The organism is Mesorhizobium sp. LjNodule214 (assembly GCF_964252735.1).
In the GTDB taxonomy this organism is placed as follows: Bacteria; Pseudomonadota; Alphaproteobacteria; order Rhizobiales; family Rhizobiaceae; genus Mesorhizobium.
In genome coordinates, this window is the sequence record NZ_CAXUPE020000001.1 from 168,174 (window position 1) to 220,866 (window position 52,693).

61 protein-coding genes (2 of these 61 only partly in view) are annotated in these 52,693 nt (G+C 63.4%); 37 read left to right on the plus strand and 24 right to left on the minus strand.

Annotated elements, in window-relative coordinates; all coding sequences use genetic code 11:
- Positions 1 to 198 carry the 5' portion of a fimbrial protein gene (locus ACSQ3Z_RS00740; protein ID WP_436169516.1) on the minus strand. The gene continues 186 nt to the left of window position 1, outside the view, so only the first 198 of its 384 coding nucleotides appear in the window; its start codon is at positions 196 to 198; its stop codon lies beyond the left edge, outside the window.
- A gap of 26 nt (positions 199 to 224) precedes the next feature.
- On the opposite strand from ACSQ3Z_RS00740, the gene ACSQ3Z_RS00745 reads away from it, so the two are divergent.
- Both ACSQ3Z_RS00745 and rpoH read left to right on the plus strand, forming a co-directional pair.
- Complete coding sequence (locus ACSQ3Z_RS00745; RefSeq protein ID WP_436169517.1) at positions 225 to 1,265, plus strand: RluA family pseudouridine synthase; 1,041 nt, start codon at positions 225 to 227, stop codon at positions 1,263 to 1,265.
- A gap of 211 nt (positions 1,266 to 1,476) precedes the next feature.
- The gene (gene rpoH / locus ACSQ3Z_RS00750; RefSeq protein ID WP_436169518.1) at positions 1,477 to 2,388 is read left to right on the plus strand and encodes an RNA polymerase sigma factor RpoH; all 912 of its coding nucleotides are present in this window, start codon (positions 1,477 to 1,479) and stop codon (positions 2,386 to 2,388) included.
- A gap of 301 nt (positions 2,389 to 2,689) precedes the next feature.
- Here rpoH and ACSQ3Z_RS00755 read toward each other — a convergent pair whose 3' ends face one another.
- The 3 genes from ACSQ3Z_RS00755 to ACSQ3Z_RS00765 form a co-directional block, all read right to left on the minus strand.
- Positions 2,690 to 3,349, minus strand: coding sequence for a peroxiredoxin (locus tag ACSQ3Z_RS00755; protein ID WP_120013472.1), 660 nt, complete (start codon positions 3,347 to 3,349; stop codon positions 2,690 to 2,692).
- Positions 3,350 to 3,537: 188 nt separating this feature from the next.
- Positions 3,538 to 3,903, minus strand: coding sequence for a cell division protein ZapA (locus tag ACSQ3Z_RS00760; RefSeq protein ID WP_120013473.1), 366 nt, complete (start codon positions 3,901 to 3,903; stop codon positions 3,538 to 3,540).
- Positions 3,904 to 3,907: 4 nt separating this feature from the next.
- Positions 3,908 to 4,180, minus strand: a complete 273-nt coding sequence (locus ACSQ3Z_RS00765; RefSeq protein WP_006200774.1) for a DUF4164 domain-containing protein — start codon at positions 4,178 to 4,180, stop codon at positions 3,908 to 3,910.
- A gap of 258 nt (positions 4,181 to 4,438) precedes the next feature.
- Here ACSQ3Z_RS00765 and tkt point away from each other — a divergent pair, with 258 nt between their 5' ends.
- The 7 genes from tkt (at position 4,439) to ACSQ3Z_RS00800 (ending at position 13,912) form a co-directional block, all read left to right on the plus strand.
- Positions 4,439 to 6,430 carry a transketolase gene (gene tkt / locus ACSQ3Z_RS00770; RefSeq protein ID WP_436169519.1) on the plus strand — a complete coding sequence of 664 codons (1,992 nt, stop codon included), beginning with the start codon at positions 4,439 to 4,441 and terminating at the stop codon, positions 6,428 to 6,430.
- A 154-nt stretch (positions 6,431 to 6,584) separates the two neighbouring features.
- Positions 6,585 to 7,595, plus strand: coding sequence for a type I glyceraldehyde-3-phosphate dehydrogenase (gap, locus tag ACSQ3Z_RS00775; RefSeq protein WP_436169520.1), 1,011 nt, complete (start codon positions 6,585 to 6,587; stop codon positions 7,593 to 7,595).
- A gap of 260 nt (positions 7,596 to 7,855) precedes the next feature.
- Positions 7,856 to 9,739, plus strand: a complete 1,884-nt coding sequence (locus ACSQ3Z_RS00780; protein WP_436169521.1) for a potassium/proton antiporter — start codon at positions 7,856 to 7,858, stop codon at positions 9,737 to 9,739.
- Positions 9,740 to 9,843: 104 nt separating this feature from the next.
- Positions 9,844 to 11,040, plus strand: coding sequence for a phosphoglycerate kinase (locus tag ACSQ3Z_RS00785; RefSeq protein ID WP_436169522.1), 1,197 nt, complete (start codon positions 9,844 to 9,846; stop codon positions 11,038 to 11,040).
- 124 nt (positions 11,041 to 11,164) lie between these two features.
- Positions 11,165 to 12,190 (plus strand): class I fructose-bisphosphate aldolase, encoded by a 1,026-nt coding sequence (locus ACSQ3Z_RS00790; protein WP_436169523.1) that lies wholly within the window; start codon positions 11,165 to 11,167, stop codon positions 12,188 to 12,190.
- Positions 12,191 to 12,355: 165 nt separating this feature from the next.
- Positions 12,356 to 13,096, plus strand: coding sequence for a DUF899 domain-containing protein (locus ACSQ3Z_RS00795; protein ID WP_436169524.1), 741 nt, complete (start codon positions 12,356 to 12,358; stop codon positions 13,094 to 13,096).
- Between the two features lie 84 nt (positions 13,097 to 13,180).
- Entirely contained in the window at positions 13,181 to 13,912 is a 732-nt protein-coding gene (locus tag ACSQ3Z_RS00800; RefSeq protein ID WP_436169525.1) for an SGNH/GDSL hydrolase family protein, read from the plus strand.
- A 10-nt stretch (positions 13,913 to 13,922) separates the two neighbouring features.
- Here ACSQ3Z_RS00800 and ACSQ3Z_RS00805 read toward each other — a convergent pair whose 3' ends face one another.
- Positions 13,923 to 14,102 carry a hypothetical protein gene (locus tag ACSQ3Z_RS00805; RefSeq protein WP_436171918.1) on the minus strand — a complete coding sequence of 60 codons (180 nt, stop codon included), beginning with the start codon at positions 14,100 to 14,102 and terminating at the stop codon, positions 13,923 to 13,925.
- A 185-nt stretch (positions 14,103 to 14,287) separates the two neighbouring features.
- On the opposite strand from ACSQ3Z_RS00805, the gene ACSQ3Z_RS00810 reads away from it, so the two are divergent.
- The 4 genes from ACSQ3Z_RS00810 to ACSQ3Z_RS00825 all read left to right on the plus strand — a co-directional run bounded on the left by ACSQ3Z_RS00810 (position 14,288) and on the right by ACSQ3Z_RS00825 (position 16,128).
- Positions 14,288 to 14,455, plus strand: coding sequence for a hypothetical protein (locus ACSQ3Z_RS00810; RefSeq protein WP_436169526.1), 168 nt, complete (start codon positions 14,288 to 14,290; stop codon positions 14,453 to 14,455).
- Positions 14,456 to 14,585: 130 nt separating this feature from the next.
- Positions 14,586 to 14,951, plus strand: a complete 366-nt coding sequence (locus ACSQ3Z_RS00815; RefSeq protein WP_436169527.1) for a VOC family protein — start codon at positions 14,586 to 14,588, stop codon at positions 14,949 to 14,951.
- A 204-nt stretch (positions 14,952 to 15,155) separates the two neighbouring features.
- On the plus strand, positions 15,156 to 15,356 hold the full coding sequence (locus tag ACSQ3Z_RS00820) for a hypothetical protein (RefSeq protein WP_436169528.1): 201 nt from the start codon (positions 15,156 to 15,158) through the stop codon (positions 15,354 to 15,356).
- Between the two features lie 52 nt (positions 15,357 to 15,408).
- Entirely contained in the window at positions 15,409 to 16,128 is a 720-nt protein-coding gene (locus ACSQ3Z_RS00825) for a helix-turn-helix transcriptional regulator (protein WP_065518138.1), read from the plus strand.
- 83 nt (positions 16,129 to 16,211) lie between these two features.
- On the opposite strand, the gene ACSQ3Z_RS00830 is transcribed toward ACSQ3Z_RS00825, so the two are convergent.
- From ACSQ3Z_RS00830 to ACSQ3Z_RS00840, 3 genes are all read right to left on the minus strand, one after another.
- Complete coding sequence (locus tag ACSQ3Z_RS00830; protein WP_436169529.1) at positions 16,212 to 16,910, minus strand: DUF1013 domain-containing protein; 699 nt, start codon at positions 16,908 to 16,910, stop codon at positions 16,212 to 16,214.
- Positions 16,911 to 17,228: 318 nt separating this feature from the next.
- The gene (locus ACSQ3Z_RS00835) at positions 17,229 to 17,369 is read right to left on the minus strand and encodes a DUF1127 domain-containing protein (protein ID WP_436169530.1); all 141 of its coding nucleotides are present in this window, start codon (positions 17,367 to 17,369) and stop codon (positions 17,229 to 17,231) included.
- A gap of 293 nt (positions 17,370 to 17,662) precedes the next feature.
- On the minus strand, positions 17,663 to 18,673 hold the full coding sequence (locus ACSQ3Z_RS00840; RefSeq protein ID WP_436169531.1) for an NAD(P)H-quinone oxidoreductase: 1,011 nt from the start codon (positions 18,671 to 18,673) through the stop codon (positions 17,663 to 17,665).
- 113 nt (positions 18,674 to 18,786) lie between these two features.
- Between ACSQ3Z_RS00840 and ACSQ3Z_RS00845 the strand changes: the two genes are divergently transcribed.
- The 3 genes from ACSQ3Z_RS00845 (at position 18,787) to ACSQ3Z_RS00855 (ending at position 20,647) form a co-directional block, all read left to right on the plus strand.
- Positions 18,787 to 18,981, plus strand: coding sequence for a DUF1192 domain-containing protein (locus tag ACSQ3Z_RS00845; RefSeq protein ID WP_436169532.1), 195 nt, complete (start codon positions 18,787 to 18,789; stop codon positions 18,979 to 18,981).
- A gap of 99 nt (positions 18,982 to 19,080) precedes the next feature.
- Positions 19,081 to 20,328: an MFS transporter gene (locus ACSQ3Z_RS00850; protein ID WP_436169533.1), complete on the plus strand. Its 1,248-nt coding sequence runs from the start codon at positions 19,081 to 19,083 to the stop codon at positions 20,326 to 20,328.
- Between the two features lie 31 nt (positions 20,329 to 20,359).
- Complete coding sequence (locus ACSQ3Z_RS00855) at positions 20,360 to 20,647, plus strand: ArsR/SmtB family transcription factor (protein WP_436169534.1); 288 nt, start codon at positions 20,360 to 20,362, stop codon at positions 20,645 to 20,647.
- Between the two features lie 39 nt (positions 20,648 to 20,686).
- Here the strand turns inward: ACSQ3Z_RS00855 and ACSQ3Z_RS00860 are convergent, their stop codons facing one another.
- Entirely contained in the window at positions 20,687 to 21,343 is a 657-nt protein-coding gene (locus tag ACSQ3Z_RS00860; RefSeq protein WP_436169535.1) for a glutathione S-transferase family protein, read from the minus strand.
- A 90-nt stretch (positions 21,344 to 21,433) separates the two neighbouring features.
- Positions 21,434 to 22,273, minus strand: coding sequence for an alpha/beta fold hydrolase (locus tag ACSQ3Z_RS00865; protein WP_436169536.1), 840 nt, complete (start codon positions 22,271 to 22,273; stop codon positions 21,434 to 21,436).
- Positions 22,274 to 22,371: 98 nt separating this feature from the next.
- Between ACSQ3Z_RS00865 and ACSQ3Z_RS00870 the strand changes: the two genes are divergently transcribed.
- The 3 genes from ACSQ3Z_RS00870 (at position 22,372) to ACSQ3Z_RS00880 (ending at position 23,829) form a co-directional block, all read left to right on the plus strand.
- Complete coding sequence (locus tag ACSQ3Z_RS00870) at positions 22,372 to 22,893, plus strand: winged helix-turn-helix transcriptional regulator (RefSeq protein WP_436169537.1); 522 nt, start codon at positions 22,372 to 22,374, stop codon at positions 22,891 to 22,893.
- A 79-nt stretch (positions 22,894 to 22,972) separates the two neighbouring features.
- Positions 22,973 to 23,206 carry a hypothetical protein gene (locus ACSQ3Z_RS00875; RefSeq protein ID WP_436169538.1) on the plus strand — a complete coding sequence of 78 codons (234 nt, stop codon included), beginning with the start codon at positions 22,973 to 22,975 and terminating at the stop codon, positions 23,204 to 23,206.
- A gap of 191 nt (positions 23,207 to 23,397) precedes the next feature.
- A complete protein-coding gene (locus tag ACSQ3Z_RS00880) occupies positions 23,398 to 23,829 on the plus strand; it encodes a GlcG/HbpS family heme-binding protein (protein ID WP_436169539.1) in 432 nt (143 codons plus the stop codon).
- 17 nt (positions 23,830 to 23,846) lie between these two features.
- Here the strand turns inward: ACSQ3Z_RS00880 and ACSQ3Z_RS00885 are convergent, their stop codons facing one another.
- The 4 genes from ACSQ3Z_RS00885 to ACSQ3Z_RS00900 all read right to left on the minus strand — a co-directional run bounded on the left by ACSQ3Z_RS00885 (position 23,847) and on the right by ACSQ3Z_RS00900 (position 26,648).
- A complete protein-coding gene (locus ACSQ3Z_RS00885) occupies positions 23,847 to 24,248 on the minus strand; it encodes a hypothetical protein (RefSeq protein ID WP_120013490.1) in 402 nt (133 codons plus the stop codon).
- A gap of 265 nt (positions 24,249 to 24,513) precedes the next feature.
- Positions 24,514 to 25,455 (minus strand): phosphoribosylaminoimidazolesuccinocarboxamide synthase, encoded by a 942-nt coding sequence (locus ACSQ3Z_RS00890; RefSeq protein WP_436169540.1) that lies wholly within the window; start codon positions 25,453 to 25,455, stop codon positions 24,514 to 24,516.
- A 151-nt stretch (positions 25,456 to 25,606) separates the two neighbouring features.
- Positions 25,607 to 25,789 (minus strand): 50S ribosomal protein L32, encoded by a 183-nt coding sequence (rpmF, locus tag ACSQ3Z_RS00895; RefSeq protein ID WP_006203806.1) that lies wholly within the window; start codon positions 25,787 to 25,789, stop codon positions 25,607 to 25,609.
- Between the two features lie 151 nt (positions 25,790 to 25,940).
- Complete coding sequence (locus tag ACSQ3Z_RS00900) at positions 25,941 to 26,648, minus strand: transglycosylase domain-containing protein (protein WP_436171802.1); 708 nt, start codon at positions 26,646 to 26,648, stop codon at positions 25,941 to 25,943.
- 147 nt (positions 26,649 to 26,795) lie between these two features.
- Here ACSQ3Z_RS00900 and ACSQ3Z_RS00905 point away from each other — a divergent pair, with 147 nt between their 5' ends.
- The 3 genes from ACSQ3Z_RS00905 to ACSQ3Z_RS00915 all read left to right on the plus strand — a co-directional run bounded on the left by ACSQ3Z_RS00905 (position 26,796) and on the right by ACSQ3Z_RS00915 (position 32,661).
- Positions 26,796 to 27,695, plus strand: a complete 900-nt coding sequence (locus ACSQ3Z_RS00905; protein WP_436169541.1) for a polyprenyl synthetase family protein — start codon at positions 26,796 to 26,798, stop codon at positions 27,693 to 27,695.
- 536 nt (positions 27,696 to 28,231) lie between these two features.
- A complete protein-coding gene (locus ACSQ3Z_RS00910) occupies positions 28,232 to 30,067 on the plus strand; it encodes a phospholipase D-like domain-containing protein (protein WP_436169542.1) in 1,836 nt (611 codons plus the stop codon).
- Between the two features lie 251 nt (positions 30,068 to 30,318).
- Complete coding sequence (locus tag ACSQ3Z_RS00915; protein WP_436169543.1) at positions 30,319 to 32,661, plus strand: response regulator; 2,343 nt, start codon at positions 30,319 to 30,321, stop codon at positions 32,659 to 32,661.
- 18 nt (positions 32,662 to 32,679) lie between these two features.
- Here the strand turns inward: ACSQ3Z_RS00915 and ACSQ3Z_RS00920 are convergent, their stop codons facing one another.
- The 5 genes from ACSQ3Z_RS00920 to ACSQ3Z_RS00940 all read right to left on the minus strand — a co-directional run bounded on the left by ACSQ3Z_RS00920 (position 32,680) and on the right by ACSQ3Z_RS00940 (position 36,771).
- Positions 32,680 to 33,432: a Stf0 family sulfotransferase gene (locus ACSQ3Z_RS00920; RefSeq protein ID WP_436169544.1), complete on the minus strand. Its 753-nt coding sequence runs from the start codon at positions 33,430 to 33,432 to the stop codon at positions 32,680 to 32,682.
- Positions 33,433 to 33,473: 41 nt separating this feature from the next.
- Positions 33,474 to 34,025, minus strand: coding sequence for a chloramphenicol phosphotransferase CPT family protein (locus tag ACSQ3Z_RS00925; RefSeq protein ID WP_436169545.1), 552 nt, complete (start codon positions 34,023 to 34,025; stop codon positions 33,474 to 33,476).
- Positions 34,026 to 34,062: 37 nt separating this feature from the next.
- Positions 34,063 to 34,890: a lytic transglycosylase domain-containing protein gene (locus tag ACSQ3Z_RS00930; protein ID WP_436169546.1), complete on the minus strand. Its 828-nt coding sequence runs from the start codon at positions 34,888 to 34,890 to the stop codon at positions 34,063 to 34,065.
- Positions 34,891 to 35,074: 184 nt separating this feature from the next.
- On the minus strand, positions 35,075 to 36,328 hold the full coding sequence (gene ispG, locus ACSQ3Z_RS00935; protein WP_436169547.1) for a flavodoxin-dependent (E)-4-hydroxy-3-methylbut-2-enyl-diphosphate synthase: 1,254 nt from the start codon (positions 36,326 to 36,328) through the stop codon (positions 35,075 to 35,077).
- A 263-nt stretch (positions 36,329 to 36,591) separates the two neighbouring features.
- Positions 36,592 to 36,771: a YdcH family protein gene (locus ACSQ3Z_RS00940; RefSeq protein WP_006203778.1), complete on the minus strand. Its 180-nt coding sequence runs from the start codon at positions 36,769 to 36,771 to the stop codon at positions 36,592 to 36,594.
- Between the two features lie 241 nt (positions 36,772 to 37,012).
- Here ACSQ3Z_RS00940 and ACSQ3Z_RS00945 point away from each other — a divergent pair, with 241 nt between their 5' ends.
- Complete coding sequence (locus ACSQ3Z_RS00945) at positions 37,013 to 37,216, plus strand: YdcH family protein (protein ID WP_006203777.1); 204 nt, start codon at positions 37,013 to 37,015, stop codon at positions 37,214 to 37,216.
- A 30-nt stretch (positions 37,217 to 37,246) separates the two neighbouring features.
- Here ACSQ3Z_RS00945 and ACSQ3Z_RS00950 read toward each other — a convergent pair whose 3' ends face one another.
- Entirely contained in the window at positions 37,247 to 38,050 is an 804-nt protein-coding gene (locus ACSQ3Z_RS00950; RefSeq protein ID WP_436169548.1) for an IclR family transcriptional regulator, read from the minus strand.
- 118 nt (positions 38,051 to 38,168) lie between these two features.
- Here ACSQ3Z_RS00950 and ACSQ3Z_RS00955 point away from each other — a divergent pair, with 118 nt between their 5' ends.
- The 8 genes from ACSQ3Z_RS00955 (at position 38,169) to ACSQ3Z_RS00990 (ending at position 44,624) form a co-directional block, all read left to right on the plus strand.
- Positions 38,169 to 39,050, plus strand: a complete 882-nt coding sequence (locus ACSQ3Z_RS00955; RefSeq protein ID WP_436169549.1) for a transporter substrate-binding domain-containing protein — start codon at positions 38,169 to 38,171, stop codon at positions 39,048 to 39,050.
- Positions 39,051 to 39,139: 89 nt separating this feature from the next.
- Positions 39,140 to 39,805, plus strand: a complete 666-nt coding sequence (locus ACSQ3Z_RS00960; RefSeq protein WP_006203774.1) for an amino acid ABC transporter permease — start codon at positions 39,140 to 39,142, stop codon at positions 39,803 to 39,805.
- 1 nt (position 39,806) lies between these two features.
- Positions 39,807 to 40,457, plus strand: a complete 651-nt coding sequence (locus ACSQ3Z_RS00965) for an amino acid ABC transporter permease (protein WP_436169550.1) — start codon at positions 39,807 to 39,809, stop codon at positions 40,455 to 40,457.
- A gap of 5 nt (positions 40,458 to 40,462) precedes the next feature.
- Positions 40,463 to 41,251 carry an amino acid ABC transporter ATP-binding protein gene (locus ACSQ3Z_RS00970; RefSeq protein ID WP_436169551.1) on the plus strand — a complete coding sequence of 263 codons (789 nt, stop codon included), beginning with the start codon at positions 40,463 to 40,465 and terminating at the stop codon, positions 41,249 to 41,251.
- Between the two features lie 35 nt (positions 41,252 to 41,286).
- Positions 41,287 to 41,748, plus strand: coding sequence for a RidA family protein (locus tag ACSQ3Z_RS00975; protein WP_120013501.1), 462 nt, complete (start codon positions 41,287 to 41,289; stop codon positions 41,746 to 41,748).
- Between the two features lie 24 nt (positions 41,749 to 41,772).
- On the plus strand, positions 41,773 to 42,978 hold the full coding sequence (locus tag ACSQ3Z_RS00980) for an aminotransferase class V-fold PLP-dependent enzyme (protein ID WP_436169552.1): 1,206 nt from the start codon (positions 41,773 to 41,775) through the stop codon (positions 42,976 to 42,978).
- A 75-nt stretch (positions 42,979 to 43,053) separates the two neighbouring features.
- On the plus strand, positions 43,054 to 43,551 hold the full coding sequence (purE, locus tag ACSQ3Z_RS00985) for a 5-(carboxyamino)imidazole ribonucleotide mutase (protein ID WP_436169553.1): 498 nt from the start codon (positions 43,054 to 43,056) through the stop codon (positions 43,549 to 43,551).
- Positions 43,548 to 44,624, plus strand: coding sequence for a 5-(carboxyamino)imidazole ribonucleotide synthase (locus tag ACSQ3Z_RS00990; RefSeq protein ID WP_436169554.1), 1,077 nt, complete (start codon positions 43,548 to 43,550; stop codon positions 44,622 to 44,624). The genes purE and ACSQ3Z_RS00990 overlap by 4 nt, the downstream gene beginning before the upstream one ends.
- A gap of 58 nt (positions 44,625 to 44,682) precedes the next feature.
- Here the strand turns inward: ACSQ3Z_RS00990 and ACSQ3Z_RS00995 are convergent, their stop codons facing one another.
- Positions 44,683 to 45,108 (minus strand): lysozyme inhibitor LprI family protein, encoded by a 426-nt coding sequence (locus ACSQ3Z_RS00995; RefSeq protein WP_436169555.1) that lies wholly within the window; start codon positions 45,106 to 45,108, stop codon positions 44,683 to 44,685.
- A gap of 345 nt (positions 45,109 to 45,453) precedes the next feature.
- Between ACSQ3Z_RS00995 and ykgO the strand changes: the two genes are divergently transcribed.
- The 3 genes from ykgO to ACSQ3Z_RS01010 all read left to right on the plus strand — a co-directional run bounded on the left by ykgO (position 45,454) and on the right by ACSQ3Z_RS01010 (position 47,421).
- Positions 45,454 to 45,579 (plus strand): type B 50S ribosomal protein L36, encoded by a 126-nt coding sequence (gene ykgO / locus ACSQ3Z_RS01000; protein ID WP_006203764.1) that lies wholly within the window; start codon positions 45,454 to 45,456, stop codon positions 45,577 to 45,579.
- A 116-nt stretch (positions 45,580 to 45,695) separates the two neighbouring features.
- A complete protein-coding gene (locus ACSQ3Z_RS01005) occupies positions 45,696 to 46,292 on the plus strand; it encodes a tetratricopeptide repeat protein (RefSeq protein ID WP_436169556.1) in 597 nt (198 codons plus the stop codon).
- 70 nt (positions 46,293 to 46,362) lie between these two features.
- Positions 46,363 to 47,421, plus strand: a complete 1,059-nt coding sequence (locus ACSQ3Z_RS01010; RefSeq protein ID WP_436169557.1) for an alpha/beta fold hydrolase — start codon at positions 46,363 to 46,365, stop codon at positions 47,419 to 47,421.
- 75 nt (positions 47,422 to 47,496) lie between these two features.
- Here ACSQ3Z_RS01010 and pyk read toward each other — a convergent pair whose 3' ends face one another.
- Both pyk and ACSQ3Z_RS01020 read right to left on the minus strand, forming a co-directional pair.
- Positions 47,497 to 48,933 (minus strand): pyruvate kinase, encoded by a 1,437-nt coding sequence (gene pyk, locus ACSQ3Z_RS01015; protein WP_436169558.1) that lies wholly within the window; start codon positions 48,931 to 48,933, stop codon positions 47,497 to 47,499.
- Positions 48,930 to 49,346: a DUF1036 domain-containing protein gene (locus ACSQ3Z_RS01020; RefSeq protein WP_436171803.1), complete on the minus strand. Its 417-nt coding sequence runs from the start codon at positions 49,344 to 49,346 to the stop codon at positions 48,930 to 48,932. Before ACSQ3Z_RS01020 ends, pyk begins: the two co-directional genes overlap by 4 nt.
- Before the next feature lie 323 nt (positions 49,347 to 49,669).
- Here ACSQ3Z_RS01020 and ACSQ3Z_RS01025 point away from each other — a divergent pair, with 323 nt between their 5' ends.
- Both ACSQ3Z_RS01025 and ACSQ3Z_RS01030 read left to right on the plus strand, forming a co-directional pair.
- Positions 49,670 to 50,467: an N-formylglutamate amidohydrolase gene (locus ACSQ3Z_RS01025; RefSeq protein ID WP_436169559.1), complete on the plus strand. Its 798-nt coding sequence runs from the start codon at positions 49,670 to 49,672 to the stop codon at positions 50,465 to 50,467.
- Between the two features lie 13 nt (positions 50,468 to 50,480).
- Positions 50,481 to 50,789: a DUF1244 domain-containing protein gene (locus tag ACSQ3Z_RS01030; RefSeq protein ID WP_436169560.1), complete on the plus strand. Its 309-nt coding sequence runs from the start codon at positions 50,481 to 50,483 to the stop codon at positions 50,787 to 50,789.
- Between the two features lie 43 nt (positions 50,790 to 50,832).
- Here ACSQ3Z_RS01030 and ACSQ3Z_RS01035 read toward each other — a convergent pair whose 3' ends face one another.
- Positions 50,833 to 51,426: a hypothetical protein gene (locus ACSQ3Z_RS01035; RefSeq protein ID WP_436169561.1), complete on the minus strand. Its 594-nt coding sequence runs from the start codon at positions 51,424 to 51,426 to the stop codon at positions 50,833 to 50,835.
- 275 nt (positions 51,427 to 51,701) lie between these two features.
- On the opposite strand from ACSQ3Z_RS01035, the gene ACSQ3Z_RS01040 reads away from it, so the two are divergent.
- Positions 51,702 to 52,693: the 5' portion of an MFS transporter gene (locus ACSQ3Z_RS01040; protein WP_436169562.1), read on the plus strand. 190 nt of this gene lie beyond the right edge of the window; 992 of the gene's 1,182 nt are visible here — the first part of the coding sequence; it begins with the start codon at positions 51,702 to 51,704; its stop codon lies off the right edge, out of view.

Below are 52,693 nucleotides of genomic sequence, written 5' to 3' on the forward strand. Positions count from 1 at the left end.
CTGGATGTCGCTGGCCAATGGCGGGCTGGCGGGCGGCGCCTTGCGGGCTTTGTAGACAAGCGCTCCGATCACCACCATAAGGGCGAGCAACAGCAGGCCGAGATTGATGGCCATGAAGCGCAAGAGTTTCTTCCGCACGCCTTCGACTTCGGGGTCGAGCGGCTTTTCTTGGTCTTCGTCGGCAATAGGCCTGGACATGACAAATATTCCGGAACTTTCTTTCGATGAGCGCTCATAGCGAAGACACCCAGCAATTCATAGAGGCCGCGCCGACCGTGCTGGAGGCCGGGACCGAGGCGGCCGGCCAGCGCCTCGACCAGTGGCTGGCCGGAATGCTCGGGCCGGATATGTCGCGTAATCGGGTGCAGATGCTGATCAAGCAGGGCGCGGTCAGGATCGGCGGCAAGCCTGTCGACGAAGCCAAGCGCAAGCTGGCCGCCGGCGACGTGGTGTCGGTCGTCATGCCGGAGCCGGAGCCGGCCACGCCGCAAGGCGAGGCGATCGCTCTCGACATCCTCTATGAAGACGCCGAGCTGATCGTCATCAACAAGCCGGCCGGGCTGGTCGTCCATCCCGGCGCCGGCAACTGGACCGGCACGCTGGTCAATGCGCTGATCCACCATTGCGGCGACAGCCTTTCCGGGATTGGCGGCGTCAAGCGGCCCGGCATCGTCCACCGCCTCGACAAGGAGACCAGCGGCGTCATGGTCGTCGCCAAGACCGATCGTGCCCACAAGGCGCTGTCGGAGGCCTTTGCCGACCATGGGCGGACCGGCGACCTCCAGCGCGCCTATCTGGCTTTGGTCTGGGACATCCCGCCAAGGCCGACCGGTACGGTCGACGCGCCGCTCGGCCGCGCCGCCGACCGCGTGCGCCGCGCCGTGGTGCCGGAGGGCCGCGACGATGCCCGCCCTGCTGTTACCCATTTCACCGTGGTCGAGCGCTTCGGCGAGCTGCAGCAGGAGTTTGCGACCGCCAGCCTGGTCGAGTGCCGGCTGGAAACCGGCCGCACCCACCAGATCCGCGTCCACATGGCCCATATCGGTCATCCGGTGGTTGGCGACCCCGATTATGGCCAGGCCTTCCGCACCAAGGCCAATCGGCTGCCCGAGCCGTTGCGAAGCGAGGTCAAGGCATTTCCGCGACAGGCACTGCACGCGCGCCTACTTGAATTTCGCCACCCCGCCACCCATCTGACGATGCGGTTCGAGGCGCCGATACCGAGGGACATGGAGGCACTCGTCGGCGGCTTCCGCAAGCTCTGAGCCCGTCATCAAGACGCTTCAAACCAACCATCAAAAAACCTGACTGGCGTTGTTCACTTTGGCGTGACACACTGTTTCGTGTTGAACAAATGCCTGTCTTTTCTGGTTTTGTTCCTATATACACCAGTTGCCGCGAGCGAGCCTTTTGGTGCTCGCGTCACATGCCCGCCGCGTTTCGGGGGCATCACTCCAATAGAGAGGGGGCGCTACCATGGCCCAGTCACTACCCAGTATCGTTTCCGGCGAAGGCGGCCTCAGCCGCTACCTGGAAGAAATCCGCCGCTTTCCGATGCTTCAGCCGCAGGAAGAGTACATGCTCGCCAAGCGCTACGCCGAGCATGAGGACACAACGGCTGCGCACAAGCTCGTCACCAGCCATTTGAGGCTCGTCGCCAAGATCGCCATGGGCTATCGCGGCTACGGCCTGCCGATCGGCGAGGTGATCTCGGAAGGCAATGTCGGCCTGATGCAGGCCGTCAAGAAATTCGAACCGGAGCGCGGCTTCCGGCTCGCCACCTATGCCATGTGGTGGATCAAGGCCTCGATCCAGGAATACATCCTGCGCTCGTGGAGCCTGGTCAAGATGGGCACCACCGCCAACCAGAAGCGCCTGTTCTTCAACCTGCGCAAGGTGAAGGGCAAGATCCAGGCGCTCGACGATGGCGACCTGAAGCCTGACCAGATCGCCGAGATCGCCACCCGGCTCAACGTCTCCGAAGCGGAAGTGGTGTCGATGAACCGCCGCCTGTCGGGCGACGCCTCGCTCAATGCGCCCATCCGGGCGAGCGAAGGCGAGTCCGGCGAATGGCAGGACTGGCTGGTCGACGACCACGAAAGCCAGGAAGAGATGCTGATCGAGCAGGATGAGCTGGAAAACCGGCGCACCATGCTATCGGGCGCTCTTGCCGTGCTCAACGAACGCGAGCGGCGCATCTTCGAGGCGCGCCGCCTGGCCGAGGAGCCGCTGACGCTTGAAGAGCTGTCGACCGAGTTCGACATCAGCCGCGAACGCGTGCGCCAGATCGAGGTGCGCGCCTTCGAGAAGGTGCAGGATGCGGTCAAGGCCGCCGCCAAGCGCCAGATGCAGGCGCTGCGCACCATCGAGGCACAGCCGGCGGCTTGATAAGCTCGAGGCACTACGCAAAAGACAAAACGGCGGCGCCAGGATCTGGCGCCGCCGTTTCATTTGGTGCCGCTTGTTGCAACACATGCGATTGGCGAAATCGGCGGCACAGCCGTTTCTCCCCGTCCCTATACGGGGAGAAATGCCCGGCAGGGCAATGAGGGGCAGCGCCGAGACTGCGGGTTTGTTCTTCCAGGGCAACAATCGGAACGAGCTGGGGCGCGGTCATCATCGAACGCCGCGCCGCCCCTCATCCGCCTGCCGGCACCTTCTCCCCGTATAGGGACGGGGAGAAGGGAGCTCACGCCGTGGGCTGCTTGGTCTTTCTCAGATAAGGCAAAATGGTGTCGAAGGCGCCGAAGCGCTTGATCGCGTCCTCGTTGGAGACCGCGGCGGTGATGATGACGTCCTCGCCCTGCTTCCAGTTGGCCGGCGTCGCCACCTGATGCTTGGCCGTCAGCTGGATGGAGTCGATGACGCGCAGGATCTCGTCGAAGTTGCGGCCGGTGGTCATCGGATAGGTGAGCACCAGCTTGATCTTCTTGTCCGGGCCGATGACGTAGACCGAACGCACCGTGGCGTTGTCGGCCGGCGTGCGCCCTTCCGAGGTTTCGCCGGCGCCCGCCGGCAGCATCTCGTAAAGCTTGGCGACCTTGAGTTCCTTGTCGCCGATCAGCGGGTATTTCACCACCTGGCCTGTCGCGGTCTTGATGTCGTCCTGCCATTTGTCGTGGCTCGAGACCGGGTCGACCGAAATGCCGATGATCTTGACGTTGCGTTTTTTGAATTCGCCCTCCAGCCCGGCCATGGTGCCGAGCTCGGTCGTGCAGACCGGCGTGAAATTCTTCGGATGGCTGAAAAGCACCGCCCAGCCGTCGCCGATCCATTCGTGGAAGCTGATTGTGCCTTGCGTGGTTTCGGCCGTGAAATCCGGCGCGATATCGTTGATACGAAGACTCATGACGTGTCCCTACCCTTTGACTTTGCCGCCGGCACAGTCAGCCCGCCGGCGCCGCCTGGTCTTCTTAGCACTGTAGGAGCATCCTTAAAACGCTGGCGGACACCGGCGCCGAGACCTATGGCGAATAATTTTCGCCCTTTTCGTGGAAATGCAGCAATTCTTCCGGGACACCCGCAGCCGGGCAGTTCTCAGGCCTTCTTCACCGCCAGGGTAGTGGCCAGATCCTCCATGCGCTGGGCGAGCGCGCCAAGCGCGCTGGTCAGCACGGAATCGCTTTTGTCGGCCTTGGTCAGCGCCTCGTCGCGCGTCTTGCGCAGGGTCAGCACTTCACTCTCCATGCCCTTGACGCGTTTTTGCAGTTCCGAAAGCTCGTCCATGACCATGATACCGGCCATGACGGTCAGCCGCTGGTCGCCGATCTCGCCAAAAGAATCCTTCAGATGCGAAACATAGCGGTCGAAGCGCTCGGCAAGGTCGATCAGGTGCTCTTCCTGGCCCTCGTCGCAGGCCATGCGATACTGCTTGCCGTCGATGGAAACCGTAACCTGTGCCATGGGCCTACCTGTCCAGTACCGCGCGGATGGTTTCCATCGCGGTCACCAGCCGGCGCGACACTTCCTTGTTGGCATCTTCCAGCCGTTCGGCGCGCGCTTCGGAATTGTCGAGTTCCTGCGCCAACCTGGAGCGGTCGGCGTTCATGCGCTGCACCTCGGCCTCGGCTTCCGAATAGTCGCGCTCGTGCTCGAGCTTGGCCGCGACGGCGTTTTCAAGGCCCTCGATGGCTTTACCCAGCCGGGCTATGACTTCCTTGAGCGTCGTTTCCCCGGTCATGGCTTTGTCCTGTACCCTGCCCATCACCGAATCGTTCGCGTTCAGAACGCGTTATGTCGGAAACATTAGGCGCCGTGTGAAGGCGACGTCAACAAAGCTCTCGCGACTGTCCCCTGCTAACGCTAATGTAGAGGGGTTGCGGCATCACAAGCCCGGCAAAAACGCACCGATTTGTTGACTCAAGGGCCGCGCCTGCTATGTGTCGCGCACCCTCTCCAGGCCTCTCCCAAGGCCCCAAACCCCCACCCCGGAGGAAGCATGACCTCGCGTGAACAACATGATCGGATGGCCAACGCGATCCGTTTTCTCTCCATGGACGCCGTCGAGAAGGCAAATTCCGGCCACCCCGGCCTGCCGATGGGCTGCGCCGACATCGCCACCGTGCTGTTCACCCGCTTCCTGAAATTCGACGCCAAGGCTCCGCATTGGGCCGACCGCGACCGCTTCATCCTGTCGGCCGGCCACGGCTCGATGGTGCTCTATTCGCTGCTCCATCTGACCGGCTACGAGGACATGACCCTCGACCAGATCAAGAATTTCCGCCAGCTCGGCTCGAAGACCGCGGGCCACCCTGAATACGGCCACGCCGCCGGCATCGAGACGACCACCGGCCCGCTCGGCCAGGGCCTCGCCAATTCGGTGGGCTTCGCGCTCGGCGAGCGCATCATGAACGCCGCCTTCGGCAACGACCTCGTCGACCACTACACCTATGTGCTGGCCGGTGACGGCTGCCTGATGGAAGGCGTCTCCCAGGAAGCCATCACGCTGGCAGGCCATCTCAAGCTCAACAAGCTGATCGTGTTCTGGGACAACAACAACATCTCCATCGATGGCCCGGTTTCGCTGGCCGACAACACCGACCAGGTCGCGCGCTTCCAGGCCTCCGGCTGGAACGCCAGCCACATCGACGGCCAGGATCCGGAAGCGATCGCCTATGCCATCGAGGCGGCGCGCCATTCCGACAAGCCGACGATGATCGCCTGCAAGACCACCATCGGCTTCGGCGCCCCGACCAAGGCCGGCACCAACAAGGCGCATGGCTCGCCGCTCGGCGCCGAGGAAATCGCCGGCGCCAGGAAATTCTTCGGCTGGGATTCGGCGCCTTTCGAGATTCCGGCCGACATCCTCGACGCATGGCGCGCCGCCGGCAAGGCCGGCGCCAAGGCGCGCAGCGACTGGGAAGGCCGTCTCGTCAAGGCCGACGCCACGCTGCAGGCCGAGTTCGAGCGCCGCATGGCCGGCAAGCTGCCGTCGAATTTCGATGCCGTCATTGCCGACTACAAGAAGAAGCTCTCGGCCGACAAGCCGAAGGTCGCCACCCGTAAATCGTCGGAAATGGCGCTCGAAGTCATCAACGGCGCGGTGCCGGAGACCATCGGCGGCTCCGCCGACCTGACCGGCTCCAACAACACCAAGACCAGCCAGACCAAGAACATCACCCCGGACGATTACGGCCAGCGCTATGTCCACTACGGCATCCGCGAGCATGGCATGGCGGCGGCGCTCAACGGCCTGACGCTGCATGGCGGCTTGATCGCCTATGGCGGCACATTCATGTGCTTTTCCGACTACGCCCGTCCGTCGATGCGCCTTGCCTCGCTGATGGGCATCGGCTCGATCTTCGTCATGACCCATGATTCCATTGGTCTGGGCGAAGACGGCCCGACCCACCAGCCGGTCGAGCATCTGGCGGCACTGCGCGCCATTCCGAACCACAATGTGTTCCGCCCGGCCGACGCGGTCGAAACCGCCGAATGCTGGCAGTTGGCGATCGAGTCGAAAAAGACACCTTCGACGCTGGCGCTGACCCGCCAGAACCTGCCGACGGTGCGCACCGAATACGCCGCCAAGAACCTCAGCAGCCAGGGCGCCTACGAACTGGCCGCAGCCAGCGGCGAAGCCGCGGTGACGATCTTCGCCACCGGTTCCGAGGTCGAGATCGCGCTTGGTGCCCGCGAACTGCTGGAAAAGCACGGTCATCCGACCCGCGTCGTCTCGGTGCCCTGCTTCGAACTGTTCGACCAGCAGAGCGAGGACTACCGCAACAAGACGATCGGCAACGCGCCGGTGAAGATCGCCATCGAGGCCGGCATCCGCCAGGGCTGGGATCATCTCATCGGCACCGACGGCATCTTCATCGGCATGACCGGCTTCGGCGCCTCCGGCACGATCGAACAGCTCTATCCGCATTTTGGCATCACCGCCGATGCGGCCGCGAAGGCGGCGGAAGCCCGCCTGCACGGCAAGTAAGGCATTGCGGGCGGCCCGCGAATTGCTTCATGCGATTTCGCGGGCTGGCCCAACCTAATCGATTTAAATCCACGCCTTGCATGGCTGGATTCTTCGCCCGTCCGCCGCTATGAAGCAGCGGACCCAATTGCCTCCAGCTCCCAGGGAGAGAAAAATGACCGTCAGAGTTGCCATCAACGGATTTGGCCGCATCGGCCGCAACATCCTGCGCGCCATCCATGAATCCGGCCGCAAGGACATCGACGTCGTCGCCGTCAACGACCTCGGCCCGGTCGAGACCAACGCGCATCTGCTGCGCTACGACAGCGTGCATGGCCGCTTCCCGCATGAAGTGTCGGTGTCCGGCGACCAGATCACCGTCGGCAAGGAGACCTTCAAGGTCACGGCGATCAAGGATCCGACGCAGCTGCCGTGGAAGGAACTCGGCATCGACATCGCGCTCGAATGCACCGGCATCTTCACCGCCCGCGACAAGGCCGCCGCGCACCTGACCGCCGGCGCCAAGCGCGTCCTCGTCTCGGCACCGGCCGAAGGCGCCGACCTCACGGTCGTTTACGGCATCAACCACGACAAGCTGACCAAGGACCACATCGTCATCTCCAACGCCTCCTGCACCACCAACTGCCTGGCACCGCTGGCCGCAGTGCTGCACGACGCGGTCGGCATCGAAAAGGGCATGATGACGACGATCCACTCCTACACTGGCGACCAGCCGACGCTGGACACCATGCACAAGGATCTCTACCGCGCCCGCGCCGCAGCCCTCTCACAGATCCCGACCTCAACCGGTGCCGCCAAGGCGATCGGCCTGGTGCTACCTGACCTCAAGGGCAAGCTCGACGGCATCTCGATCCGCGTGCCGACCCCGAACGTCTCGGTCGTCGACCTCAAGTTCATCGCCAAGCGCTCGACCACGGTGCAGGAGATCAACGAAGTGGTGATCGCCGCCTCCAACGGCAAGCTGAAGGGTATTCTCGGCGTCACCCATCACCCGAACGTCTCGATCGACTTCAACCACGACCCGCATTCCTCGGTCATGGCGCTCGACCAGACCAAGGTCATGGACGGCAACTTCGTTTCGGTGCTGTCCTGGTACGACAATGAATGGGGCTTCTCCAACCGCATGGGCGACACCGCCGTCGCCTTCGGCAAGACCATCGCCTAATCGCAGCCTTCTTTTCGAGACCCGAAACGCCCGGCTTTGCCCGGGCGTTTTTCGTTATGCACGACATGATCGCTCCGTCATCCCGGGCGCCGGCGGATATCGGGCAGGGTCTGGCTTTCCCTGGATTGTGGCCGAGGCGCCAAACCATCCGGAAATCAGCGGCATAGGCCAAAAAGCCACCCTCCCGCCTTGCACTGGTCACGTCTTCGCCTCACTCTCCCGTAATTCGGTAAGGACGCGAATGTGAGGGGCAAATTCGGATGGAGCATGCGATCTATCTCGCGACGCTGATCGGCACCGCGCTTGTCGTTGCCGCCGCGTTTTCGAGCCTGATCGCCTTCCGCTTCGGCGCCCCCCTCCTGCTGCTGTTCCTCTGCATCGGCCTGGCCACCGGAACCGATGGCCTTGGCATCGAATTCGACAATGCGCGGCTGGCTTATTTTGCCGGCTCACTGGCGCTCGCCGTCATCCTGTTCGATTCCGGTTTCGGCACGCCGCTCAACGCCTTGCGCCAGGCCGCCGGGCCAGCGCTGTCGCTGGCGACGGTTGGCGTCATCCTGACCACCGGCCTGTTCGGCGCGGCCGCCTATTATTTGCTCGACCTCACCTGGCTGGAATCCTTCCTGCTCGGCGCCGCTGTCGCCTCGACCGATGCGGCTGCGGTGTTCTTCCTGCTGCGCGCCGGCGAGATCAATCTGCGCGAACGCGTGCGTGCTACGCTCGAAGTCGAATCCGGCACCAACGACCCGATCGCCATCTTCCTGACCATCACCTTGGTCGAGATCATCGCCGCCCACGCCAATCCGGAGGCCAATGTCCTGGTCACCAACCTGGTCCTCGGCTTCCTGCTCAATATGGGCCTTGGCGCCGTCGTCGGCGTGCTCGGCGGTCTCGCCATCGTGCGCCTGGTCGACCGGCTCAACCTCGACCATGGCCTGTTGCCGATCTTCGTGCTGACCCTGTCGCTGATGGTGTTCGCCGCCGCCGGTGCCATCGGCGGCTCCGGCTTCCTGGCGGTCTATCTCGCCGGGCTGGTCGCCGGCAATTCCGACATTCGCGCCGTCACCATCCTGAAACGCTTCCAGGACGGCATGTCGTGGCTGGCGCAGATCATCATGTTCCTGATCCTCGGCCTGTTCGCCACGCCGTCGCAATTTCCGGCGATCATGGTTCCGGCGGTGCTGCTCGGCCTGTTCCTGATGTTCGTCGCCAGGCCGATCGCCGTATGGCTCTGCCTGATCCCGTTCCGCCTGCCACGCCCGGAAGTGGCCTTCGTCTCCTGGGTCGGCCTGCGTGGCGCGGTGTCGATCCTTTTAGCCATCACCCCGCTGCTCGGCGGCCTGGAAAACGGCCGCATCATCTTCAACACCGCCTTCATCATCGTGCTGGTGTCGCTTGTCATCCAGGGCTGGACCGTCGGACCGCTGGCGCGCCGCCTCGGCCTGATCGTGCCGGCCCGGCTCGGGCCGCTGGACAAGGTCGAACTTGAACTGCCGGGCTCGGCCCATCACGAACTCCTGGCCTATCGCGTGGCGCCGGGCAGTCCGGTGGCGCGCGGCGAACGCATCCCACGCTGGGCGCGGCCCTCGCTGGTGCTGCGCGACGGCCGCTCGATGCGCTTTCAGGACATGGGCCGGCTGGCTGCCGGCGACCACGTCTACATCTTCGTGCCGGACCGCTACCCGCGCCTGCTCGACAAGCTGTTCGCCAGCCGCGCGGTGGTCGACCCCGAGGATGCCGACTTCTTTGGCGCCTTCGCCGTCGACCCGACGCGTTCGGCCGCGGAGCTGGAAGCCGCCTATGCGCCGGGCCTAACCGAGGCCGAGAGCAAGCTGACCATCGGCGCCCTGGTTACGGAGCGCCTGGGCAGCCATGCCGAATATGCCGACCGTGTCCTGCTCGGTCCGATCGAGCTGATCGTGCGCGACGTCGACGACAAGGGCAAGATCACAGGCCTCGGCCTGTCCTTCGAACCGACCGCACCGGTGGCGCGCGTGCCGGTGTTCCTGAGCGCCGGCGAAATCCGCGACCGCCTCGCCGCCTTCATCCGCAAATGGCGCAAGCCGGCCGAAGTGCCTGCCGCCGAGTTTCAGGCGGAGGAAGCACCGGGGCCGGCGGATGAGAAAGCCGCCAGCGAAAGCTGATCTTTCGCGGCGACATCATTTTTGCGCGCGCGCCTTCACGCGGGCCTTGCATCGTCGTCGGTGCGGGGTATGGTCCCGGCGATTTTTCGCGAAAAGGGATCAGCATGGCCGGCTTCAAGACACTGGACGACATCGGCAACATCTCCGGCAAGCGCGTGCTGGTGCGCGTCGACCTCAACGTGCCTGTCGCCGACGGTAAGGTCACCGACGTCACCCGCATCGAGCGCATCGCCCCGACCCTGGCCGAATTGTCCGGCAAGGGCGCCAAGGTCATCCTGCTTGCCCATTTCGGCCGTCCCAAGGACGGCCCGACCCCGGAATTTTCGCTGGAGCCGATCGCCAAGGCGACGGCGGATGTGCTCGGCCGGCCGGTCGGCTTTGCGTCCGACTGCGTCGGCGACACCGCGGCAAGCGCCGTTGCCGCCATGAACAAGGGCGATGTGCTGCTCTTGGAAAACACCCGCTTCTACAAGGCCGAGGAGAAGAACGACGCGGCCTTCACCGAAAAGCTCGCCGCCAATGGCGACATCTTCGTCAACGACGCCTTCTCCGCCGCGCACCGTGCCCATTCATCGACCGAAGGACTGGCGCACCTGTTGCCGGCCCATGCCGGCCGCACCATGCAGGCCGAGCTCGACGCGCTGGAAAAGGGCCTCGGCAATCCGGTCCGCCCGGTGGTCGCTATCGTCGGCGGCGCCAAGGTCTCGACCAAGATCGACCTTTTGATGAATTTGGTGAAGAGGGTCGACGCGCTGGTCATCGGCGGCGGCATGGCCAACACCTTCCTTGCCGCGCGCGGCACGGCGGTCGGAAAATCGCTGTGCGAGCATGACCTCGCCACCACCGCCAAGCAGATCATGATCGAAGCTGCCGAAGCAGGCTGCGCCATCATCCTGCCGGTTGACGGCGTTATCGCCCGGGAATTCAAGGCAGGCGCCGCCAGCGAGACCGTCGCCATATCGGAGGTGCCGGCCGACGGCATGATCCTCGATGTCGGCGAAAAGACCGTGAAAGCCGTCGCCGACTGGATCGACCGCGCCGCGACGCTGGTCTGGAACGGTCCGCTCGGCGCCTTCGAGATCGCGCCTTTCGATCATGCGACGGTGGCGGCGGCCAAGCACGCGGCGGCCCGCACCAAGGCCGGCAAGCTGGTCTCTGTCGCCGGTGGCGGCGACACGGTGGCCGCGTTGAACCATGCCGGCGTCGCCGACGACTTCACCTATGTCTCGACCGCCGGAGGCGCCTTCCTCGAATGGATGGAAGGCAAGCCGCTGCCCGGCGTTGAGGTTCTGAAGCGCTAAGCCGATCAACACTCGGCGAGCCAGTCCGGCAGCGCGACTTTCAATCGATTTTCGCGCTTTCCGGCATCATTCCTTGGCGGTAGTGTTCCGTGAACGCGGAAACCACCGTCAGGAGGAAGCAAGAATGAGCGAACGTCTCGAAGACATTGCCGCCGCGATCGTCGCAGACGGCAAGGGCCTCTTGGCCGCCGATGAAAGCTCCGGCACCATCAAGAAGCGTTTCGACGTCATCGGCGTCGAATCGACCGCCGACAGCCGCCGCGATTACCGCGAGATGATGTTCCGCGCCAAGGACGCGATGACGAAGTACATTTCCGGCGTCATCCTCTATGACGAAACCATCCGCCAGAAGGCGGCCGACGGCACGCCGCTGGTCGACATCATCAAGGCCTCGGGCGCCATCCCCGGCATCAAGGTCGATGCTGGCGCCAAGCCGCTGGCCGGTTTTCCCGGCGACACCATCACCGAAGGTCTCGACGGCCTGCGCGAGCGGCTCGCCGACTACTACAAGATGGGCGCGCGCTTCGCCAAATGGCGCGCGGTGATCGACATCGACGTCGGCAAGGGCGTGCCTTCCGCCACCTCGATCGACTCCAACGCCCATGCGCTGGCCCGCTACGCGGCACTTTGCCAGGAGGCCGGCATCGTGCCGATCGTTGAGCCGGAGGTGCTGATGGACGGCGCCCACGACATCGACACCTGCTACGAGATCAGCAAGGCGACGCTGACAAAACTTTACACCGAGCTCTATGCGGCCCGCGTCGTCCTCGAAGGCACCATCCTCAAGCCCAACATGGTTCTGGCCGGCAAGAAGTCGGGCAAGGTAAGCAGCCCCGAGGAAGTCGCCGAACGGACCATAAAGCTGTTCCGCGAGACGGTACCGTCGGCGGTGCCGGGCATAGCCTTCCTCTCCGGCGGACAATCGGACGAGGAGGCCACCGCCAACCTAAACGCCATCAACGCCATCGGTCCGCACCCGTGGAAACTGACCTTCTCCTACGGCCGCGCCTTGCAGGCCGCCCCGCAGAAGGCCTGGAGCGGCAAGGCGGAAAATGTTGCCGCCGGCCAAGCCGCCTTTGCCCATCGCGCGCGCATGAACCATCTGGCAGCGCTCGGACAATGGCAGCCCGCGCTGGAAAAGGCCGCCTGACCACACCTCTCCTGTCTTGATCCGGACCCGGGCCGCGTGCCCGGGTTTTGTTTGCCCAATGGTTTGGCCGAACCGCCCGCACCTCTGTGTCCTCTTGGAAAACTGGCGGTCATGTCGGTTTGCGCCGGTGCCGAACGTCCTTGGAGGGAAGACAGGGAGTGGTTCATGCCAAACAACAAGATCGTTTCGCGGGAAGACTGGTTCGAGGCGCATAAGGCGCATCTGGCGCGCGAAAAGGAACTGACACGCTTTCGCGACCGCATCGCCGCCGAGCGGCGGCAATTGCCTTGGCTGAAGCTCAGGAAGGACTACGTCTTCGAGACCGAACAAGGCCCGAAGAAACTGGCCGACCTGTTCGCGGGCAACAGCCAGTTGATCGTGTATCATTTCATGTTCGGGCCGGGCGCCGATTGCCGCTGCGAAGGCTGCTCGTTCCTCGCCGACCACATCGACGGCGCCAACCTGCATCTCAAACATCACGACGTGTCGCTGATCGTGGTGTCGCGGGCGCCGCTGGCCGAGCTGCTGCCCTACAAGCAGCGCATGGGCTGGAAGTTCGACTGGGTTTCGTCCTACGCCTCGGACTTCAATTTCGACATGCAGGTCTCCTTCACCGACAAGCAGATCGCGGCCGGCGACACCACCTACAATTTCGAGACGCGTCCCCGGAAATCGAAGGATCTTCCCGGCGCCAGCGTGTTCTACCGCGATGCGGCCGGCGACATCTTCCTGACCTTCATGACACGCGCCCGCGGCGGCGACCCGCTGATCGGCGCCTACCACTATCTCGATATGACGCCCAAGGGCCGCAACGAGACTGGCCCCTATAACGGGCTGATGGACTGGGTGCGGCTGCATGACGAATACCAGGAGAGGCCGCAGGCTGAGTGCGATTGCTGCCGCTGACGAGAGCGGCAGCCGCGCAAGCCCGTTCACCTGCGGCGCCGCATGCGATAAAGGCTGGTTGTCGTCCGCTCGAATGGTATCGCCATGCGTTTTCCAGCCCTCCTCACCTGGCTCGCCTTCCCGGTCTATATCTGGCAGGGGCTCGGCGTGCGCCGCCGCACCACCCGCATGCTGCCGGCGCAAGGCCCGGTCATGCACGAGATATCAGGCAGGGCGCCTCCGATCTCGCTGCTGGTGCTGGGCGATTCCTCGGCCGCTTCGGTCGGCATCGGCAATTCCGAGGACGGGCTTGCCGCGCAACTGGCCGCGCTGATCTCGCAAGGCACTGGCCGTGTCGTGCGCTGGCGGGCAGCCGGCTTCAATTCGGCAACGTCAGGCCAGATCCGCGATCATGTCCTGCCCAATCTGTCGGCCGATTCGTGGACGCATATCGTGTTGGCCATCGGCACCAACGACACCAAGAACTTTCATTCGGTGCCGCGCTTCAAGAAAGAATTCGGCGGCCTGCTCTATGCGCTGCGCGCCAAATGGCCGGAGGCGCGCGTGGTGTGGTCGCCGGTGCTGGAATTCACGCGCGCGCCGGCCATGCCGCCACTGCTCGGCAAGATCCTCGAAATCCGCGCCACCGAGATGAACCGGATGGGCGAGCGCCTTTGCCTCGAGCGCGGTGCAGTGCCGGCGCCGCGGCTGCCGATCACAAACCCCGAGGCCGGCTTTGCCTCCGACGGATTTCATGCCTCGGAGGCCGGTTATCGCGCCTGGGCCGAGCATCTGGTCGGCCTGGTGTTGGCGGATGGGCAAGGCGAGGCGCCGTAGCGGCTGCGCCCTACCCCCAATGGCCGAGCAGCGCCGTTATCGAGATCGCCGCCATGGCCAGCACCGCCAGCTTCCAGAAATCGCTGCGCCGCCTCAGCCCCGGCCAGCCGAGCGGCTTGATCAGCTGGATGACCATCATGCCAATGATGACGAGGGCGAGGAGTTTCGACATGCTGCCTTTGACCAGCATCGCGCTCGGCTGTCAAAGCAGTTCTCTCATCATCTCAGCCGGCTGAGCCGTTACTGACAAAGGCCCGTTTCCCGGGCAACCGCACGCTAACCCAAAGCCTTCTTCAGCGGCCTGACATCCTCCTGACAGACTGCTGTCAGCAGGGGTGTGCGATGATGCTCTCATCAAAACAGAGGAGGCTAGTCATGAACGGTTTTACGATTTTGCGCAGCATGCAGCACTATGTCGGCAAGATCCGCACGCTGCGCAACGAGATCCGCACACAGCGTTACATGAACGGGTTGCCGGCGGACATCCGCAAGGACATCGGCTGGCCGGACATGTATGCCAACGGCCGCCACATCGATAGCTGAATATTTTTACGCGCCGCGCTTGGATGCCGAGGGTGTGGCGCTCAGATGTGAGTGGCGCGACTGCTGAAGGCTCCTGACAGCATGTTGTCAGGAGCGGCGTGCGATAAAGCGGCAAGTTCAGGAGAAAGACATGGCATTCATCCCTGCAAAAGCCTCGGCCTGGTTCGAGATTCCCGTCACTGACATGGACCGCGCCCGCGCCTTCTATGCGTCGGTGCTGCAGAACGATCTGGTGCTTGAGGAGAGCGGCCCGAACCCAATCGCCATGTTCAGCGCGCAGGAACGGATGGCGTCTGGGCACGTCTATCCGGGAAAACCGGCAGCGCCGGGAACCGGCCCGACCATCCATTTGTCGGTGGCCGCGCCGATCGAGGAAGCCATGGAACGGGTGACGCAAAATGGCGGCAAGCTGGTTTCACCGGCCATCTCCATTCCGGCCGGCACATTCGCCTATTGCCTCGACCCCGACGGCAACAGCTTCGGTCTTTTCGTCTAGGGTCCAGGATGGTGAAAAGCTGGAACGATAGGCTGAACACAGCGGGCATCAACGGCATCAAGCCGTCGCCGCGCACTGTGGCCGACGTCGTAGAAGGCCAGTCGATGCTGGTGCCGACGGCGCGCCAGGTCGACGATTTCATCCGCTCCATCCCCAAGGGCGTCGAAATGGATGTCCGCGCCTTGCGCACCGCTTTAGGCCGAAGTGACATGTCCCGTCACCATCGGCTATCATCTGCGCACCGTCGCCGAGGCCGCCAATGAAGATCTCGAGCGCGGCATGTCGCTGAGCGACGTCGCACCCTTCTGGCGGGTGATCGACGCCAGGACGCCGACAGTGAGGAAATTGTCCTTCGGCGCGGAGTTCGTCGCCGCGCAGCGCAAGCGCGAAGGGCTGAAACCGTAATGTATGTCGCCCGACCACGACATGCATAAAGACAACGCCGAGGGACCATACGATGCGCCGTGCCGACAGGCTCTTCCAGATCGTGCAACATCTGCGCGGTGGCCGTTTGGTCACCGCCCAGAAGTTGGGCACGTGGCTCGAGGTTTCCGAGCGAACCATCTACCGCGACATCGCCGATTTGCAGTCGACCGGGGTGCCGATCGACGGCGAGGCGGGCGTTGGCTACATGATGAGGGAGGGTTTCGACCTTCCGCCGCTGATGTTCACGCGTGACGAGATCGTGGCGCTGGTCGCCGGCGCCCGCATGGTGCGCGCCTTTGGCGGCGCCGCCATGGCCAGGGCCGCCGACGAGGCGCTGGTCAAGATCGGCGCCGTGCTGCCCGACGCCGAGAAGGACCGCATCGCCCGCACCGAGATCCACACGCCGATGTGGGTGGTGAGCGATGCCGCACGCGAGGCGATCGACCTGATCGAGCGTGCCGTCGAGAAACGTCAGGTGCTGACCATCGACTATTCGGACGAGGCCGGCCGCGGCACCGCGCGCGACATCCGGCCGCTCGGCCTTTGGTTCTGGGGTAAAGTGTGGACGCTGGTCGCCTGGTGCGAGATGCGCGACGATTTCCGCGCCTTCCGCATCGACCGTATCGCTTCGGTGGTGATCGCCGGCCGCATCTTCAAGCCGGAGCGCGGCAAGCAGCTCGCCGACTTCTACCGCGCTGTGGAGCGCAGCGAGGATTACGGCATGACCCCGGACCGGGCGGCGCGAAGCTGAGGCCATGAGAAACAAAAAAGCCCGCTCGAAAGCGGGCTTTTTTGATGAAAGTTGCGGGCCGCTGCCCGATAGCGGACGTTGGCCTATTCGTCGTCCGCCTCCTCGTCCTTGTCTTTCGACTTCAAGGCCGAAAGCTTGGCGAAGACGGCGTTGGCGTCGAGCTCGGCATCCTCGTCCTTCGGCTTCTCCGGCGCCGGCACCAGCCGTTCGGTCAGCGCCGCCGGCAGCAGCGTATCGCCGACAGGCTGCGCCTGCTCGCGGCCGCGCGAGGCGCGGTTGACTTCCATGTCGAGGTCGATCTGCGAGGCCAGACCCAGCGTCACCGGGTCCATCGGCTGCAGATTGGCCGAATTCCAATGCTTGCGCTCGCGGATCTGGTCGATCGTCGACTTGGTGGTGCCGACGAGGCGCGAAATCTGCGCATCCTTCAGCTCCGGATGGTTGCGCACCAGCCAGAGGATGGCATTCGGCCGGTCTTGGCGCTTCGACAGCGGCGTGTAGCGCGGACCCTTGCGCTTCGATTCCGGTACCCGCACCTTGGGGTCGGAGAGCTTCAGCCGATGGTTCGGATCCTTCTCGGCGCGCGCGATCTCGTCGCGGGTCAGCTGGCCGGTCATGATCGGGTCCATGCCCTTGATGCCTTGCGCCGATTCGCCATCGGCAATCGCCTTGACCTCGAGCGGGTGCAGCCCGCAGAACTGCGCGATCTGCTCGAAGGAGAGCGCGGTGTTGTCGACCAGCCAGACGGCGGTCGCCTTGGGCATCAGCAGCGTATTGGCCATTTCAAAAATCCTTCTCGTTCGCCCGCGTTCCCGCGCGGGCGGTGGTTTTAGAGCCACCAAAATGGGAAATTCGCGGTCTGTATAACCGCTCCGCTGCCATTTCGCAATGTTTTTGGGAAAGTCGCGGCAAGAGCGGCGACAGAGTATGGGAACGGCCGATCAGCAATCGGCGAGCGGTGCCGCCGCAACAGACGGGCCACAAAGACAAAACCCGCCGGACATTGTCCAGCGGGCTCGGAACCGGCGACGCAAAACTGTCAGCGGCGGCTCTGGCTTCTTGCGGCGGGGTCCGGCCTTTCGGGCCGGACCTGCCGGAAATCAAATCGCCTGGCGGGCGATCCTCTCGATGTCGGCGCGGTTGATGCCGAGGTCGTGCAGCTGACGGGCGTTGAGCTTGTTCAGCTCGCGCACGGTCTCGTTGTACATGCGCCAGTTACGGTAAGCGCGGATCGGGTTCATGGTAGTCCTCCATTTGTTGGATCAATTGTTTCGATGCCGCTTAGATAGGCATCGTTGCCCAAGAAATGAACGGACGCTTTTGCATGGCCGCAATGCAATTGTGCATTGCAGCATTAAGCCTTTGTTCAGATGCAGCAGGCGACGACCGCACCCAGGATGTGCCGAGACCAGGTCAGGCCGAGCCGAGAATGGTGGCTTGCGAGAACCGGAGCGGAGCGTACTTATGTACGTGAGCACCGGAAGCGCAGGAAGCCGCCATTCGCAGGCCGGCATCACCTGAATATCGATGCATCCTAGGCTACGTCGAGCACGATCTTGCCGATATGCTCGCCCTCCTCCATCCGCTCATGCGCCCGCCAGGCATCGGTAAGCGGGAAGATCATGTCCATGACCGGCGCTATCCTGCGGCTGCCAAGCAGCGGCCACACCTGCGCTTCGAGTGCGGCCGCAATTGCCGCCTTGAATTCGACGGTGCGTGGCCTGAGCGTCGAGCCGGTATGGGTGAGCCGCTTGACCATGATCTTGGAGAAATCGGCGCTCGCCACGGCACCGCTTTGCAGGGCGATCTGCACGATGCGGCCTTCTATCGCCGCCGCCTCGTAGTTGCGCGCGATGTAGTCGCCGCCGACCATGTCGAGGATGACATTGGCACCCTTGCCGGCGGTCGCGTCCTTGACCGCGGCGACGAAATCCTCCTCGCGGTAATTGATTGCCCGGTCGGCGCCGAGCTTCAGGCAGGCGTCACATTTTTCCTTGGCTCCGGCGGTGGTGATGACATAGGCGCCGAAGGCGGATGCCAGTTGGATCGCCGTGGTGCCGATGCCTGACGAGCCACCATGGACGAGCAACGTCTCGCCGCTTTTCAGGCCGCCGCGCTCGAAGACATTGTGCCAGACGGTGAAATAGTTCTCCGGCACCGCTGCCGCCTCGGTGTGGGTGAAGCCGGCCGGCAGCGGCAGCACGCTGCCGGCATGCACCTTGACATATTCGGCATAGCCGCCGCCGGGCGTCAGCGCGCAGACCCGGTCGCCGATGCGCCAGCGCGATATCTCGTCGCCAAGGGCCGCCACTTCGCCCGACGCTTCGAGGCCCGGCAGGTCGGACGCGCCGGGCGGCGGCGGATAGGCGCCCTTGCGCTGCTGCACGTCGGGCCGGTTGACGCCGGCGGCGCGTACCCGGATCAGGATCTCGCCCGGACCGGGCATGGGTACGTCGCGGGTTTCCGGCTTCAACACCCGTGGGCCGCCGGGTTCGGAAATTGCGATGGCCGTCATCTTCGCCGGAATTTTCTGTCCGCTCGCCATGAACTGTCCCATCTTGTCTATGCCGCTCTGTCGCCGGCTGTTTGCATCAGCACCCCTGCCCTATGTATGCTGATTGCCAAATCAGGCAAATGCTGAATCAGGGAGGAGCGACGATGGCGATCTTCGACGACGAACCCAAAAAGAAGGCCCGTCCGCACGAGATCGGACAGGATCTGGTGCTGCTTTCGGTCGGCGAACTCACCGAGCGGATCGGCATCCTGCGCGACGAGATTGCCCGGCTGGAAGCCGAGCTCAAGAGCAAGGGCACGACCAAATCCGCCGCCGAGGCGCTGTTTCGTCGTGGATGATTTCCACCGATAGGTCTTCGGGGCGCCGCGCGCGCCGCTGAAAAGCCCGAATGCCACTGTCTTCAGAGCTGCGCACCGCAATTCCAGCCGGATCAAAACATGTTTGCAACCTACAGGCCGATCCTTTCGCTGCTTCGCGGCACCGCCTTCCTGCTCGCGGCCTCCGGACTGCACGGGCTGCTTCTGCCGCTGCGCGGCCAGGTGGAAGGGTTTTCAACGGCATCGCTCGGCCTGATGGGAACGGCCTGGGCAGGTGGCTTCGTCACCGGCTGTTTCTTTGCGCCGCGCATCGTGCGCCGCGCCGGCCATGTCAGGGCCTTCGGCGCCTTTGCCGCGTCGGGCGCCATCGTCGCCCTGCTCACCGGCCTCGTCATCGACGAATATATCTGGATCCTGCTGCGCGCCTTCACCGGCTTCACCATGGCCGGCGCCTTCATGGTCATCGAAAGCTGGCTGAACGAGAAGGCCACCAACGAGAACCGCGGCACCGTTTTCGGTCTCTATATGATGGTCACCTATGCCTCGATCATGGGCGGCCAGATGATCGTTGCAGGCGGCGACGTGAAGTCGGCCTCGCTGTTCATGATCACCGGCATATTGTTCTGCCTGTCGCTGATCCCGACCGCCGTCTCGTCGGCTTCGCACCCCAAGCCGCTGCAGGACGTCAAGCTCGACGTCAAGGGGCTCTATGCCAATTCGCCGGTATCGGCGATCGCTTGCCTTTTGATCGGCATCGCCAATGGCGCCTGGGGCACGCTCGGCGCCGTCTACGGCGCCCGCATCGGCATTTCCACGGCCGAGATCGCGCTGATGATGAGTCTCGTGGTCGTTGCCGGCGCCGCCATGCAGCTTCCGGCCGGGCGTCTGTCCGACAAGACCGACCGCCGTTTCGTGCTGGCCGGTGCCGCCTTCGGGGCGGCATTGTTCGCCATCCTGATCTTCCTGTTCGAACCGCGCTCCAGCCTGTTCGTCATTGTCTTCACCGCCGCCTATGGCGCATTCGCCTATACGCTCTATTCGATCGCCGTGGCGCATGCCAACGACCACGCGCGCGCCGAGGATTTCGTCAAGGTCTCCGGCGGTCTGCTGTTGCTCTATGGCTTCGGCACAATGATCGGGCCGTTGCTGGCGGCCGGCTTGATGGGCTGGATGCGTCCCGAGGGATTGTTTCTTGCAACAGCATTCGCGCATCTTTGCCTGGCCGCCTACACCCTGCTGCGCATCAGCCGCCGCGCTCCGGTGCCGATCGAAGATCGCGACGCGTTCACGACGCAGCCGGCCGACCGCTCGGTCACGCCGGAAGCCTTGCGGCTCGATCCACGCAGAAAGAATGAAACCAACGGTTGAGATTCCGGCAACTTTGCCCCACAAATAAGGCATGATCTTTTCCGACGCCTTCATGGCGATCGCCGATCCGAACCGGCGCTACCTTCTCGAAGAGCTCCGGCGCGGCCCGAAGACCGTCAACGAACTCGCTGCCGGGCTGCCAGTGTCGCGCCCGGCGGTTTCGCAGCATTTGAAGGTGCTGCTCGATGCCGGCCTGGTCAATGCCAAGGCCGAAGGCACCAGACGCGTCTATGCGGTGAGCAGTGCCGGCTTCCTCAAATTGAACGTCTGGCTCGACCAGTTCTGGGAAGCCGGGGAGCTTGGGTCGCCTGGAAGCTGATTGCATCGCCGGCCAGGTTTCGGCGGCCGGCGATCGGCGCTAGCCGTTGTTATAGGGAAACAGCTTGAAATAGGGTTGCGCTTCCTCGATCACGCGGGCGACCGACGGGCGCGCCAGCAGGCGGTCGTGGTAGCGCCTCACCGCCGGGTAGCTGTCGCCGAGCGGCTCGACCTTGTTGGCGTAGAACAAGGCCGGCGCCGCGGCGCAGTCGGCCATGGTGAAGGCTTCGCCCACCGCCCAGGTCCGCGATTGCATCTCCCCTTCGATGATGGCGTAGGAGCCGCGCAGCTGGGCACGTGCCTGCTCGACGCCGAACGGATCGGTCTTGCCTTCCGGCCGCAGGCGGTCGCCGACGATCTTCTGCATCGGCTCCTGCACATAGAAATCGTAGAAGCGGTCGGTCAGGCGAACCTGACGGGCGAGATCGATATCGCCCGGGATCAGCTCGACCGGTCCAGGGTAGTGTGCGTTGAGATATTCGATGACGATGGTCGATTCCGGCACCGTATGGCCAAGCGCCTCGTCGCGCAGCACCGGCATCTTGCCGGCCGGCGACAACTTCAGGAAGGCGGCACGCGACTGCTCGTTGCCGAGATCGACGATGACGGAGCCGAACGGTGTGTCGTTCTCGTAAAGCGCGATGAGCGGCTTCCAGCAGAAGGACGCCAGCGGGTGGAGGTGCATGGTCAAGGACATTGTCTGCTCGCTTCTTTCTTCGGCCATCGATTTCAACAGTGAGCCACGTGCTTATCTATTGCCGCAAGTCCAACCTGACAGGACCCGCACTCAGCCTGCCTGGCTATGCGCTGCGATGGCGGCGACGATCTCCGGCCAGTCGTCGGGATGCAACTCGTGGCCACCGCCTTCGATCCGCAGCAGCTTCGCGCCGGCAACCGCCTCGGCAAGCGCGGCGCCATGCAAGACCGGAAAGATCGGATCCGCCGTGCCGTGGATGACAAGGAGCGGAGCCTTCATGTCGTGCAGGCGGCCTTTCCAATCCTCGTCGCCACCTTTGAGCATGAAGTGATTGGTCGCGCTCAAAAGGCCGCCGGAGCGGTCGTAGTCCTGCTCGACGAATGCCCTTGTCCGCTTTTCGTCGAACGGATGCGCAATACCGGCGATGGCGCGCGCATCGCTGACCACGAAGCCGACCACCTGGTCGCGGTCGGCCCAATCGACCTTCGCGCCTTCGGCCGAGTGCTCCCGATAGGCATCGGTCATCCCCGGCAGATGGGACGTGTCCACTCCCATCGGCGAACTGCTGATGATCGTGAGCGTCGCGACGCGCGATGGGTGCTTCAGCGCGACAAGCTGCGCGATCATGCCGCCCATCGACATGCCAACCACATGCGCTCTCTCGACACCATGATCGTTGAGCACGCGGATGGCGTCGTCGGCCATGTCGTCGAATGTGTAGGGCGGCTCGCCCGGCGCATATTTGGTCGACCGGCCAGTGTCGCGATTATCGAAGCGGATCACGAAGCGGCCCTCGCCGGCCAGCTTCCGGCAGAACGCCTCCGGCCACCATAACATCGAGGCCATGGCACCCATGATCAGCAGCACCGCAGGATGCGCCGGATCGCCAAATGTCTGGGAGACGATTTTGGGTTGCTCGTTCCTGCTCATGTTCTCCTCCTCGCATTCAAATCCGATTGCATTTTGCAATCAGTTGCACGATAATAAAACTGATAAGATAATGCAACCAGTTTTTACTGGAGAATCGCATGAACACCAATCATCGGTCCGGATGCCCGATCAACCTGTCGCTCGAAGTGTTCGGTGACCGCTGGAGCCTGATCATCCTGCGCGACATGATCTTCGGTGGCAGGCGCCATTTTCGCGAACTGCTTAACGGGTCGATCGAGGGCATCGCCTCCAACATCCTTGCCGATAGGCTGAAGCGGCTGATGGAATTGGGCATGCTGACCAAGGCCGACGATCCCTCTCACAAGCAGAAGGCGATCTACAGCCTGACCGAAATGGCGATCTCGCTGGTGCCGATCCTGGCGCATCTCGGCGCCTGGGGCCGTGTCTGGCTGCCGGTCAGCGAGGAACTCTCGATCCGCGCCGAACTTCTGGAAAAGGGCGGTCCGCCAATGTGGGAGCAGTTCATGGACGATTTGCGCCACGAGCATCTGGGCGCGCCCGCCCGCGCATCGGCCCCCACCGTCCGCGCAATCCTGCAGGCCGGCTACGAGGCGGTGGTCGCGCGCAAGGCGCACGGTGCCGTGCGCGACCCGGCCTGACCAACTTATTTTCCCAATTACGGGCCGGCTCTGCTATCAAGGGCCTGAAAACAATAATTTATGGGATTGGACAACGCTCTTGGTCGAGAACTCTAAGGATACTGCCCGCGCACGGGCAGATTTGCGTTTCAAGAAGCAGGAAGAGGCAGCCTCGGTGCGCCAGAAGGCGATGGCTGAGTATGTCGCAGAAAGCGACGCCCGCCAGGCCAAGACCAACAAGCTGAGGGCGCTGCGTCTCGCCAAGGAGGCCGAAGACCTTGCTAATGCGGCCGCTGCTCCCGCTAAGAAGCCGGCGCGGGCCAAGAAAAAATAGCCTTCTTCACCAGCAGTCTGGAAGCGACCGCACGGCAACGCCATATCGCGCCGGTGCCGGGTCGCTGGCTCGTTCTATAGTGGCCCTCGCCTTCCATTTCGCCTTTTCACGCGAAGCAATTTCAACCGCAATCGGGATTTCGCATCTCCTGCGGCCGGTCGATGATTGACGCGTTTCAACAGGAGACTGCCATGACCGCACTGCCGCTCGCCAAAGCCATTGAGATCATCGACGCCGCCTTCGCCAAGGGTGCCGAGCTCAAGCTCAAGCCGCTGGGTGTGTCGGTTCTCGATGCCGGTGCCCATCTTGTCGCCTTCCAGCGCCAGGACGGCGCCTCGTTCCTGCGTCCGCAAATGTCGGCCGGCAAGGCCTATGGCGCACTGGCGATCGGCATGGGCTCGCGCCGCGTCGAGGCCTTCGCCAAGGAACGGCCGCATCTCGTCGCCGGCATCTCCGACGTATCGGGCGGTCGCGTGCTGCCTGTCGTCGGCGGCGTGCTGATCCGCGACAATTCAGGCACCGTCATCGGCGCGGTCGGCATTTCCGGCGACACATCGGACAACGATGAGGCAGCCGCAATCGCCGGCATCGAAGCGGCCGGCTTCACCGCCGATCCCGGCTGAAGCGCCGGAGCCTGCTTCTAGTTGAGATTGATGTCCCGGCTTGCCGAGCGCATCGACACAGAGAAGCCGGCCAGCACGTCGAACAGCGCAATCACCATCAGCGTGAAGAAGACGGAGTGCGCCGCGCCCTTCACCAGCAGGAACTCGACCAGGAACGCCACGAAGACCAGCGTGGACAAGAGATGATCCAGGATCGAGGCATTCGTCGTGCGAACCGACTTCACCATTTCGGCGAACAGGAAGACCAGCGCGATCAGCACCATCAGATCGCCAAGCGTCATCGAGAATACCCCGCCCGACATCATGCCGATCGAGAACATCTCGGTCGCCCACGGGTCGTCGCCGCTGCCGAAGATCCCGAGAAGCCCGAGATTGTAGAGCACGAAGGGCACGATCAGCAGCGGAATGGCACCGAACATTACGGGTCTCCGGTTGGTGCGTGTCGCCCAAAGGCGGGCTTCGGACAACGATACGCACGGAAACAACAGTCGAGGTGCGCCGCACAGTGCCGCTCAGATACGACGCGCTCTGGTCTCTCACTAGCAGCGCCCGGGCCATTGTCGTCAAGATTTTTCGCGCGCGCAGCGAACACGGACAAAGACCGCCCGAAACAACGGCGTCAGCAGCAACTGGGCTACCACGTTGCGGTTCGACGAGCGGACCCGAAGGGGGCTCGCTTGGTCGTTAAAAATAACGCTCAAGGTTCGAGCGGATGCGATCCAACACGGTGTGGCCGGAAGTGTCGGGAAGGAATTTCTTGCCCGTGATTGCCTCATAGGCCTGCGCGTAGACGCGCGAAGCCTGGTCGACCACCTCGTCCGGTATCGTCGGTATCGGATCCCTGTAAGGATCGCACCGCGCCGAGACCCACGACCTGATGAAATCCTTGTCGAAGCTCTCCGGCCGCTTGCCGCTTTCGAAGGCCTCTTCGTAGCTCGCCGCGATCCAGTACCGGCTGCTGTCCGGCGTATGGATTTCGTCGGCAAGGATTATGGTGCCGTTCTTGTCGGCGCCGAATTCGTATTTCGTATCGGCGAGGATCAGGCCGCGTTCGGCGGCGCGCGCCTGGCCCCTGGCGAACAGCTGCAAGGCGTAGTTCGATACGGTATCCCACTGCGCCTCTGTGAGAAGGCCCTGTTCGATGATTTCGGCCTTGGACAGAGGCTCATCATGAGCACCGTCCAAAGCCTTGCTCGTCGGCGTGATGATCGGCCCGGCCAGTTTTTCATTGTCGCGCAAGCCATCCGGCAGGCTGATCCCATAAAGGTCCCGCTCGCCCTTCCGGTACTTGGTCAATATCGAGGTGCTGGTGGTTCCCGCCAGATAGCCGCGCACGACGATCTCGACCGGCAGGATATCGAGCCGGGTGCCAACGACGACGTTTGGGTCGGGGTATTCCAGAACATGGTTCGGGCAGATATCGGCGGTTTCCTCGAACCAGTAGCGGGCCGTCTGGGTCAGGATCTCTCCCTTGAACGGGATCGAGGTCAGGATGATGTCGAAGGCGCTGAGCCGGTCGGTGGCGATAATGATGCGCCTGCCGTCCGGCAGGTCGTAGTTCTCGCGGACCTTGCCCCTGTAGTGGCCCGGCAATTCGGGAATGAAGGCATCGGACAGAGTGCGCATTGGATCTCCTGCCTTCCGAAAATTGGTGGATGCCAACGCATAGGCCCTCGACCCTCAGCATATCAAGCAGGAAGGAAGGGCTTGCCCGACAATGCAAAAAGACCGGCCATTGGCCGGTCTTTTGGGTAGGCGCAAAACCGAGAAAAGCTTCTCAGCTTTCCTTCGGCTCCAGAACCTGGCGGCCGCGATACATGCCGGTCTTCAGGTCGATATGGTGCGGACGGCGCATTTCGCCGGAATTCTTGTCCTCGACATAGGTCGGGGCCTTGAGGGCGTCGGCCGAGCGGCGCATGCCGCGCTTGGACGGGGAGGTTTTTCGTTTCGGAACGGCCATGGATATGCTCCACTAGATGGTCAAAATGCCCCGGCTGCCCTCGTAAAAGGGCCGCGTCAGGGGCCGGAATCTGAGAAAGTCGGGTGCCTATACACGGCCTGCGCCGTTTTGGCCAGCACTGCCGTGAATTTTTTTAGGCCGAAACTAAAGGCTAGTCCAGGCAGCCGACATAGGCGCCCGACCTACCCGCGCGCCGCTCGATTAAAGCGGCCAGCCGTCTTAGCCCAGGCCCCGGCTTGGCCGGGTTGCGCGCGATCGGGTTGGGCAGCGTGACGGCAAGCAATGCCGCCTGCCGGCGCGACAGCCGTTTTGCCGAAACGCCGAAATGATGCTGGGCGGCGGCCTCGATACCATAGATGCCCGGCCCCCACTCGGCGATGTTGAGATAGATCTCCATGATCCGCCGCTTCGACATCACCGCGTCGAAATAGACGGCCAAAGGCAGCTCCACCACCTTGCGCACGGTGCCCAGCGGCTTCGACCACAGATAGAGGTTCTTCACCGTCTGCATGGTGATGGTCGAGGCGCCGCGTGTCGCTTCGCCGGCCAGCGCATCGTCGACGACGCCACGCAATTCGCCGAGGTCGACGCCGCGATGGAAGCAGAACTGCCCGTCTTCCGACATGATCACCGAATTCGCCAGCACCGGCGACACGTCGTCGATCGAGACCCAGCGCCGGTCGTAGCCGGAAAACGTCGCCAGATCCTTCAGCATCAGCGTCGACACCGGATGCACGAAGGACGGCAGGTAGAGGAAGGTCAGCACCACGGGTATCAGGGCCAGCACGGCAGCCGCGACGATGCCACGCCGGCCCAGGCGCTTGAGACCGGCGCGGTTCAAGCGCCTCGGTCGCGCCATGTCCAGCCCTTCGATTTCATGATCGACGATCGGTTCCGTCAAGCCGCCCCACCTGCGCTATCAGTTGCTCCGGCATAATGGCGAGAGGCTTCTTGCGCAATGTCTGAGTGTCGGCTACCGCTCCCGGCCATGACGAAAGACGACCAAATGGGCTTCGAAATCGTGCTTTCCGCGCGGGCGGCCCCGCTTGAGGCGATGTTGAGGCGGCTCCTCGACGCCCGCACGCTTTCGGGTGAGATTGCCCGGCCGGAGCGGCTGATGGCGGCCATGCGTCACGGCGTGCTCAATGGTGGCAAGCGCCTGCGCCCGTTCCTGGTCATGGAAAGCGCAGCACTTTTCTCCGCCGATGGCGAGGCGGCGTTGCGCGTCGCGGCGGCGCTCGAATGCGTGCATTGCTATTCGCTGATCCATGACGATTTGCCGGCCATGGACGATGACGATCTGCGCCGCGGCCAGCCCACCGTGCACAAGGCCTTCGACGACGCCACCGCCATCCTTGCCGGCGACGCGCTTTTGACGCTCGCCTTCGACATCCTGGCCGATGAGGCAACAGTGCTGCCGGCGGAGCGCAGGGCAGCCCTGGTGCTGGCGCTTGCCCGCGCCGCCGGCGCCGGCGGCATGGTCGGCGGCCAGACGCTCGACCTCGAGGCCGAGCGCATCAGGCCGGATGAGGCCGGCATCATCCGGCTGCAGGCGATGAAGACCGGCGCGCTGATCCGCTTCGCCTGCGAGGCAGGCGCCATCATCGCCGGCGCGTCGCAAGAGGATCGCGAAAGACTGGCCGAATTCGGCTCGGCGATCGGGCTCGCCTTCCAGCTTGCCGACGACCTGCTCGATCTGACGGCGGACGCGCATCAGATGGGCAAGGCGACCGGCAAGGATGCGGCGGCCGGCAAGGCAACGCTGGTGGCGCTGCATGGCGCCGACTGGGCGCGCGGCCAGCTCAACGGCCTCGTCGACCAGGCGCATGCGCTACTGGCGCCCTATGGCGAGCGGGCCGTTCTTCTCAGGCAAGCTGCAGAATTCGTAGCCATTCGCAACAAATGACGTCTGCCAATAGCGATCTCCTGTCGGGTACGCCGATCTGGACGATGTCGGCTCGGACGACTTGCCCGGTCGTCTTGCCCCAGCGCCGTGTCAAAATCGGCCAAAGTTTTGTAGTGGCAACAGGCGTTTCGAGTTCGGGATCGGGCGAAGAATCTATCCGGCAGCGTCTATATTTGCCGCCTCCACACCCACATTTGACTTCACCCGGTCATTCACCGGCTAAACGACTTCGCACAGCACCTGTGCCTACGAAAAATTAGACTGTCGTCAATAGAGATTGCTTCATTCCATTGGAACATTTTGTGGAAGTTCTGAGTATTGAAAATTTCTATTGCGCGCACTTGAAATTCGGACAATATTTAGTCGAACGAGAGTGGCGGGTGACGGCTTCGGACGGCGGCCGAGCTTCTGTTTTCTTTTTGGCGACGACAGCCCGCTGTTCTGCCAACAATCTCTATCTTGGGCGAAGCCGCCAAAGTCGGCAGCGGTGTGTGATTCACGCCATCTGAAGCTAGCGATCATGAGGAGAGTCGGGCATGCGATTCAAATCAGATAAGATCGGAGGCTTTCAAGTCTTCGCGGTATCGGGAACAAACACCGTTTCCTTCGGCATCGATTTCGATCCCGCACAAATCGCGGGGCTGATGGGCTTTGCAGTCGAGCGCCACGACATCAAGGAGAATGAGCGCTACTATATGTATGGGTTCAAGGTATTCGAGAGCATCTATCCGAACCCTGACCCGACGCTGCAGGTATCGACCTTCGACCAGCCGATCCAAAGCTTTGTCTGGGATGATTTCACCGCCAAGGACGGTCGAGAGTACGTTTATTATTTCCACCCACTGAAAGGCGCACCGAAGAACCTCGATCGTTCTGCCCCCGCAATCCCGATCCGAATTCAAACCGAGAAGGCCTTCAGCACCGGCGCCCATGACATCTTCTTCAATCGGGGTGTTGCCAGCAGCCAAGCCTATGCTCGAAAATTCGACAACAAGCAGCCGTACAAACTTCCCGAGCCCAAGCGCACGGAAGCTCTGCAATGGCTCAGCCGCGATCTCGACGAAGCTTTGCAAAAGTTCATCGAGCAGGCCCAGCCGGGCGACACTTTGCTCGGTGCATTTTACGAATTCAGGTATGCGCCCGCCGCAAAGTGGTTCAAGACGGCCCTTGATCGGGGTGTCGACGTCAAGCTTGTCATCGATGCGAAGAAGAATGGTGGTGGAGTCGACAAGAAGGGCAAGCCTATCCCCAACTTCCCGCGTGACGACAACATGCAGACAGTAGCCGATGCCGGTCTACCGGCGACCGCGATCGCATGCTGGCGGGAGAAGAACACCAACGAGATCGCGCATAACAAGTTCATAGTCCTGCTGAAGGGAGCCGCGAAGGCGCCGACACAGGTTTGGACCGGCTCGACAAATCTTTCGGACGGCGGCATTCATGGCCAGACCAATGTCGGCCATTGGGTCCGGGACGCGACTGTCGCAGGCCACTTCAGAGACTATTGGACACTGCTTTCGGGCGATCCGGGAAAACCCGGAACGGGCACGCCGGCTGCGGAGAAGGCGGCGATGAATGGGCTAAGGTCCAGTGTCGCCGCCTTGCTTCCGACTCCGACCGATTGGCGAACGATTCCGCAAGGTGTCACGCCGGTTTTCAGCCCGCGGGCCGGCGGCAGTGTGCTCGACATGTATTCGATTGCGCTCGATGAGTCGGACGCATTGGGCTGCGTCACACTCGCCTTCGGCATCTCCGCGGTCTTCAAAGGCCGCCTGGTGAAGCATGATCCGACCTCGCCTTTGACCTTTCTCATGCTCGAGAAGGCGGACACACCGCCAAAACCAAAGCCGGGAGCCGCCCCGAAACCCTTCGTAGCCCTCAGTTGGAGACAGAACGTCTATTCGGCGTGGGGATCGTTTATCGAAGATCCGCTGTACCGCTGGACGCGCGAGACAAATGCCGGGGCGCTCAAACTCAACCAACATGTGAGTTACATCCATTCAAAGTTCCTCCTGCACGATCCGCTTGGGGCGGATCCGATCGTGGTGACCGGATCGGCGAATTTCTCGACCGCCTCGACCAACGGTAACGATGAGAACATGCTGTTGATTCGCGGCGAGACCAGGGTCGCCGATATCTATTTCACCGAATTCAACCGGCTGTTTTTCCATTATTATTTTCGCTCGGTTCACGAGTCGATCAGTGACCGCAAGCGAACAGATACACTGGGCGTGGCTGCCACCAGTGCGGCCGAAAAGGCAAGTCTGTTTCTTGACGAGACGGGGGGTTGGGTCAGCAAGTATTCACCGGGGAGTCTGAAGACGAAACGGGTGAAGATATTCACGGCAATGGCAGGAGCGGCGACCATCTAGCAATCGGACACGCCCCTGGCTGCAGGCGAGCGCCAAGCATGATCCCGAAGCGTAGAATCCGGTTTCGCTGGAGATCATGCTCAAGCACGGAGTTCCATTCCATCGGGGATGGAGCAGACTCTGGGCTCATGTCGTCATCCGAGTTGAAAGTCCGGGTTCGCCCCGGCACCCCGCCCCGCACGAACGAAATTTTAATGTAAATCGAGCGTAATCCCGGTCATTAAAATGATGCGTATGTGTTGGGGTTGCGCATGCCGGAATATTCTTCCTTCATCCGGTCGATCCGGGTCCGTTATCTGTCGGGATTGCTGATCTTCGCGCTGGCCTCCGCCGCCGTCATGTTCGCGCTCAACCGCGTCAATTCCTTCCGTCACGACGTCGATGCCCTCAGCAGCAATTTCGTCATCTTCGGCCGCGACTTGCGCAACGCCACCAATTTCGCCGAGACGACCGGCACCGCGTGGCGCACCGAAACCCGCGATGGGCTGGTGGCGTCGGCCCGAGGCCACTCCGAGCGCCTGGCCGGCGAGATCGCGACCCTCACGGCCCAACTGGCCGCGATAAAATCACGGCTTTCGAAAGACACCCTCAACGAGCTCGATTCCGCGTCCGTGAACGGCGACCTGTTCTGGTCGGCGCGCGACATGGTGCGCAACTTCAACCTGATGTCGGTGGCGCAGAAGGTCGATGAATGGAGCTATCGTGAAATCCGCAACCAGAACGACCTGTTTGCCCAGCCGGTGCTGGTCCGCGTCCGCACCGCCATGGATGCCGAGCGCCATCTGGCGGACGCTTCGAGTGACAGGCTGCTGTTGTGGGCGAGCGGCCTGTTGTTTGCCGTTCTCGCCATTGTCGCCATCTGGGTCTTCCGGCCGATGGAAAAGGCGATCCGCCGTGCCTTCGCCGAATCCGCAGAGTCGCTGTTCAAGGCCGAGGCCGCCGATCGCGCCAAATCCGAGTTCCTGGCCAACATGAGCCATGAGATCCGCACGCCGATGAATGGCGTGCTGGGCATGGCCGAGCTGCTGGCCAAGACCGACCTGACCTCGCGCCAGAAGACGTTTACCGATGTCATCGTCAAATCCGGCAATGCGCTGCTCACCATCATCAACGACATCCTCGACTTCTCCAAGATCAACGCCGGCCAGCTGACGCTCGACCCCGCCCCCTTCCGCCTGTCCGAGGCGGTTGAGGACGTGGCGACGCTGGTGTCTGCACGCGTCGCCGAAAAGAACCTCGAGTTGATCGTGCGCGTCGACCCGCGCCTGCCCTCGTTCGTCGTCGGCGACGCAGGCCGTTTCCGGCAGATCATCACCAACCTGCTCGGCAATGCTGTGAAGTTCACCGAGAAGGGTCATGTGCTGGTCGATGTCGGCGGCGACGTGGTCGACGGTGTCATCCAGCTCAAGGTCCGCGTCGAGGACACCGGCATTGGCATTCCGGCCGAGAAGCTGCAGAACGTGTTCGAGAAATTCGCGCAGGTCGACGGTTCCTCGACGCGCCGTCACGAAGGCACCGGCCTCGGCCTGGCCATTGCCGCCCGCCTCGTCGACCTGATGGGCGGCAAGATCGGCGTCGAAAGCGAGATCGGCCGCGGCTCCGTCTTCTGGTTCGCCGTGCCGCTGCCGGCGCATCAGCAGGTCGCGCGCGACGAGATCGTGCCGGTGGACGTCACCGGTGCCCGTGTGCTGGTCATCGATGACAATCCGGTCAACCGCGAGATCCTGCTGGAACAGCTGAAGAGCTGGAGCTTCGACTGCGCCGCCGCCGAAAGCGGCGCCGTCGGCCTGGCCTTCCTCGACCGCGCCAGCCAGCTCGGCGCGTCAGTGGATTGCATCATCCTCGACTACCAGATGCCCGGCATGAACGGCGCCGACGTCGCCAGGGCCATTGCCGCCGACAGCCGCCTTGCCGCCATTCCGGTCGTACTGCTGACCTCCGTCGACCAGGTCGATTTCGGCAAGATGGTCATCGATTTCGGCATCGCCGCGTATCTGACCAAGCCGGCGCGCTCGGCCATCCTGCTCGGCACCGTCATCTCGGTGATCCAGAAGGCCCGCGCCCAGGTCGGCAAGGCGCGCTTCGTTCGCGAGCCGGCCGCCCCGCAGGTGGCCTCTCCGGCGGCGCCAGCCTTCACCGTCATCCGCGGTCCGGCAATACCGGCGCCAGCCGCGCCGGAGTCGGCCACGGCAGCCAACGGTCCGATCGACATCCTCATCGCCGAGGACAATGACGTCAACCAGCTGGTGTTCGGCCAGATCCTCAATGGGTTGGGGCTAAGCTATCGCATCGCCGGCAACGGCCGTACCGCGGTCGAGATGTACCGGGCGCTGCGGCCGAAGCTGATCCTGATGGACGTCTCCATGCCGGAGATGAACGGCTACGAGGCGACCGGCGCCATCCGCGCGATCGAACAGCAGAGCGGCAGCCATACGCCGATCATCGGCGTCACCGCGCACGCGCTGAAGGGCGATCGCGAAAAATGCATCGAAGCCGGCATGGACGACTATCTGCCGAAGCCGGTCTCCCCCGACCGCCTCGGCACCAAGATCGGCACCTGGCTGAGCGAGACGATGGTGGCGAAGACGGCCTGACCTGCCGCCATCAATGCCTCAGACGACAGCATCCAAATGGTAGCGGCGCATCCAATCGAGGCTGGTCTCATCCGAGAGCTTTGCAACGCCTGGCCGCACATCCTCGGCATTCGGCGGTTGAATGCCGAGGGCTTCGCAGATGGACGCCAACGTCGCAGCCGGATTGCTTGAAAGGCGCTCATAGCCAACCCGCAGCGGGATTATCCCTTGCTCCGCGAACCACATGTTCCAGGCCGCATCATAGGCCTCGAGCTCAGCGACCTCATGTTTGATCCGCTCGAAATCGTATCGGGGTTCTTTCGGAGGCGCGATCCTTTCGATCTCGGTTCCGTCAGGAGCGACATGCCAAAGACCGGTCTGCTCCGCTTTCACCAGCGAGACAGCCTGCGCAAGCTTGTTCTCGCGCGAGAGGTGTACGTAGAGAATATGGCCAAATGCTCTTTCGAAACGCGCTTTGTCCGATGGAAGGCGTGGAAAAATCTGGTCGAGGATCGCCGAGAGCTCATCCAGATTTTCTCGCATCAGACGAAGACCGAAGACGCCTGTCCCACCCTTTCCTGCGGTGATTGCCGCGTCGAGATAGGCGATCTTGAACTCGAGCTCGCTCATCGTGTCGCGGCTGGCCAGATTCCAGTCTTCAGCCCACTCCGAGACGTCCTGCCGCCGATAGAATGAGTGAGGATTACCGGCCGTCTTCGTTGACGCAAGAAGATTGCACAACAGAGTGCTGCCGGTTCTCGGCGTGCCGCAGATAATGTATCCGTCAAACATCCTGCGGCCCTTGTCGGCAGCCCCGGCCTATTCATGGCCGCCTATAACCGAAATTCCTCCTGGATGCGACGGGCGCATTCGGGCGGCGTAAGCTGACTGGTATCGACTTCAAGGTCGTAGCTTATGTTCTCGTGCACGCGTTCGTATTGCCAGCGCGCCAAACCCGGCAATCTGTCGCCCCGGCGGCTTTCGCGAGCCTCCAGGACCTCCAGCGGCGCGAACACGCCGACAAGATGAAGATCGAAGTTGGACAGCAGCGCCCGATACTCCGATATCTCGCCGTCACACAGCACGTCATCGACGATGAGGTTGTTGCCCTGCCCGGCCATGGCGGCAACGGCGTGCCGCATGCCCTGCATGGTTCGCCGGCCGACCGGACCTGCCTTGATAGCGACGGATGGCTTGCCGTCCTGCAATATTGTTTCGAAGGCGAAGCCTTGCGTATGGTTCTGCAGCGCCTCAGGCAGCATCTCCAGGAACGCGTCCATCTGCACATGCAGGAAAGGCTCGGCGGTGATCGTCTGCAGCGCCCTGGCGATCGAACTCTTGCCGGCGCTGCCGACGCCGTTGAGCAGGACGATTTTGGCTGTCACGTCAAACCCCTTCAAGCCAGGACTTGCGATGCGCGCCCTACCGGTTGCGCACCACAATACAGGCGCCGCCGATGCTTTGCAGTTTCTGGCAGATGACATCGGCGGCGCCCCTGGAGTCGGTGCCAATCCTGACCGCATAGATGCCGCGTCGTCCGATCGGCGTGCGCACCCGGCTGACGACCGGATCATGGCCGCCGAGCAAGGCCGGAAACCGGCCCCTCACCCGCAGCCACTGATTGATCGCAGCACCCCGGCGGAAATTGCCGGCCACCTGGACGCCCCACGGCTTGACGTTGATCGAGGCCATCGCCACGGTTCTCGACATGATCACCGGCAACTTGCGGCAAGCGACGGCAAAGCTCATTTTCTTGTCGAGCGGCTGGATGGTACCGGCATAGGTGGTTTCGGTGAACTTGTCGGCCGGTTCGCCCATGATGTCGAAGACGTAGCTCTCGGTCTCCATCGGCAGGAAGCCGCCGGAACTCAGCCAGCGCGACACACGGTTCTCGCCGGCATTGTAGGCAGCTGCCGCCAGGCCGAGATTGCCAAAGCCGGCCTTCATTTCGGCGAGATATTTCGCCGAAGCCGGGATCGCCCGCTCGATGTCGAAGGAATTGGCCAGCCCGCGCATCTTTGCGGTCCCCGGCATGAACTGGGCGATGCCCTCTGCCCCGACCGGGCTCACAGCGTTCGGGTCGAAACGGCTTTCCTTCCAGATCAGGCGGGCGAAGAAATCCTTGGGCAGGCCATTCTGGTCGGCATGCGCTTCGATCAGGTCGCAGACCCGGCCGATCAGTCTCTTGGCCGCCGATTGCGGCGGGTCGGCGTAAGCGGCGTTGCTACACAGAAGCCAGATGGAGCCCAAGGAAATAGTAAGCGCAAGGGCATGCGCCAAACGCTGAGCCCGTGTTGAAAATCGCTCCGGTGAGCCAGATGATGGTGGCTTCGAGGTCGCCCTGGCGACGAGTGGAGCGGACATCCGGTCCGTGAGCACCGGAAGCGCAGAAGACGCCTTCAGGTGGCCGCCGGAGTAGATTTTCGGCATGGGCTCATTCCGCTGCGGCCTTGCCGTGGCGTCCAAACCGCTGCTCGATATAGTCGGCGACCATCTTCTCGAAGTCGGCGGCGATCGACGGGCCGCGCAGCGTCGCCGCCTTCTTGCCGTCGACGAACACCGGCGCCGTCGGCGTCTCGCCTGTGCCGGGCAGCGATATGCCGATGTCGGCGTGTTTGGATTCGCCGGGGCCGTTGACGATGCAGCCCATCACCGCGACCTTGAGGTTCTCGACGCCCGGATACTTTTCGCGCCAGACAGGCATGTTCTTGCGCAAGTCGGCCTGGATGTTCTGCGCCAGTTCCTGGAACACGGTGGACGTCGTGCGGCCGCAGCCGGGGCATGCGGCAACGATCGGCACGAACTGCCGAAAACCCATGGTCTGCAGCAACTCCTGCGACACCTGTACCTCGCGCGTGCGGTCGCCATTCGGCTCCGGCGTCAGCGAGATGCGGATCGTGTCGCCGATGCCTTGCTGCAGCAGGATGCCCATCGCGGCGGACGAGGCGACAATGCCCTTCGAACCCATGCCGGCTTCGGTCAGCCCGAGATGCAGCGCATGGTTGGAGCGGGTGGCGAGTTCGGTGTAGACGGCGATCAAATCCTGCACGCCGCTGACCTTGGCCGACAGGATGATCTTGTCGCGGCCAAGGCCGATCTCCTCCGCCATCTCGGCCGACAGGATCGCCGACTGCACGATCGCCTCGCGGGTGACTTCCTGAGCGGTGAGCGGAAAGCCTTGGGCCTGGTTTTCGTCCATCAGCCTGGTCAGCAGCTCCTGGTCGAGCGAGCCCCAGTTGACGCCGATGCGCACCGGCTTGTCATATTTGATCGCCATCTCGACGATCGCCGCGAACTGGCGGTCTTTCTTGTCCTTGAAGCCGACATTGCCGGGATTGATGCGGTATTTGGCGAGCGCCTCGGCGCAAGCCGGATGATCGGCCAGGAGCTTGTGGCCGATATAGTGGAAATCGCCGACCAGCGGCACTTTGATACCGAGCCGCTGGAGCCGGTCGCGGATGGCTGGCACGGCGGCGGCGCTCTCGTCGCGGTCGACGGTGATGCGCACGATCTCGGAGCCGGCACGGTGCAGCGCCGCGACTTGCGCGACCGTCTGGTCGATATCGGCCGTGTCGGTATTGGTCATCGACTGCACGACGACAGGCGCACCGCCGCCGACGATGACGCCGCCGACGTCGACGCCGACCGACGTGCGGCGCGGGAAAGGAGAGGAAAAATACCCGGTCATGGCCGGCCGCCTCTTATCTTGAAGGTCCGGGCATGAGGTGGAGGAGCAAAGATGGCTTGTCAATGGCAAGCGGCAAGCAGTCGCGGCAAATCGCCGGAAGGCCAGGAACGCCTGGCGTTCGCGAGAGTCGCATTCCGGCTTCGCCGGTGTCGACAACAGTGGGATGTTGGATTTCAGAACAAACCACCAACACCGGCGGCATGACTGCCACCGGAAAGTTGATTGCGCACCGAAGGGGGCGCGCGCTGTTTGCTAGTGGAGCGTCAGTGCGTCGTCGGTTTTGCCTTCAGCTTTTCAATCTCGTCCTTGATTGCCAGCTTGCGCCGCTTGAGATTCACGATCTCGAGGTCGTCGACCGAAGGATGGTTCATCGCGTCGGTGATTTCGCGCTCGATGTCGCCGTGTTTCCGCTGCAACTCATCAAGATGGGATGCAAGAGACATGATTGGTTCTCCCTTTCATGATTTCCTCGATTGCAGCCGCCAAAATGCGTCCACCGCCAGTTCGCATCTGTGACAGCGCGATGACACTCTGCCACCATCCGGCATCGATGTCGAATGCCCTGTGGTAGCATTCCACGACAATGTGAAATGTGATAAGGGCTGCGCACCGGTGGCAAAACCCCGCCGGCCCCGCCCAGTCAGGCCCATCCTTTGGGCGCCGCTTACGTGCAGACGGTAGATAATGTCCGAACAGGAACAGGCTGAGATCCGCCTCGAATATTCCCGCCTGAAGCAGGAACACGCCGATTTCGACGCCGCCATCAATGCGATGATCGCCATGGGCTGCGACCCGCTGCAGATCCAGCGCATGAAGAAGAAGAAGCTCTTCCTCAAGGATCGGCTGATGGCGCTGGAAGACCGCATCATTCCCGACATTATCGCCTGAACAGCGTCCGAGCCTCGCGGCTCAAACGCCTCACGCCGCTATCGACAGCCGCGCCGCGCGCTGGCGCAGCAGGACAAGCAATTCGTCGGTTTTTTCCCTCGACGTGTCGATCGGAACCACCAGGCACATCGTCGCCTCGACCTTGCCCGGAGCCGAGAACACGGGGGCGGCCAGGCATTTCGTGTAGGCATCGACAAGGCCCGATGTCACGCAGTAGCCAGTCGACCTGGCCGTTGCGATATCGCCGATGAAATCGTCGATCTTGAGCCTGCGTCCGTCCGGCAGCACGAGATCGTCTTCGGAGACCATGTCCTCGATATCGGCCCTTTCGAGACCGGCGAGCAGCAGCCGTCCGGAAGCCGTCCAGGGCAGCGGAATCTGCAGACCGGTGGCCGAGCTGATCCGGAACGGCCTGGTCCCAGGGCTCGAATGGACGATCGTGTAGCGGCCGCTCTGCAGCATGCACAATTCGGAGGTCTCGCCGGTCTCGCGCGACAGGTCATCGACCTCCTGGCGCCCGCGCCGGAGCAGGTCGTTGCCGCGCACATAGTCCATTCCGTAGAGATAAAGCTTCTTGCCGAAATAGACCCGGTTGCCGTCGCCGGCCATTTCCAGCAGACCCGCATCCACCAGCGAACGCACCAGCGTATAGGTCGTCGAGCGCGGCGCGTTGACGCCCTTGGCAAGGTCGCCGATGCCGATCGCACGTTGCGTCGTGTGCAGGAAGTCAAATATCTCGAGCACCCGGTTGAGGCCTTTCTCACGAGAGCCGGGAGCCTTGTCGTCGGCCGGGCTGATGTCCGGCCGAACTGTAACGCCAATGCCGTCTTGCATTGCTGATTCCTCATGTTAGTATCTGTCTTGTACAAGGTACATGTGTCTTTTGTAAGAGACAATTTGTCAAAAGACACATGTATCTGAAAGGGGAACACAACACGAAAAGGAGGTCGCCATGAACGATACATCCAAGAGACGTGATTTTCTGAAACTGGGAATGGCCGGGCTCGCCACGGCCGGCGTGATCGGCGCAGCCGCCTCGGTCGATGTTCAGAAGGCGACGGCACAAGCCGCACCCGACAGCCTGCTGCGCACTGTTCTCGAGCGCGGCAAGCTGATCGTCGGCACCGGCAGTACCAACGCGCCCTGGCATTTCGAGAACGATGCCGGCGAACTCGTCGGCATGGACATCACCATGGGCCGCATCCTGGCCAAGGGTCTTTTCGACGACCCGACCAAGGTCGAGTTCGTCAAGCAGGACCCGGCGCAGCGCATTCCGAATGTCACCACCAACAAGGTCGACATCACCATCCAGTTCATGACCATGACCGCCCAGCGTTCGCAGCTGATCAACTTCTCCAGGCCGTACTACGTCGAAGGAGTCGCGCTGCTGACGCTTCCGACGGCCGAGAACAAGACATTCGACAAGCTGCTCGCCGGCGGTTCGGCAACACGGATTTCCATCCTGCAGAACGTCGATGCCGAGCAGAACGTCCATCTCGTCCTGCCGGAGTCGCAGGTGATGCAGATCGACACCCAGGCCAACGTCCTGCAGGCGCTGGAATCGAAGCGCGTCGACGCGGCCGCCGTCGATCTCTCGACGGTCCGCTGGCTCGCCTCGCGCAATCCCGACAAATACTTCGATGCCGGCAAGAGCTGGTTCTCGATGCTTTACGGGGCCGCACTGCGGCAGGGCGATCCCGACTGGCTGGCATTCGTCAACACAGCCTTCGCGACTGCGATGTTCGGTCATGAAACGGCGCTCTACGACGCGGCATTCAAAGACTATTTCGGGTTGGAGCCGCCGGCGCGCCATCCCGGTTTCCCGGTCATCTGACAACAAGCCGGCGGAGGGGCAAGCAAACGCCCTTCCGCCTCCTTATCTCCTCGACAGCGTGCTACCACGCTGGCTATTGAGGCGGACGCATGGGCTATACGCTCAACTTCAACCTGATCTGGCGGCATTTCGACAAGCTGTGGGGCGGGCTGCTGCTCAGCCTTGAGCTCGCCGTCATCTCGATCGCCATCGGCATCGTCATCGGCCTGGTTTTGGCGGTCTGGTACGTTTCGGCCGGGCGCGTCGTGCGGTCGATCATCGCCGCCTATGTCGAGTTCATCCGCAACGTGCCGCTGATCCTGCTCGTCTACCTTGTCTTCTACGGCCTGCCAACCGTGGTCGACATCGCCTACAGCGCACCGACATCGTTCGTCGCCACACTGTCGCTCTACAGCGGCGCCTATCTGGTCGAGGTGTTTCGCTCCGGCCTCGAAGCCGTGCCGCGCGGACAGCTGGATGCCGGCAAGGCGATCGGCCTGACACCCTGGCAACGGCTCATCCATGTGCGCCTGCCGACGATGCTGCGGATCACGCTGCCGGCGCTTTCGAACACCTTCCTGTCGCTGTTCAAGGACACCTCCGTCGCCTCGGTCATCTCGGTGCCCGAGCTCACCTACGGCGCTCAATGGATCAATTTCAACACCTTCCGCATCGTCGAGGTCTATCTCGTGACGACGGCGATGTATCTCCTGACCGGCTATGTGCTGCTGTTCGCGCTCAGGCTCGTCGAGCGCCGGTTCAGGGCGGCGCGCTGACATGCTGAGCCAGATCATCTACGCCTTGCCGTTCCTCGCCGAAGGCTTCGCCGTGACGCTGTGGGTGTCGCTGCTGGTCGTCGTCCTGTCGCTGGTGGCCGGTGTCGTGCTGGGTGTCGGCCTTGTCTACGGTCCGGCGCCATTGCGCTGGGCAGTGCGCATCTTCAGCGACACCATCCGCGGCATCCCGATCCTGGTGCTCATCTTCTTCGTCTATTACGGCCTGCCGGCTGTCGGGATTCACCTGCAGTCCTTCTGGGCGGCCGTGCTGGCGCTGACCTTGTTCAAGACCGCGCAGGTCGTGGAATATCTGCGCGGCGCCGTCGGCTCCATTCCCCAGGGCCAGTCCGAAGCGGCGATGGCGATCGGGCTGACCTTCCGCCAGCGGCTTGCCTACGTCATCTTCCCGCAGGCCTTCAGGCGCTTCCTGCCGCCCTGGATCAACGGCGTCACCGATGCGGTCAAGGGCAGCGCGCTGGTGTCGCTGCTCGGCATCACCGACCTGATGCAGGCCATCAACCAGGTCATCGGCCGCACCTATGAGGCCATGCCGCTCTATATCCTCGGCGCGCTGGTCTACTTCGCGGTCAACTACGCGCTTTCGCTTGCCAGCCGGCGGCTGGAACAGCGCTTCTCCTTCATTCGGGAATAGCAAGAATGTCCGATGCCTCCAATGCCGCGCTGCTCGATGTGCGCGATGTTTCCAAGGCCTTCAGCACCGTCGAGGTGCTGCGTGCCGTCAGCCTCGAGGTGAAGCGCGGCGAGGTGGTGACCATCATCGGCCCGTCCGGCAGCGGCAAGACCACGCTGCTGCGCTGCGTCAACTTCCTCGAAAGCTACGACAGCGGTTCGATCCGCATCGACGGCAAGGAGGTCGGCTATCGCGACGCCGGGACGCGCCAGCGGCGCAGCGAACGCGACCTGGCGGCGATGCGTGCAGAGACCGGCATGGTGTTCCAGAGCTTCAACCTGTTCCCGCATCTGACCGCGGCCGGCAACATCATGCTCGGGCTGCGCAAGGTGCGTGGGAAAAGCGAAGCCGAAGCGCGCTCGATCGCCGAGCACTGGCTTGGCCGGGTCGGCCTCGCCCACAAGGCCGACAGCTTGCCGGCCGAGCTTTCCGGTGGCCAGCAGCAGCGCGTCGGCATTGCCCGCGCCGTGGCGATGGAGCCGAAGATCCTGCTTCTCGACGAGATAACCTCCGCGCTCGATCCCGAACTCGTCGGCGAAGTGCTGGCGGTCGTGCGCAGCCTGGCCGAGGACGGCATGACGATGCTGATGGTCACCCATGAGATGGCCTTTGCGCGCGATGCCTCGAGCCGCATCGTCTTCATGGCCGATGGCGGCGTCAGCGCTGTCGGGCCGCCGGCCGAAATCCTGGCGGCGGAAGCGTCAAACGAACGCCTGCGCAGCTTTCTGGCGCGGTTCCGCGCCTCGCATTTCTGACACCGGACAGCGAAAGCTGTCGCAAGGAGCATTTTATGACGCCTTACATCCGGCTCGCCGAACTCGGCCTGACGCTGCCCGAGCCGCCGACACCGATCGCCAACTTCGTCACCCATGCCGAGAGCGGACGCTTGATCTTTCTCTCGGGACAAGGGCCGCTGCGCGCCGACGGCACGCTTTGCACCGGCAAGGTGGGCGAAGACGTGACTGTCGAGGAAGCCTATCAACATGCCCGCCTCACCGGCCTCAACCTGCTTGCCGTCATGCATGCGGCAGCGGGCGACCTCGGCCGCATCGTGCGCGTCGTCAAGCTGCTCGGCTTCGTCAATGCCATCCCGACCTTCAGCGACCACCCGCAGGTGGTCAACGGCTGTTCCGATCTTTTCGCCGACGTCTTTGATAGGATCGGCGGACATGCCCGTTCGGCGATTGGCGTTGGCTCGTTGCCGGGCAATATCACCGTCGAAATCGAGGCTGTCGTCGAGATCGCCACCTGATTTGTTAGAAATGGATCTGCCGAGATGAACACCTATTCCGCCGACCGCTCCAACCTGCCAATCCGCGACCGGCTCGGCCTGCGCCCGATCATCAATGTCTCTGGCACGATGACGACGCTCGGCGCTTCGATCATCGTTCCGGAAGCGATCGCGGCAATGGCGGAGATCGCCTCGCAATGGGTGGAGATGGACGATCTGCAGCGGGCCGCCAGCACGGTGATCGCGCGTCTCACCGGCGGCGAGGCCGGCTTCATCACCGCCTGTTGCGCCAGCGGCATCACCATGGCGATCGCAGGCGCGATGACCGGAACCAACCTGCTGGCGATCGAACGCCTGCCGGACGACACGGAAGGCCTGAAGTCGGAGGTCGTCATCCAGCTCGGCCACATCGTCAATTACGGCGCGCCGATCGACCAGTCGGTCCGGATGGCCGGCGCCAGGGTGATACCTGCCGGCACGGTCAGCGTCACGCAGGACTATCATGTGCGCGAGGCGATCAACGAGCGCACGGCGGCGGCGCTTTACGTGGTTGCCCATCACACCGTGCAGTACGGCATGCTGTCGCTGGAGGAGTTCTGCGAGATCTGCCACGCCAAGGGCGTTCCGGTGATCGTCGACGCCGCGTCGGAATATGATCTGCGCAGCTTCCTCGCGCGAGGCGCCGACATCGTCGTCTACAGCGGCCACAAATTCCTGTCGGGACCGACCAGCGGCATCGTGACGGGACGCAAGGACCTGGTGCGCACCGCCTATCTGCAGAACCGGGGCGTCGCCAGGGCGATGAAGGTCGGCAAGGAAAGCATCGCCGGCACCATGGCGGCACTCGAGGCCTGGGAGCGGCGCGACCATGCCGGCATTCGCCGGCGCGAGGAGGCAGCCCTCAACCTGTGGAAGGACGCGCTGCAGGGACTGCCCGGCATCGCCGCGCGCATCATCCCCGATCCGACCGCCAACCCGCTCGACCGGCTGCAGATTTTTGTTGCGCCCGAAAGCAGGTTCACCGCAGCCGGCCTCGCCTCGGCGCTGGCCGCCGGGTCGCCGCCGATCATCGTGCGCAATCACGAAGTCGAACGTGGCCATTTCTTCCTCGATCCCTGCAATCTCCATCCCGGCGAGGCCGAGATCGTCGCCGAGCGCCTGCGGGCAGTGTTGAGCGCGGCCGAGCGTCCGGCGGATGCCATGAAGCAGGCCCGCAAGGACTCGTCCGGTGCCTTGCGCTGGCCGGATTAGGCTGGTGGCAGCCCATGTCCTTGCGGCTCCCCGCGAATTCCGCTAAGGCGCGCCTTTGCCGCCGGGAGCATGCGCTTGAACGATCACCGCGCCGACGTCGCCATCATCATGGGCAGCCAATCCGACTGGGCGACGATGCGCCACGCCGCCGAAACGCTGGAGGCGCTGGGCGTTGCGCACAAGCGCCTGATCATCTCGGCCCACCGCACGCCGGACCGGCTCTATGAGTTCGCCAAGGGCGCCAAAGCAGCCGGATACAAGGTGATCATCGCCGGCGCCGGCGGTGCCGCGCACCTGCCCGGCATGACGGCGGCAATGACGCCGCTGCCCGTTTTCGGTGTACCGGTGGAATCGAAGGCGCTGTCCGGCCAGGACTCGCTGCTGTCCATCGTGCAGATGCCGGCCGGCATCCCCGTCGGCACTTTGGCCATCGGCAAGGCCGGCGCCGCCAATGCCGCACTTCTCGCCGCCGCCGTGCTGGCGCTGCACGACGAAGAACTCGCCGACCGGCTGGATGCCTGGCGCGCTGCCCAGACCGCCAAGGTCGCCGCTGAACCCACGGACGCGCCGTGAGCCTGCCGGCGGGATCGACGATCGGCATCATCGGTGGCGGCCAGCTCGGCCGCATGCTGGCGATGGCCGCGGCCCGTCTTGGCTACCGCACGGTGGTGCTGGAGCCGCAAGCCGACTGCCCGGCCGCGCAGGTCGCCAACCGGCAGATCACAGCCGCCTATGACGATGCCGCCGCACTTGCCGAACTGGCGGCGGCCAGCGCCGTCGTCACCTACGAGTTCGAGAACGTCCCGGTCGTTGCCGCCACAGCACTTTCCGCCAAGGTGCCCGTCTATCCGCCGGCACGGGCGCTGGAAGTGTCGCAGGACCGCTTGGCGGAAAAGAATTTCCTCAACGGCATCGGCATTCCCACTGCGGATTATTGTCCCGTCGACAATGACGAGGAACTGACGGCGGCGCTGAAGAAGTTCAACGGCAGCGGCATCCTGAAAACCCGGCGCATGGGCTATGACGGCAAGGGCCAGCGCGTCTTCCGCAACATGGAGACCGGCGGCCTTGCCGGCGCCTGCGAGGCGATGGGCAACGTGCCGCTGATGCTCGAATCCTTCGTCGCCTTCGAGCGCGAGATTTCCGTGATCGCCGCACGCGGCATCGACCGCACGCTCGCCGCCTACGATCCGGCCGAGAATGTCCACCGCAACGGCATCCTTCACACCTCGACCTTGCCGGGCGTGATAAGTCCTGAAACCGCCGCGGCGGCGCAGGCGGCGGCATCAAAAATTCTCACGGCACTCGACTATGTCGGCACCATCGGCGTCGAGTTCTTCGTCCTTGCCGACGGTTCGCTGCTGGCCAACGAGATGGCGCCCCGCGTCCACAATTCCGGCCATTGGACGGAAGCTGCCTGCGTGGTCTCGCAATTCGAGCAGCATATCCGCGCCGTCGCCGGCCTGCCGCTGGGATCGCCCGCCCGGCACTCCGACTGCGTCATGGAAAACCTGATCGGCGACGACATCCTGCGCGTTCCGGCTTTGCTCGCCGAGCCCGACGTGATGCTGCATCTCTACGGCAAGGCCGAGGCGCGGCCCGGCCGCAAGATGGGCCATTTCACGCGATTCAGCCGCCGCGGCTAGAGCAATCCCAGGAAGTGCGCAGCGCTATTCCGTCAGGAATTGCGTAAAACAAATAGCCCTATTGCAGGTCGCTGTTCGGGTCCTCGTCCTCGTTCGGACTGTCGCAGTTCACGTCGCCTTCCTGGCAATTGGCGCCGGAGGTGAGCTGTTTGATGCGCTGATCGGTCAGTTCCGTCAGGCATTGCGAAACCTCCATAGGATGGATGGAGCCGCCCTCGCTGTCCGCGGTCGTATAATTGCATTCCGCGTCGCGGAAGGTAATCCAGGCGCGCTGGGCGGTCTGCAGCAGCTTGTTGGACTTGTCGTCATTGCGGCCGACAAGATCCTTGTAGGCCACGTTGAGCTTGGCGTCGGCGGCCTGGTAGTCGGCGCCAGCGCAGATGGTCATCATCGACTGGCTGTCGTCGCTGCGGTCGCATTCTTGTGCCTGCGCGGCCGAGACTGCCAGCATGGTAAGGCAGACGGACAGGGAAATTCGGCGCATAAGGGTCTCCAAATCACTTCGCGCATGATCCCGAAAATCGGCGTGATTTTCGGAACGGATCATGCGCCAGATCAAAGTGGCTACAGCGTCCTTTGCGCGTCCAGGAGGACGCGCGGCGCTGTAGCGGCGCTGGCACCATTCCAGCCGGACATGCGCTTCGCAACGGCGCGAGGCGTCGATGGCGAATATTTGATAGCGCGGACCATTCGCTTGGCCTATGCAGCACGCTTGCGGTTGACATGGGCAAGGCTCCTCGTTTATGAGCCACGCACAAGTTGAAAGGCGCGTCTTCGGGCGCGCCTTAAAAATTCGGCCCGAACCGGGCCCAGACCAACAGGCAAGACCATGAAGATCAAGAATTCGCTCAAGGCGCTGAAGGCGCGTCACCGCGACAACCAGCTGGTTCGTCGCAAGGGACGCATCTACATCATCAACAAGACCGCCCCGCGTTACAAGGCGCGCCAGGGCTGAGTTTTTTGCGCGCGCGGCTGATGTTGCCGCGCCCGCATGATGTTAATTGCCGGCCTGCCGGCCCTTTCACGCTAAAATCACTTTGACGATCCGCCGTCCGGGGCTAGATTCCGGCGATGCGGATTCTTTTTGCATTGATCCCGGTCCTTCTGCTTTCCGGCATCGTCTTGCCGGCCGCCAGCTCACCGGCTTGGGCGGACGACCCTGTCGCGCCTCCGGTTGCCACGACCAAACAAGCCCGCCTCGACCAGCTGTTCGTCGACCTGAAGCGCGAACGCAATGAAAAGGCCGCCGAGCGCATTGCCGGGCGCATCTGGAGCGAATGGTTCCAGTCCGGCAGCGCCTCGATCGACCTGATGATGCAATGGTCGCAGAAGGCCATGGAAAACCAGAAATACGACGTCGCGCTCGATTTCCTCGACCAGGTGGTGACCTTGCAGCCGGCCTATGCCGAAGGCTGGAACCGGCGTGCGACGGTGCATTTCATGATGAAGAACTACGGCAAGTCGATGTCCGACATCGACCGTACGCTGCAACTCGAGCCCCGCCATTTCGGCGCGCTTTCGGGGCTGGCGCAGATCATGGCCGAGACCGGCCACAAGCAATCGGCACTTGAAGCCTGGCAGAAGGTCCTTGCCATCTATCCGATGATGCGCAGCGCCCAGGATCAGGTCGGTGCGCTGTCGGAAGAGCTTGCCGGCGAAGGCATTTGATGCGCAGGCTTGCAGCACAAAAACCGCTGCGCCCCTGAACTAATTCCGCTTCGCTCCGTACCTCCTGCTCATGAACCTCATCTACGCCGCGTTTGCTTTCCTCCTGACGCTGGTCTTCGCCTTTGCCGGCGTCACCCGCGCCGGTGCGTGGCTGGTCGAGCGCCGCAATCCGCCGGCCGGCGACTTTGCCGATATAGGCGGCGCCCGCATCCATTTTGTCCACGTGCCGGCGCCGGCCAATGCCGACCTGCCGCCGATCGTCTTCATTCACGGCGCCAGCGCCAATCTTGCGGATCAGATGCTGCCGCTGAGGCCCCTGCTCGAAGGCCGCGCCGAGATGCTGTTCCTCGACCGTCCCGGCTTCGGCTGGTCCGGACGCGGCGACAACGAGACCCCGTCGGCGCAGGCCAACACGATTGCGGCGCTGATGGATCGCCTCGGCATCAAAAAAGCGATCGTCGTCGGCCACTCCTTCGGCGGCGTAGTCACCGCCGCCTTCGGCCGCGAGCATGCCGACAGGACGCTTGGCCTCGTCTTCATTTCGCCCGTCAGCCATCCCTGGCCGGGCGGCGCGACCGCCTGGTATTACAGACTGACGGCGGTTCCGGTCGTCGGCAGGCTGTTTTCCGAAACGCTGGCCTATCCAGCGGGAACGTTGCAGATGGACGCCGCCACCACGTGCGTCTTTTCTCCCAACAAGGTGCCGGACGGCTATGTGGCCGCGGCTTCGATCCCTCTGGTGCTGCGGCCCGCCGCCTTCCGCGCCAATGCCATCGACGTGGCGGGGCTCTATGACTATGTGCTCGCCGCCGCGCCGCGCTACCACGACATCAAGGCACCGACCGTGATCATCTCGGGCGATCGCGACAAAATCGTCTATGCGACGATCCATTCGGTTGGCCTCGCGCGCGACATTCCAGGCGCCGAACTGGTCTGGGTGCGCAATCTCGGCCACAAGCCCGATTGGATCGCCCCCGATCTCGTCGTCGACGCGATCGGCAAGGTCGCCGGCAAGGATCTGGACCTGCAGGCAATGGCCGGGAGCGTGGAAGCACGCATCGCTGCCGACACGCAGGGCGCCAAATGTCCCGATCTAAAGGTGCCGGAAGCCGAACTCGCGCCGACCTAACGCATGATCCCGAAAAGTGGAATCCGGTTTTCGGAAAAGATCATGCTCAAAATTCCGCAATCGGGCGAACCAGCCTCAGCGGCTGGGCTGCGTCTCCGATCCGACATAGGCGATGCGCAGCATGTTGGTCGACCCAGGCGTCCTGAGCGGCACGCCGGCGGTGATGATGACGCGATCGCCCGGCTTGGCGAACCCTTCGTCTATCGCGATGCGGCAGGCACGGTCGACCATGTCGTCGAGGTCGACCGCATCGGGCGAGACGACGCAATGCGTGCCCCACAGAAGCGACAGCCGCCTGGCGGTGTTGAGGATCGGCGAGAGTGCGATGATTGGCACCTGCGGGCGCTCGCGCGCGGCACGCAGGCCGGTGGTACCGGATGCCGTATAGGTGACGATCGTCGACAGTTTCAGCGTCTCAGCGATCTCGCGGGCGGCGAGCGAAATGGCGTCGGCGCCGGTCGCTTCCGGTTCCGAGCGCTGCGCATTGATGATGCCGGCATAGGTCGGGTCGGTTTCGACCTTGGTGGCGATCCTGTCCATCATCGCCACGGCTTCGACCGGATAGGCGCCGGCCGCTGATTCGGCCGACAGCATGATGGCGTCCGCGCCTTCGAACACGGCGATCGACACGTCCGACACCTCGGCGCGGGTCGGCACCGGTGCGGTGATCATCGATTCCAGCATCTGCGTGGCAATCACCACCGGCTTGCCGGCGCGGCGCGCCGCGCGCGTGATCTGCTTCTGGATGCCGGGCACGGCTTCGAGCGGCATCTCGACGCCGAGATCGCCGCGGGCGACCATCAGCGCGTCCGACAGTTCGATGATCTCGGGTAGTCGGGCGACGGCCTGCGGCTTTTCGATCTTGGCCATGATCAGTGCTCGGCCGCGAGCGATCTTGCGCGCTTCGGCGAGATCCTCCGGCCGCTGCACGAAGGATAGCGCCACCCAGTCGACGCCTGCCGCCAGCACCGCGTCGAGGTCCTTGCGGTCCTTTTCGGTCAGTGCGCCTACCGGCAGGTCGGTGTCGGGCAGGCTGACGCCCTTCTTGTCGGAAATGGTGGTGCCGGCAACGACCGTGCAGACGATCGACTTGCCGTCGCTCTTGACCGCCCTCAGTTCGAGCTTGCCGTCGTCGATCAACAAACGATGACCGGCTTCGACCGAGCTCAGGATTTCCGGATGCGGCAGATAGACCCTGCTCGATGTGCCGGGTTCCGGATTGTCGTCGAGCGTGAAGGTCTGGCCTGGGGAGAGCACCTCCTTGCCATTGGCGAACTTGCCGACACGCAGCTTCGGCCCCTGCAGATCGGCAAGGATGCCGATAGGGCGGCCGACGGTTTCCTCGACAGTGCGGATGCGCCCGACCAGCGTGCGCATCAAATCGTGGTCGGTGTGGCTCATATTGATGCGGAAGACATCGGCACCGGCTTCGAACAGCTTCTTCAGCATCTCCTCGGACGAGGAAGCCGGACCGATGGTGGCGAGGATCTTGACCTTGCGGTTACGTCTCATTGACTGTTTGTTCCCGGGGCGGGGGTCGCTGGAGCGCCTCCCGTTGCGGGCTCGTCGGTCAGCTGGACCATCCAGCTTGCCTGCTCGCCCGTGTCATATTCCTGAAATCCGGCGCGCTGGAAGCCCCGGGCGACGCAATCGGTTACGCCGGCGATCTTGAACTCTTTTTCGGCCACGCACATGTTGATCGGGCCATCCCAGCGCCCGCCGCGCTCGGCGTCTTCTGCATAAAGATAGTAAAACCTTGATGACAGCGGCCCTTCGATCAGCGTCTTGCAGCTCGACCCTTCGATGTGCCACCAGCCCTCGGTGATCCAGCCGGCCTTGGCGCGATAGCCGATGCCGACGCCGACCAGGTTCTGCGTGGCGTTGCAGACACGGAAGTCGGCGCGGGCGGGCGAGGCCGCGACCATGGCCGACAGGCCCGCGGTGACGATCAGGACCGGCAAGGCGAAGGCACGGCGCATGCGCGGCCTGCCGGCGGAACTCATCCTGAAACCCCTCAAGAACCACATCTGCATCTCTCGACGCCCCTTTTCGGAAAACTCCGGGCGCATGTCAACGCGCCGTTCTGTCCAATTCCAATCGATTTAGAAAGGCCCCACGGGCGATCTGTCGCCGTTTGTCGGATTTTTCGCAGAAACCGTGGCCAAACAACGGCATTGCGCCTGCGTCCTCTTCGTGGAATGACGATACCACCCTCCCCGGAAGCCAGCGACCAGACCATTTTCAGACAATGACCCGATCCACAGTTTTCGCGCCGTTCGATATCGTCGAAGGCGACCGCAGGCGAGGCATCGTGCTTCTTGGCGATCACGCCCGCCGCGAACTGCCGGAAGAGTATGGCAGCCTCGGCCTGCCGGCTAAGGAGTTCGACCGCCACATCGCCTACGATATCGGCGTCGAGACGGTGACGCGCGAGCTGGCGGCAATGCTCGGCGTGCCGGCGGTACTGGCCAATTTTTCGCGGCTCCTGATCGACCCCAATCGCGGCGAGGACGACCCGACGCTGGTCCGCCAGCTCTATGACGGCACCATCGTGCCGGGAAATTACCCCATGGCGCCGGAAGAGCGGGAGAGACGGCTCGACAGTTTTTACCGGCCCTATCACGATGCCGTCGGCGCCATGATCGCTTCGGTGGCGCAGGCGTCCGCGAAGGCGCCCTTCATCTTCTCCGTGCACTCCTTCACGCCGGCCATGCAAGGCATAGAGCGCCCATGGCATGTCGGCATCCTGTGGGACCGGGACGACCGGGTGGCGCGACCGCTGATCGACATGCTGGCGGCCGACAGGAGCCTCGAGGTCGGCGACAACGAACCCTATGACGGCGCGCTTCGCGGCGACACCATGTTCCGGCACGCCATCGTCAACGGCTTTGCCCATGCGCTGATCGAGATCCGCCAGGACCTGATCGCCGACGGCAAGGACGCAATGCAATGGGCCGAAAGGCTGGCCCCGATCGTTGACGCGATCGACCGCCGTCCCGATATACATCAGGTGAAAATGTTCGGCTCGCGCACCGGGCCGCTGTGACGGAGAGCCGACAATGACCGAACTCAGCGACGAGCAGAGACGCGATTTCGAGGCCGCCGCCTTTCGCCGGCTGGTGGCGCATCTGCGCGAACGCGGCGACGTGCAGAACATCGACCTGATGAACCTCGCCGGCTTCTGCCGCAACTGCCTGTCCAACTGGTACCGCGAAGCCGCCGAGGCCGAGGGCGTTGCCCTGTCGAAGGACCAATCGCGGGAGATTATCTACGGCATGCCCTATGCCGAATGGCAGGCGCGGCACCAGACCGAGGCCTCCGATGCCAAGAAGGCGGAATTCGAGGCAAGGCGACCGAGGGACCACTAAGGTCAAACCCAATCACGCTGGGGCGGCCGGGTTCGGAGCTGCACTAACCGGCTCGGCCCAGCGCTATGGCCGAGCCCGTGAACGGCAGCACCAGATCATAGCCTGTCGGTGGCGGCACGATCGGCGTGGCCGCGGAGGTGCCGAACTGGGTCACGCCCTCGCCAAGATGGTGTGCGAGATCGTGGCGCCCACCGCCGAATTCGAACGCATTGCTGGCGACCAGGCGCGCCGAGAACACGTTGGTGCCGATCAGCGACTCCATCGTCGTACTGGCGGAAACGGCGACTGTCGTGCCCACCACCAGGCTGGTGCGGCGGAAGGTGGCGATGCATTCGCCTTGCCCGAACGAAGTCGGGTCGTCGAAGGTGCCCGCCGGCCGGCGTTGCAGGTAAAGCGAAAACTCGCCCACCGGATCGAGCCCCAGCGACAGCGCACCATTGTCGACCCCCTGGGCCTTGAACGGCCTGGCGGCGAAGGTGAAGTGCGCGGTCGTCTCGGCGCGCTTGCCGTCGAACAGCGGCACGTCGAGGAACGGCAGATGCAAGAAATATCCGTAGTCGGCCAGCTCGCCGCTCTTGGCGCGGTAGAAGCGGCCGGTGGCGTACCAGGCGAGTTCGGCGGGAAGCAGAGCGGTCATGCGGGGGTCCTGTGGCGTCTCGCAAGGGATACAGCGACTGTGTCGCGTTCCGGCACGCACGGAAAGGGCCAAACGGGTCATTTCGAGCCGATCGGCTTCCGCATCCCATGCGCCGGTCTGGATCGCCGAGATGGTTCGCCGACACCAGGCGACATAAGGCGCGTGACGGCGCCTCATGTCCGTTTGGCCTAAACACTTTCGGCCGGCAGCGCTTGACTGGGAATTGAATCGATCTAATTTGCCGCGCAAAGCCATTTTGTACCGGATTCTAGTCTATGGACGCGCAAAGCCTCATGCAGGCTGCCATTCGCGGGCGGTGGGCCGTGGCCGGCATCTTCCTCGCCAACGGCTTCCTGACCGGCAGCTGGGCGCCGCAGATTCCGGTGTTCCTCACCCGCCTCGACATCTCGAAGTTCACGCTCGGCCTGCTGATCCTGCTGTTTGGCGCCGGAGCGGTGACCGCCATGACCTGGTGCGGCCATCTCATCTCCAGGCACGGTTCGCGCAACGTGCTGCGCTGGTTCGGCCTGTGCGGCAGTCTCGGCCTGCTGGTCGTGGCACTGGCCCCCAACGTTCCTCTGGCGGCCATCGCCATGTTCATCTTCGGCGGGTCGATCGGCGGCATGGACGTCGCCATGAACGCCAATGCGGTGGCGGTGGAAAGAAGGCTTTCCCGCGCCATCATGTCATCGTCGCACGGTTTCTGGAGCCTCGGCGGTTTCGCCGGCGGCGCGCTCGGCGGCTTCGCCATACAAAACTACGGCCATCTTCCCCACGCGACAGTGGTGACGGTGCTGGCCTTCGCTGTGGTCGCTGTGGCCGTCGGCTACCTCATCGTCGAGGACAAGCCGCAGGTGGCCGAGCACCAGAAGTTCTCGTTGCCCCCAAATCCGCTGGTCTATCTGGTCGGACTGATGGCGCTGCTGACCATGATCTCCGAGGGCGCAGTGCTCGACTGGGCGGCGCTCTACCTGCAACAGGAACTCGGCGCCGACCTTGCCATCGCCGGCCTCGCCTACGCCGCCTTTTCCGGCGTCATGGCCGTCATGCGCTTCCTTGGCGACGGCGTGCGCAATCGCTTCGGCGCGGTGGCGACGCTGCGCGGCTCGGCGCTTGTTGCCGCCGCCGGCATGCTGGTCGCCGGCCTGTCGCCCTCGCCCTGGCTCGCCATCGCCGCCTTTGCCTTTTGCGGCTTCGGCATCGCCAACATGGTGCCGATCATCTTCTCGGCTGGCGGCAACCAGGAAGGCATGTCATCCGGCACCGG

What these genes read in the sequence shown, in the direction of transcription:
- rpmF (WP_006203806.1), bottom strand. Translation starts at nt 25,789, where the DNA reads ATGGCCGTTCCGAAACGAAAAACCTCCCCGTCCAAGCGCGGCATGCGC.
- ACSQ3Z_RS00900 (WP_436171802.1), bottom strand. Translation starts at nt 26,648, where the DNA reads ATGGCGCGACCGAGGCGCTTGAACCGCGCCGGTCTCAAGCGCCTGGGC.
- ACSQ3Z_RS00835 (WP_436169530.1), bottom strand. Translation starts at nt 17,369, where the DNA reads ATGAACCCGATCCGCGCTTACCGTAACTGGCGCATGTACAACGAGACC.
- ACSQ3Z_RS00830 (WP_436169529.1), bottom strand. Translation starts at nt 16,910, where the DNA reads ATGGCCAATACGCTGCTGATGCCCAAGGCGACCGCCGTCTGGCTGGTC.
- ACSQ3Z_RS00970 (WP_436169551.1), top strand. Translation starts at nt 40,463, where the DNA reads ATGTCCGATGCCTCCAATGCCGCGCTGCTCGATGTGCGCGATGTTTCC.
- ACSQ3Z_RS00810 (WP_436169526.1), top strand. Translation starts at nt 14,288, where the DNA reads ATGAACGGTTTTACGATTTTGCGCAGCATGCAGCACTATGTCGGCAAG.
- ACSQ3Z_RS00865 (WP_436169536.1), bottom strand. Translation starts at nt 22,273, where the DNA reads ATGAGCAGGAACGAGCAACCCAAAATCGTCTCCCAGACATTTGGCGAT.
- ACSQ3Z_RS00950 (WP_436169548.1), bottom strand. Translation starts at nt 38,050, where the DNA reads ATGCAAGACGGCATTGGCGTTACAGTTCGGCCGGACATCAGCCCGGCC.
- ACSQ3Z_RS00945 (WP_006203777.1), top strand. Translation starts at nt 37,013, where the DNA reads ATGTCCGAACAGGAACAGGCTGAGATCCGCCTCGAATATTCCCGCCTG.
- ACSQ3Z_RS00920 (WP_436169544.1), bottom strand. Translation starts at nt 33,432, where the DNA reads ATGTTTGACGGATACATTATCTGCGGCACGCCGAGAACCGGCAGCACT.
- ACSQ3Z_RS00795 (WP_436169524.1), top strand. Translation starts at nt 12,356, where the DNA reads ATGCCAAACAACAAGATCGTTTCGCGGGAAGACTGGTTCGAGGCGCAT.
- ACSQ3Z_RS00960 (WP_006203774.1), top strand. Translation starts at nt 39,140, where the DNA reads ATGGGCTATACGCTCAACTTCAACCTGATCTGGCGGCATTTCGACAAG.
- ACSQ3Z_RS00905 (WP_436169541.1), top strand. Translation starts at nt 26,796, where the DNA reads ATGGGCTTCGAAATCGTGCTTTCCGCGCGGGCGGCCCCGCTTGAGGCG.
- ACSQ3Z_RS01010 (WP_436169557.1), top strand. Translation starts at nt 46,363, where the DNA reads ATGAACCTCATCTACGCCGCGTTTGCTTTCCTCCTGACGCTGGTCTTC.
- ACSQ3Z_RS00840 (WP_436169531.1), bottom strand. Translation starts at nt 18,673, where the DNA reads ATGGCGAGCGGACAGAAAATTCCGGCGAAGATGACGGCCATCGCAATT.
- ACSQ3Z_RS00940 (WP_006203778.1), bottom strand. Translation starts at nt 36,771, where the DNA reads ATGTCTCTTGCATCCCATCTTGATGAGTTGCAGCGGAAACACGGCGAC.
- ACSQ3Z_RS00855 (WP_436169534.1), top strand. Translation starts at nt 20,360, where the DNA reads ATGATCTTTTCCGACGCCTTCATGGCGATCGCCGATCCGAACCGGCGC.
- ispG (WP_436169547.1), bottom strand. Translation starts at nt 36,328, where the DNA reads ATGACCGGGTATTTTTCCTCTCCTTTCCCGCGCCGCACGTCGGTCGGC.
- ACSQ3Z_RS01025 (WP_436169559.1), top strand. Translation starts at nt 49,670, where the DNA reads ATGACCCGATCCACAGTTTTCGCGCCGTTCGATATCGTCGAAGGCGAC.
- ACSQ3Z_RS00890 (WP_436169540.1), bottom strand. Translation starts at nt 25,455, where the DNA reads ATGCGCACTCTGTCCGATGCCTTCATTCCCGAATTGCCGGGCCACTAC.
- ACSQ3Z_RS00825 (WP_065518138.1), top strand. Translation starts at nt 15,409, where the DNA reads ATGCGCCGTGCCGACAGGCTCTTCCAGATCGTGCAACATCTGCGCGGT.
- ACSQ3Z_RS01020 (WP_436171803.1), bottom strand. Translation starts at nt 49,346, where the DNA reads ATGGTCGCGGCCTCGCCCGCCCGCGCCGACTTCCGTGTCTGCAACGCC.
- ACSQ3Z_RS00790 (WP_436169523.1), top strand. Translation starts at nt 11,165, where the DNA reads ATGAGCGAACGTCTCGAAGACATTGCCGCCGCGATCGTCGCAGACGGC.
- ACSQ3Z_RS00745 (WP_436169517.1), top strand. Translation starts at nt 225, where the DNA reads ATGAGCGCTCATAGCGAAGACACCCAGCAATTCATAGAGGCCGCGCCG.
- ACSQ3Z_RS00845 (WP_436169532.1), top strand. Translation starts at nt 18,787, where the DNA reads ATGGCGATCTTCGACGACGAACCCAAAAAGAAGGCCCGTCCGCACGAG.
- ACSQ3Z_RS00755 (WP_120013472.1), bottom strand. Translation starts at nt 3,349, where the DNA reads ATGAGTCTTCGTATCAACGATATCGCGCCGGATTTCACGGCCGAAACC.
- ACSQ3Z_RS00860 (WP_436169535.1), bottom strand. Translation starts at nt 21,343, where the DNA reads ATGTCCTTGACCATGCACCTCCACCCGCTGGCGTCCTTCTGCTGGAAG.
- ACSQ3Z_RS00880 (WP_436169539.1), top strand. Translation starts at nt 23,398, where the DNA reads ATGACCGCACTGCCGCTCGCCAAAGCCATTGAGATCATCGACGCCGCC.
- ACSQ3Z_RS00885 (WP_120013490.1), bottom strand. Translation starts at nt 24,248, where the DNA reads ATGTTCGGTGCCATTCCGCTGCTGATCGTGCCCTTCGTGCTCTACAAT.
- ACSQ3Z_RS00850 (WP_436169533.1), top strand. Translation starts at nt 19,081, where the DNA reads ATGTTTGCAACCTACAGGCCGATCCTTTCGCTGCTTCGCGGCACCGCC.
- ACSQ3Z_RS00915 (WP_436169543.1), top strand. Translation starts at nt 30,319, where the DNA reads ATGCCGGAATATTCTTCCTTCATCCGGTCGATCCGGGTCCGTTATCTG.
- ACSQ3Z_RS00805 (WP_436171918.1), bottom strand. Translation starts at nt 14,102, where the DNA reads ATGCTGGTCAAAGGCAGCATGTCGAAACTCCTCGCCCTCGTCATCATT.
- ACSQ3Z_RS00870 (WP_436169537.1), top strand. Translation starts at nt 22,372, where the DNA reads ATGAACACCAATCATCGGTCCGGATGCCCGATCAACCTGTCGCTCGAA.
- ACSQ3Z_RS00765 (WP_006200774.1), bottom strand. Translation starts at nt 4,180, where the DNA reads ATGACCGGGGAAACGACGCTCAAGGAAGTCATAGCCCGGCTGGGTAAA.
- ACSQ3Z_RS00910 (WP_436169542.1), top strand. Translation starts at nt 28,232, where the DNA reads ATGCGATTCAAATCAGATAAGATCGGAGGCTTTCAAGTCTTCGCGGTA.
- ACSQ3Z_RS00785 (WP_436169522.1), top strand. Translation starts at nt 9,844, where the DNA reads ATGGCCGGCTTCAAGACACTGGACGACATCGGCAACATCTCCGGCAAG.
- ACSQ3Z_RS00965 (WP_436169550.1), top strand. Translation starts at nt 39,807, where the DNA reads ATGCTGAGCCAGATCATCTACGCCTTGCCGTTCCTCGCCGAAGGCTTC.
- ACSQ3Z_RS01005 (WP_436169556.1), top strand. Translation starts at nt 45,696, where the DNA reads ATGCGGATTCTTTTTGCATTGATCCCGGTCCTTCTGCTTTCCGGCATC.
- ykgO (WP_006203764.1), top strand. Translation starts at nt 45,454, where the DNA reads ATGAAGATCAAGAATTCGCTCAAGGCGCTGAAGGCGCGTCACCGCGAC.
- tkt (WP_436169519.1), top strand. Translation starts at nt 4,439, where the DNA reads ATGACCTCGCGTGAACAACATGATCGGATGGCCAACGCGATCCGTTTT.
- ACSQ3Z_RS00955 (WP_436169549.1), top strand. Translation starts at nt 38,169, where the DNA reads ATGAACGATACATCCAAGAGACGTGATTTTCTGAAACTGGGAATGGCC.
- gap (WP_436169520.1), top strand. Translation starts at nt 6,585, where the DNA reads ATGACCGTCAGAGTTGCCATCAACGGATTTGGCCGCATCGGCCGCAAC.
- ACSQ3Z_RS00980 (WP_436169552.1), top strand. Translation starts at nt 41,773, where the DNA reads ATGAACACCTATTCCGCCGACCGCTCCAACCTGCCAATCCGCGACCGG.
- ACSQ3Z_RS00815 (WP_436169527.1), top strand. Translation starts at nt 14,586, where the DNA reads ATGGCATTCATCCCTGCAAAAGCCTCGGCCTGGTTCGAGATTCCCGTC.
- ACSQ3Z_RS00780 (WP_436169521.1), top strand. Translation starts at nt 7,856, where the DNA reads ATGGAGCATGCGATCTATCTCGCGACGCTGATCGGCACCGCGCTTGTC.
- pyk (WP_436169558.1), bottom strand. Translation starts at nt 48,933, where the DNA reads ATGAGACGTAACCGCAAGGTCAAGATCCTCGCCACCATCGGTCCGGCT.
- ACSQ3Z_RS01030 (WP_436169560.1), top strand. Translation starts at nt 50,481, where the DNA reads ATGACCGAACTCAGCGACGAGCAGAGACGCGATTTCGAGGCCGCCGCC.
- ACSQ3Z_RS00995 (WP_436169555.1), bottom strand. Translation starts at nt 45,108, where the DNA reads ATGCGCCGAATTTCCCTGTCCGTCTGCCTTACCATGCTGGCAGTCTCG.
- rpoH (WP_436169518.1), top strand. Translation starts at nt 1,477, where the DNA reads ATGGCCCAGTCACTACCCAGTATCGTTTCCGGCGAAGGCGGCCTCAGC.
- ACSQ3Z_RS00975 (WP_120013501.1), top strand. Translation starts at nt 41,287, where the DNA reads ATGACGCCTTACATCCGGCTCGCCGAACTCGGCCTGACGCTGCCCGAG.
- ACSQ3Z_RS00760 (WP_120013473.1), bottom strand. Translation starts at nt 3,903, where the DNA reads ATGGCACAGGTTACGGTTTCCATCGACGGCAAGCAGTATCGCATGGCC.
- ACSQ3Z_RS00800 (WP_436169525.1), top strand. Translation starts at nt 13,181, where the DNA reads ATGCGTTTTCCAGCCCTCCTCACCTGGCTCGCCTTCCCGGTCTATATC.
- ACSQ3Z_RS01035 (WP_436169561.1), bottom strand. Translation starts at nt 51,426, where the DNA reads ATGACCGCTCTGCTTCCCGCCGAACTCGCCTGGTACGCCACCGGCCGC.